Source organism: Plantimonas leprariae (genome assembly GCF_008802405.1).
GTDB lineage: Bacteria > Pseudomonadota > Alphaproteobacteria > Rhizobiales > Rhizobiaceae > Plantimonas > Plantimonas leprariae.
Map to the genome: position 1 here is coordinate 335,899 of NZ_VZDO01000002.1, position 52,382 is coordinate 388,280.

Genomic DNA, 52,382 nt, shown 5'->3' on the forward strand with positions numbered 1-52,382 from the left:
CCTGCAGCGTCAGCGACACATTGCGCGCGCCCTGCGGCCCGAGCGGCGCGAGGCTGCGCCCCACCACCTGCCAGACGCGGTTGCCGCGCCGCGCCGAGTCCCAGCGAATCCAGTCGCCGATCTCCAGCGCGATCCAGCGCGGCCGCACGACGATCTGCGCCGACGCCTGGTAGCGGTTCTGCCTGATCGCGGTCTCGGCCAGCCGCACGGCTTGGCTTTCGTCGGAGACCGCCTCCCAATCCAGTTGGACGGCGTGCCGTTCGCGGTCGGCGGCGAGCGCCAGCGCATTCGAAACCGGCTTGTAGGCGGTCGACGACCAGAGGTCCGCCGGCGAGTTATAGGAGCCGAAGACGCCGTTGATCAGCTCGGAGCGCGAGCGCTTCGCCCGGAAGGTGTGACGCTCGCCGACGATCAGGTCCGCGTCGGTCAGCGTCGCGACGGTCGCCTGGTTCGCGCCGACGATCGGCTGATCGCCGTCGACCTTCTCGACCAGCATCGCGCCGGCGGCTTCGAGGATCGGCTCCAAGTTGTCGCGATGCGTCACGCCATCTGCCGCCGTGACGAGACAGCCGGAGCGGTAGCGCGCCGCACCGTCGACCGGCTCGTCGCAGACGTTCGCCGCCGCCATCCAGGCCGACGAAGGCAGGTCGGTCGCCGGCATACCCTTGCCGATGATCAATTCACCCGCGACGGTGAAGCCGCGCTCGTAGCAATAGGCCTGCACGATCGGGTTCGTCCCGACGCCGTCGCCGAACTGCCAGGTCGACTGATCGTCCCAGCGATGCGAACCGGAGCCGCCGGCCGTCGTGTCCCGCCGGACATCGTAGAGCGGCGCGCCGCGGCACTCGAAGAGCACCTGCGGAAACGAGTTCATCTTCTGATCGTCCCACTTCGCGGTCACGATCGCGTAGGCGACGCCGGCGAGCCGATGCGCGGCCGTCCAGCGGCCGTTCGGGTTGGCGGTATCGATCAGGAACGGATCGGCGGCCTGGTCCGGCAGGCCGAGGACGATCTTGACCCACAACAGGTCCTCGAAATCGCCGAGCACCTTCACGCCACGGTCGCCGTCCGCCGGGCCGAGCGCGGTGTACTCGCCGTTCACGGCCAGCCGTTCGAGCCCGTCGATGCGGAAGTCCGACAGTACGAAGACCTTGCTGATGTACTTGTTCGCCTTGCCGTAGGTGTTCGTGTAGACGTCGTGCCCGGCGACAGCGAACAGGCCGAGGCCGATCTCGCGCGGCTGATCGGAGCCGTACTGGACGTCGAGCTTCGTCCCGCCAACGGTCTTGACCTTCGGCTTCTTCTGGAACGCCTTGGCCGCTAGCGATAGGCCGATCCCGACGATGGCGCGGCCGAACGCGCCGAGTCCGCCGAGGAACGAGGCGGCGCCCGCGAACGCCCCCGAGACGGCCGCGACGACAGGTGCGAGGACGGCCATCGGTCAGTCGATCCGGAAGGCGCGCGCGACCGCCGTCACCGGCTCGGCGATGATGCCGCGCTCGGCTTTCGACACGAAGCCTTGGCTGGTGAAGACGCCGGCGCAGATCTTGCCGTCCCGCTCGATCATGCCGATGTCGCCGCGCCGCGCCAGCGACGGCGGGCACTCCTCGAAGCGCGAGGCGCCGAGCGCCGCGAGGTCGTCTAAGCCCTTCCGCCGCAGCCACTTCGCCGCGCCGATCTCGCTACGGTAGCGGAACGGCCCGCCGAACGGCCGCTCGCCGGTGACGGCCGCGATGCAGTCGGTGGTCAGCACCGCGCAGTCTGAGACGCCCCAGCTGAACGGCAGCGCGACGTGCCGCTCGATCGCTTCGACGAGCGCCTGTTCCCAGCCGGCGACCCTCACTTCGGTTTCTCCCGGCCCCAGTATATCTCCTGCTTGCCGGCCACCTCGGCGTGCTCGAAGCCCTTGTCGCCGTCGAGGACGAGTTGCTGATCGGCGCTGGAGCGCATGCGGTAGCCCTCGCGGGCGTTGTCGAGCGCCCGGCTGCTGATCATCGCGACGAGGCCGGCTTCCGGCCCGTCCGTGTGCTCGATGGAGTCGACGTAGCCGCGATAGACCGGCTCGACGTGGACGATCGCGCGGCTGTCCGGATCGATGAAGACGTCCGAGATCGTCACCGGCCGCTGGTGGTAGTCTTCCTGCTCGATCGTCGCGAGCACCGCCGGCGTCAGCCCGTCGTCGGGGCTTTCGGCGAGGGTGATACGGAGCGGCTGCGCATCCATGCCGAGTTCGCCAGGAATGGCATCGACCTGCACGACGCCGCCCGGCAGATAGGTCTGGCCGCCGTAGGTCAGCGGTTCCGAGCCCGTCCAGAAGCCATAGGTGCCGGAGCCGAGATCGAAGCGCATCAGCCCGCGCATCGCGAGCGTTCCGGCGTCCATCTGCACGAGGACCTGCGGCGGCAGCGACCTCACAGCCGGCTCTCGATCAACTGGAAGGTCGCCGAGCGGACCGTCGCCGGATCCTCGCTCCATGACCCGGGGACCGGTCGCATCAGCAGTTCGATCCGGTCGAACAGCACCTGCGCGCCGGCGACGAAGGCGCGCGGCAGCGGCGGTTCGATCTCGACGGTGCGGGTCGAGCCGTTGCCACTCGTTTCGACGATCTGGCCGAGCGCGGTGAGCGCCCCCTGCTTGAACGACAGGAAGTCGCCCGGCGCGAGCACGAGCCCCGCCGCCAGTCCCCCGAGGCCGAGGATGTTGCCGCTCGCGATCGACGTCACATAGCCGGCGTCCGCTTCCGGCCCGCGGGCACATACGTGCGCCGCCGGGCACACATAGGCCGGATGACGATAGAGGACCGGTCGCAACCCCTCTCGCAGCGACTTCCACCAAGCCGAGACCGGCCGCATGCGCAGCTGATGGATCGCTTTCGTCGTGAGGCTCGCCGTCCAGGCGGGATCGGCGTATTCGACGACGTTCGCCAGGCGCTCGCCGCTGCGCGACGCCGAGACGAAACGCTGCAGTTCGGGCACCGGGATCGACGCCCAGGCGACGGCCGGCAGAGAGCGAGGCGTGGCGACCATGCTGGATCAGACGTGCTTTCCGGCGTAGCGGCGGTTCATCTGGACGTTGCTGACGAAGCGGCGGTAGCTGCCGCGGTCGTATTCCTTCAGCGCCGCCTGGATCTCGGCGCCAACGCCCTGCTGCGCGCCGCGCGCGTCGACGGTGATCTGCGGCGCATAGGTGGAGCCGCCCGACCTTGCACTGCCGGCCCGCACGGACGACGGCGGCGGCACGGCCCGCAAGGCGTCGTTCGGAATGATCGTGCCGTTGCCGGGCGCCTTCCAGAGTTCCGGCCCTTCCTCGCCGACGAGGTAAGTCTTGCCGCGCTTCACCGGCCCGCCGGAAGCGCGCGCGCCCCCCAGCAAGCCGCCGAGGAGATTGCCGAACAGACCGCCGCCACCGCCGCCGGAACCGCCCGTCGAGAATAGACTGTCGAGCGCGCTGTCGAGCAGCTTCTCGCCGATCTTCGAGAGGGCGCTGGCGAAGGCGTCGGCGGCGCTCTTGCCGTTCTTCAGGTCGTTGATGAAGCCGCCGAGGACATCGCGGCCGAGATCGGCCATCTCCTGCGCGTTGTCGCGGATCGGCGAAGCCGCGCTCGATGGCTTGGGAGCCCGACATGTATGTCTCAGCGTCCATCCACTTCGCGATGTCCTTTGCCTCGCGCTTGGTGCGCGCCGCGTAGAGATCGACCATCGCCTGATCGAACGGCTCCAGCCATTCGGCGGTCTCGGCCATGTCGTGCCGGTTGCCGATCGCCACGACCCAGCAGTTGTGAATCATCAGGAAGGATGCAGCGCCGATCTCGATGCGGTCGCCCGCCATCGCGATAATCGAAGCGGCCGACGCCGCCATGCCGAACACCTTGACGGTGATGTTCTGCGGATGCTCGCGCAGCACGTTGAAGACGGCGATCCCTTCGAACATGTCGCCGCCGGGCGAGTTGATTTGCACCTCAACGGGCCGGTCACCGATGGCGCGAAGCTGCGCCGAAACGCGCTTTGCCGTGATGCCGCCGCCCGACCAGTAATCCTCACCGATGACGTCGAACATCTGGATGACGTTGTCGCCGATCGTCGCCGCGCGGATGCCGGCCGCGTCGGCGCTCCAGCGGTCGAAGACGCTCGGCTGCGTCAGCGAATGCACGTCCTGCCGGACCGGCAGCGGCATTGCGCCGGGACGGGTTTCCGCCTTGACGCTCGGCACGGCGGAGCCGGGCTTCGTCGCGACGCCGCGCGGCGACTTGGCGGCGGTGGCCGTGCTCGTCGATGCGGGAACGCTCGGCGGACGCCGCCCGCCGGCCGGGTTACTCGTCGTCATCGTCATCGTCCTTCTTCGGAGCCGGTTTCGGCTTCGGCGCCTCGGGCGGCGGGTCGTCGCCGACGGGAGGCGCGATGCGGCGCGCGGTCATCGGGTTCGGGGCGATCGTGCGCGCCGGCAGGTCGAGCACGTCGCGGACTTCCTCGTAGTCGGTCCACGGCTGGTGCCCGCCGGCACCGAGCGCCTTCGCCAGGTATTCGCCCTGGTCCTTCATCGTGCCGCGCAAGAGCGCCGCCGGGTTGAAGCGGGCGTCGAAACGCTCCTTGTCCTTGTTCTCGAGCAGCGTCCGCTTGATCGCCTGCTGCCACATCTCGAACTGCGGCGAGAGGCCGAACGTCACGAAGAAGTTGCCGAGCGCTTCGATGCCCGAGCCCCAGCTCGTCTCGTCGACCATCAGAAGTGGCCGCGGCACACCGAAGACGCGGGCGATCTCCTCGACCTGCCGGCCGCGCAGCTCGTTCGCCTGCGCGTCCTTCGCCGACGTGGGCGGCACCTTGAACGTCGTGCCGCCTTCCAAGAGGGGCACCTTGCCGGCGTTGTTCGCGCCGCCGTAGTTCTCGTTGAACGAGGTGATCAGCCGGTCGAACGCTTCCTGCGTGAGTTCGCCGGGCGTCTCTAGGACGCCGCCGACGAAGGAGCCGCGCTCGTAGAGCCGACGAATGGCGAGGTCGACGTCCAGCGCGAGGCGGATCGCGTCGCGTGCCTGCCGGAGCGCCGACTCGCCGACGATGCCGTCGAACGACAACCCGCGCAGATGCAGGATGTCGGACACGCCGTAGGTGACGCGACCGCCAGACGGCGGGCTGTACTCGTAGACGATCTCCCAGGCGTCGGTCAGCTTCGGCTTCACCCGGTCGGGATCGAGCGGGATGAGCCGGACCGGCTTGCGCTTCCGATCGGCGCGGGAATAGTCGACCGACCAGACGACGAGCGCGTAGGCGTTGCCTTTCGTCAACGCCCGCATCTGCATCAGCGTCCGGAACTCGAAGGCCGTCTGCCAAGCGTTCGGCTCGCGATGCAGCAGCGCGAACAGCGGATGGTCCTTGGCCTTCTCCTTCGTGTCCGACTCGATCAGGTGCAGCGGCAACATGCCGATGACGTTCGAGATCAGCGTCACGCACCGGTAGACCGACGTGTTGCGCATCGCCTGGCGGACGTTCACCTCGCCGTCACCGAGTAGCCAGCCCTCGCCACGCAAGGTGGCGAGCACGATCGGCGTCGGGTCGAGCGGCATGAAGCCTTCGGCCCGCGGCTGCGAGCGCCCGAAGATGCGATCGATGATGCTCATCCGACGACGCGCACGCCGCGGGTTTCATAGGGCGAACGGCGCTTCGCTTCCGGGTTCCGGCTCATCAGCTGCACCGCATTGAAGAGGCCGATGAGCGGGTCGATCTTCGCCCGGCCCGCCGCCTGTTTCGTGATCAGGATCGCCGAGCCGCGCTGCTCGACCTTCGCGTTGCCGACGACCCACGCCATCATGCGCGAGCCCTCGTGCCAGAGCGTGCCGTCCTTCAGCTTCCGCTCGGCGCCGAGGATCGCGCCGTTCAACCGGAAGCCTTGCGGCACCGCGGCGACACGCTCGCCGGCGACGCCGATGCCGGACAGCGCGTCGACCATCGTCGGGATGCCGACCTGGTCGAGGCCGACCGCCCACTTCTCGGCGAGGATGCCGGCGGCGTCGAGCTGCGCGATGATCTCGCAAACGTCGTCGATATCCTGCGTCGGGCTCTTCGCGACGGTGAGCGTGCCTTCCTGCTCGAAGTCGCGCAGGTTGACGATGATGTCCTTTCGCCGCTCGAAGACGTCGTCGTGCGCCCAGGCGTGGTGCCAGGCGAGCCAGTCCTTCGTCGTCCGGCAGCGTCCGATGACGCCGAGGCCGAGAAGATCGTCGAGGCCGCCGCCGTCGACGCCGACCACCGCGACGTCGCAGCGTTGAATCACCGCCGCCAGCGTGATCGAGGTATCGGCCGCGCCCTCCCAATACTTGCCGCCGATCCAGCCGTCGGTGCGATAGCGAAGGCCGATCTCGACGTTAAAGTGCTGCGACGCCAGCAGCGCCAGCGCTTCCGCACCCTCTTCCTCCGCCTTCTGCAACTCGTCGGCCAAGTATTCCGGGTCGACCGACCGGCCGAGGTTCGGGTTGACCAGTCCCCAGTTCGCCCGGTCCTTCCAGCCGTCGTTCTCGGCGAGCGCGTCGGGCAACTCGTAGAGAACGGGCAGGAGCGGACGATTCAGTTCGCCGTCGCGAACTTTGCGAGCCGTCGCGAGCTCTGCCTTGAAGACGCCGGCCGGCGGCTCCTTCGACTGCGTCGTCGCCTGCATCAGGAAGCCATCCGGTCGCGCCGCAAGCGCGCCGCGGATCTCAACGAAGATGTCGGCCGCGTTCGATTTCTTGGCGAAGACGTGCGTCTCGTCGATGAAGGTGTAAGTCGCCTTGCCGCCGGTGATGACGTCGGTGTCGGCGGCCTTGATCTCCAGCGTCGCTCCGGTGCGCCGGTGCGTGATGGTGCGGATGTGCTTCTGCGGATGGAAGAGCTTCGCCAGTTCCGGGTCCGCCTGAATGATACCCCACGCCTGCTTGAAGGCGATGTCGGCGATCTTCTTCGTCGGCGCGATCAGCAGCGCCTCTGCCTCCGGCCTCCGGTTCAGGATCATGACCGTAACCATGATTGCGGCCGCGCCTGACGACTTCGAGTTCTTCTTCGGCACGAGAAGGAACACCTCGCGCAGCATTCGCCGGTTCGTTGCCGCGTCGTAGGCGCCGAACAGCGCGGCGACGATCGGGTGAAGCCAGTTCGTCCCAGCATCCAGCATCGTCGGCTTGCCGATCACGTCCGGCATGCGCAGCCGGTTGAAGACGCGGAGCGCCCGCGCCGCCTCTTCCTCGAACAACGGCAGGTCGGGGACCAACGTCCGTCCGGCCAGCAGGCGCGCGGGCCAGTCCTGGCATGCAGTCGACCAGGCGGTCGATGTGTCGGCGAGCATCAATTCAGCCGTGCGCTTCCGACGTCGAGGTCGTCGCCCCAATCGGTGCCGGCTCCGGCCGTCTCCGCCTCGCGCTTTGCCTGCTCTTTCTTGCCGAGCCTCGCCTCCGCTCTCGGCTTCGACTGCCTTTCGAACTCCGCCTCGGCACCGGCGACACGGCCGATCTCCTCGAGCTTCTTCTGAGCCGAAACGTTGCCCGACCGAGCGGACTGGAACATCAGGCCGATGACCTCTTTCCGCCGGTTCGCGTGACCGTTGTTCAGTTCGTCGACGAAGTGCTTGCGAAGCGTCGGCTCGGAAATGCCCAAGGATCGCGCGATCGTCGCGTCCGATTCGCCGCAGAACTTCATCTCCTCCACCGTTTGCCGTTCATCGAGGCTCGGTCGGTAGGCGGGCCGACCAACAGGTTTAGGCGACGGGCGAACACGGCGTTCTTTCGGCATCTCACGATCTCGAAATCTCTCGGGCGCGGAAAAAATCTCCGCATGTAGGGGCTGCCGGTGCATGCCGGCGCGGTCTCTCCGGACTTTCGGACCCCCTCCCGGCGTGACATTTCGGTCACACCCCGAGGGGCCGGCGGTCGAGGCGGGTGCGCGGGGTCTCGCTCGCGCGAAAAATCGAGCAGGGCACGGGGTTACGCCCCATAACTTTTCTACTCGTCGCGAGTTGGCGAGGTATCGCCGAATGCGTTCGCTACTCGCTCGAACCGACGAACAACATCACGGGAGGGTGCGCGGTGCCGAGCACGCGCAGGTGGATCGGCTCGCCGGACATGATGCGGGCGATCTCTTCGGGCATCGGCTGCCAGGCCGAGACCATCGCCGAGACGGCCGGCCCATCGACCGCGCAGTTGATCAACTCGTCGCGCAGCGGCAGGCCGATGTAGCCTTGGCTTTCGCCGATGACGCGGGTGCAGCCTTCGACCGTGGCGATGTTCATGTGACTCTTGCTCGCTTGGCCTTCGCCGTCTTGCGGTTGTGGCAAGGGATGCAGCGCAGGCGGATGTTCCCCGTATCAAAGTCGGAACCGCCGTCCTTCCGTTCATGGATGTGGTCGCCGATGATCCGGCCGCCGGCGCCGCAGTCCTCGCAGCGGTTGCCCCGCTCTTGCTTCACCTCGGCGACGAGGCCGCGCCAAGCGGGCGACAGGTAGAAGGGCTCGGCTTCCTTCGGCGGGGAGAGGACGCGGTTCGGCATCGCGCCGATCATCGGCGGCAGGTTCGCGACGCGTCCCATCTCGACCCCGGATGCGGAAACCCCGCCGAACCAAGGCTCGACGGGGTGAAAGTATTTGCGCAGTTTCTGCATATACCGCTTGCCGGATACGCACTTTCTGCGTACAAGCAAGGTGTCAGGCAACACCGCCTGACTGCAAAGGAGAAGGCCATGTCCTACGAGACAGCCAGCCTACTCCTCCAAGTCCTCTCCGTGATGGTGGCACTTGCGATGCTGATCATCACGCTGCGGAGAGGCTAGGAGCGGCCGGGGGGCCGTAAGGCTCCCCGGTTGCCTTAGCCGAATGTAGACCCAGCGGAGGTAACGAGCAATGCTTGCCACGACACCCGAACAGTTCATCGCTCTTCGCAAGCAGTTCGGCTACACGCAATCGACGCTCGCTGACCGGCTCGGCATGTCGTTGCGAGCAGTCCAAGACATCGAGAGCGGCAAGGCGAAAGTCCGGAAGGTACACTCCCTCGCGATGGATCGCATCGCGATCATGCGGGCCGCGTTCACCGGAGATGCGACGCTTCTCACAGAAGAAGCAGTGACCGACGTTCTTGCGCTCGGCGAGGTACTCTAGCCGAGCTACTTGCCACCGTGAGTCGTTTGCGCCGATTTTTGGTTCCATCTCGACTTCAGGAGGACGCCGATGAGTGACGAACAACGAGATCTCGCGAAAGCCCGTGTGCAGCACACCTTCGATATGCGGTTCGTGCCAGCCAGTATCGATCATCCTGGCGCTACCGCCGAGATGCGGTCGGCGAAGGCGCTCGAGTACATCGCTGCTCAGCTAGGCGAAATACGTGACCTCCTCGCAGAGCAGGCTCGGAAGAAGTGAACTTCGTTCAGATGAAGGTTGCCGGCCTTCTGTTCCAAGGCGGCCGGCGACCCCTCATGCTGGGGCGGTTGATCGCGCCCCTAACATCGCATGTGGAAGCCGCGCAGGCTCTGGCCGTCGGTCAGCATTGACATGTGGTAAGCGGGTGTCAGCGAGCCGATCTCGGCCGAACTTCGCACCGACGGCGCCTTGATCATCTGCCTGTTATCGACCGTGATCGCAGGCGTGGCGACGATGCCGATGTCGACCGGATCGTAGACGCGGAGCTCGTAACCCGCCGGACCGATGCGTTCGGTGGCGAAGCCAGGAGAGGCGAACGCGAAGACCGCCAGCATTATCGTGATGCAGGCAGCGAGAAGTCCTCGGAAGACCGAGCCTTTCATGTGCAGACCCTTTCTGCAGAACACCCGGTCGGGCCGGGAATGGCTACAGGACGAACGCTGCGAACTTCCACGCTAGGTTCATTTGGGCGCCGCAATGGCTCTTCGAGGCAGGATCGCATAACCGGCGAGCGCTCACCGATTTTCGCAAGCCCGTTCGCGATGGCGTCCGTCCTGATCTTGGTTGCAGAGGCCCGATTCGAACGGGCGACCTCGTGGTTATGAGCCACGCGAGCTACCGAACTGCTCTACCCTGCAGAACTCTTGCCGCTGTTCCCGATGGTGCCTTGCGGCGTCCGTCCATCGGCGAGGCTTCGGGCTTGCCGGCAGATCGCTCTGCCACTGCCGCTCGCGGCGCTCCTCGCTGGGATCTCGTCAGCCACCCATCCGATGGCGGTTTGCCTCCATCTGTCGACCTCCCATGTGGCCGCTGCAGAGGAGAACAGAATGAACCTTCGCTCCATCCTGATGGCGGCATCGCTCGGCGTGACCAGCTTCACGCTTTCCGCCTGCGTCGACGACGGCTACCGTCGAGGCTACTACGACGATCACCGGCGCATCTATCGAGATGACTACGACCGGGGATACCGGCGTTCCGAGTACTACAACGGTCGTAGACCATACTACCGACCGCGTTACCAATCGCGGCCTCGCTACCTCGGGCGGACACCGTTCCGCGTCGATTCCAGAGGTCGTCTGACCCGCTGAGCGATTACCGCTAGGCCGCCCGCCTGCCCTTCACCGCTCCGTGCGTCTCGAGCTCGTTCCAAGACAGCGCATCAGGGAATCTAGTCTTTAGGCGCAACCTCGGCTTGCGAACATCAAATTCCGATTGCTACGATGACATTACCGATTTGGCTTCGGATTCCGCCCCTTCCAGGGTCATGTGCGATCCTTGAGCGACCGGACTGAGAACTCGTTCGAGACGAAAACCGTGCAGCCGACTACCGAGACGGTCAGAAGTTCACATGAACAACTTCTTCGCGAAATGAAGCGCACGAAGGGCGCTCGTTTCAATGCATCAAAGCGTCTGGAAACTCGTGATCGAAAGCGCACCGCGACGACAGCTTATGCATCAGCGGCAGTCATCATCTTAACGTTGATCCCGGCATTCCTGCCAAGTCCACCTTTTATCGTGGGCGCAATCAATCTCACAACTGTAGCATTCTCGTTGCTGATCCTTGCATCATCCCTGCTGCAAACCTCATCAGCGGATCCAGTAAAGGCCGATCAGTTTCAAAGATGCGCTCTTGAGATCAACTCGCTGCGCAGAGAACTTAGAGGCCTTGTTGATTTCGACGAAGGAACTGTTGCTCGATACAGCGCGCGGTACGACGATATACTGCGCAGTTACAACATCAATCATGACGACGTCGACAACGAGAAGTATCGTCTCGAACACCCGGACGAGTTTCCAGCCTTTACGGCCGAAGAAGACAAGTCGGCTCGTCGAGATGTCAACAAGCAAAAGGCGGCGTTCGAATTGGCGACCTCAGCGATCATTTCGTTGACTGCCGGTATTGCGGCAGCAGCGGCAGCAGCGGCAAGCCCATTCGGTGAGAGGCTTGTAGAATTGGTCAAGCGTTTGCTCTCACAATAGCCGCTGATCGGCCGGCGGAACTACGCTGCTCTGCCGGGCGCCGACCACGCGCCAGATCCCGTTCTATCAGGATCTGGCGTGATTTCTGCCCTCTCATGTGCCACGTGTAAATCCGCTCCCGGTGGCAACAGGACGCCACTCTTGTCCAAGCCATCCGCAACCTGTTGCTGCGCATACGCAATCCACCGGTAGACTGTTCGTTTCTTCCACGCTCTTTTCGTCGGATTCCGCCGGTTTCGGCGCTCGATGTACCGGCTGAAGTCCCACTTCCGGGCCCGACACATGGCGAAGCCGAACAGGGCATGCCGCAGCTCGACGTCGGGCACGTAGGATACCACCCATCCGAAGGCGGCCTCGGCCCGGCTGAGGCTGGCGGCGGTGACGCGCGATCGGCGCTCGGCCCGGGCGAAGTTGCCTTCGCGGGTGGCGGCGTCGGCGTCGGCACCGGCTCGGAACCGATCGCTGATGTCGCGCACGTAGTCCGGCATCGACGAGCCGAACGCCCTCGGCCCGAGGCTGCCGCCCACCCGCACATGCCGGCCGAGATTGAAGTTCCGATGGTCGATGTGCTCGCCACCGCGAAGATGCTGCTCGAATACCAGACGAGGGCCTCGGACTGGCTGAAGCAGCAGGTCGAGTGGAATCGCAAGGTGATGGCGGGAACGGAAGATGCAGACGATTCGGATCAGGAAGAGATCCTGTTCGACAAGCGACCGCTGAACCAACTGCTGGAATTCATGCCGCACATGGTTCGGCACCTTCGCGCGATGGTGTGGACGCTGGAAGCGATGGAGCGCGACAGTCGTGGCTGACATGCAGCGACCATTCAGCCGGGCGGAAATCAACGCCAACGCAGAGCTCGATCCGCTGGCCGATGTGCCTACGGACCTGCACGATGCACTGCAGCCATACCTGCGACTGGCGGACACCTACGGGCGTCAGAGCGCCGAGCAGATTTTCACCGTTCGCCCGCCGCCTTGGGCCGACGGCGAGAGCGAGGTCATCGTTGGACACATGGTCCAGAGTTTCGACAAGCTGTTGCGCGACAACCTCGACGACCTTCCCGACTACATCTTCGCGGCGATCGGCAGGAAGGCTCTGCAGTCGTTCATGGACCGCCTGGGTGTCCTGTACGACGCCAGCGGCTCCGGCCCGAAGCATCGGAGGCCACAATGACCCTCCGCTCGATCCTCCCGATCGACGTCACCAGCCTGTCGCCCGGCGCGCCCGCCACGGGCATGCCGATCTTCGAGCTCGTCGACCCGCGCACGCTGTTCGTGGATGAGGCCTACCAGCGGCAGATCAGCGAGCGCGGTCAGCGGCAGATCCGCCGGATCGTCGAGGGCTTCGACTGGACGAAGTTCACGCCACCCGTCTGCGCCTACAGCGAAGACGAGAACGGTCGGACGGTGCTGAAGGTGATTGACGGCCAGCACTGCGCCACCGCGGCGGCGAGCAACCCGTTCGTGTCCGAGATCCCGGTGCAGATCGTCGAGGCGCCAGACACCGAGGCGCAGGCGAAGGCTTTCATCGGCCAGAACACGGATCGCCTCGGCGTGACGAAGCCGCAGATGTTCGTGGCGTCGCTCGCGGCCGGCGATGAAGATGCGAAGACGATGGCGGAAGTCTGTGCCCGCGCTGGCGTTCGCATTCGCCGGATGCCGCCCGCTGGCGGATCGTCCTACGAGCCCGGTGAATCCATGTCGGTTGCCGCGATCGCCGCGCTGCTGAAGAAGGGCGGTGCGGAGCATGCCAAGCAGGTCCTTACCATCCTCGCCCGCGCCCGGCTCGCGCCGATCAAGGCCGACCACATCAAGGCCGTGGACGCGCTGCTGACCGACCCGCAGTTCGGTACGATCGACCCCGAAGCCCTGCCAGCGCATATCGAGGCGCAGGGCACGGGGGCGCTCAGCGAGGCGACCGTGCTCGCCTACAGCCACACGATTCCGCTCTGGAAGGGGCTGGCAGCCGTCTGGTTCAAGAAGGCGCGCAAGCTCCGCGGCGGAAAACCTGCCCAGCAGTCAGGTTTAGAAGCCGGAGACGCCGGCACCCAACGCGAAGGCGGCGCTGCACTCGCCCCAGCGCCGGGTGAGCCGGTTCGCGCGCCCTCACATGGCTATTTTGCCAATGCGCAAGCGCGTCGGGAGGAGCCGGTCGGCGTCGGCAGACAGGCCGAAGCGTTGACTGGAGGCCCCGAGGCGTTGACTGCGCGTCCGTCGTCGCTGCCGGACGACCTCGTCCCGGACAAGCGACCAGCGCTCAAGGGCTGGCGCCCGGGGAACCAGACGTGCCGCTGCCGGCAGTGCGACAGACGCTTCGTCGGCGGGCCCGGCGCGAAGCAGTGCGCACCCTGCGCCTATGGAGACGACGATGAGGCCCGGTGACGTCGCGAGCGTCCCTCGCCTGTCGCTCAGCCGGGCCGAGCTCGCTCAAGCGATCGGCGTAAGCCCGAACAGCATCGACGAGATGGTGCGCGAAGGGCTGCTGCCCCGCGCTCGGCGCTGGCACACGCGGAAACTGTGGATAACGGCCGAGGTGGCTGCTTACATTTCCGAGTGGCCGGTGGACGGTGCGACCGGAGAGGTAGCGGCACCGGACCAGGGCGAGGACGACTGGCGGGCATCCGCATGACGGCCGTGGCGGATATCGACCTTCCCTACATCGAGAAGAACCCGACCCGTCACGGGAAGGTGCGGTACTACTTCCGCTTCGAGGGCAAGCGCATCTGCCGCCTGCCGGACGACATCCGCAGCGAGGAGTTCTCGGCCGAGTACTGGAAGGCGCGTCGGCAGATCGAGAAGCCCGACCCGGCGGCCGGCGACGGCTGGACGATGGCGAGCCCGACGCGGCCGAACTCGTTCCGCTGGCTCTGCATGCGCTACATGCGCTCGAACGCCTTCACGACGCTCGACCTGACGACGCAGACGAAGCGGCGGCAGATCATGGAAGCGATGTGGGCCGAGCCGCTGAAGGCATCCGAGCCAGACGGCCGTGCCTTCGCCGATATGCCGATCGCCAAGCTCGACGTCGCGAACATCGAGGCGCTACGCGATCGGAAGAAGGACACGCCCTTCGCCGCGAACGAGCGGCTGAAGATCCTGCGGCAGGTCTTCGAGACGCAGGAGAATGGCAAGGCGATCACGCCGAACGTCGCGAAGCTGGCGGCGCCCTTCCGCGTCCAGTCGACCGGCCATCACACGATCACGTCCGCCGAGATCGCGCAGTTCATCGAGCACCACGGGCCCCGGTCGAAAGCCGTTTTCGCCCTCGTCATGCTGATGTTCACCGGCTTTCGCGTCTCGGACCTCGCGCAGATCGGGCCTCAGCACCGCCGCCGCGACGAGCTGCACCTGCGCCTGTTCAAGAACCGCGGCCGCGCGCCGACAGACATCGTGATCCCGGTCCATCCCGTCCTCGAGACGGTGCTGTCCTGGCATCCGGTCGCTGGCCTAACCTACATGCGGACCGAGTACGACAAGCCCTACTCGATCAAAGGCCTCGGCCAGCGAGTGTCGGAGTGGTTCGATCAGGCGGGCTTGCCGCACTGCTCGGCGCATTCGGTCCGCAAAGGCCTCGCGACGAACCAGGCCGAGAACGAGGCGACGGACAAGATGCTCGACGCGATGTTCGGCTGGAAGGACGCGAAGACGTCGCGGATCTACACCGCGCGCGCGGACCGGAGCCGCCTCGCCCGGCAGGCCGTCCAGCGCATTTCGTGGGATGGGATCGGAGACCGTCTGCTCGCCGCCGAGAGCTGACGAGGGGACCGTTTCGGGAACGGACTGCCACACCTCGCGAGGAGTGTGGCTCCCGGTTCGGTTCTGGATGACGGAAAATCCAGCGATATCAATGCGCCAAGTGTGGCACTGGAGGCCTCGGCCGGAATCGAACCGGCGTGCAAGGATTTGCAGTCCTCTGCGTAACCACTCCGCCACGAGGCCTCGCCGCGCCTAACTAGCGAGGTCCGCCGCCATCCGCAAGCGCGATCCGGCGATTGAAAACGTTCATCTTTCGTTCCAATGTCGGCGAATGGATCGCATCAACGACTCGCTCGATCAGGCGGCTCGCGAGAAACGCATCATCACCGCGCGTTGCAGGCGTTGCGGGAACGCCGCTTCGTTTCTGGCAACCGACCTCGTCGGCTTCGCCGATCCGAACGCCTCCATTCGCGCGATCAGGTTCCGATGCAGCGAATGCGACGCGCGCGATTGCGAGATCGGATCGATGGAGGTCGATCGAGACCGCATGCCGGACACGATCGTCTGGCGGCCGACCCGGCTGCGCTGATCGCAGGCCCTCGGCGCTATCCGGCCTGTTTCCCGGCGCGTCGTTCGGCGCACCACCGCGTCCAACGGACTTCGACCCGCCGGCGCAGGCGGCGGATGAACGCGATGTCGATCGACAGCACCATAAAGCCGAGCGGCAGCATCCAGATGCCGAGCACCGGCAGGATCGAGAAGCAGCCGCCGAGGATCAGGAGGATGCCGATCACGATCCGGGCGAGGCGCGAAGCCGGAAGATCGAACGAGCGCCCGAAAATCCGGATGGTCCTTCCCCGAAGGCGGAAGAACGGCGTCGTCGCTGTTTGCCGATGCTCGGGCATTCCGTCTCCACGCAGGCGGATCGATCGTCCCTTCCACTCGCCAATGTGGGAACGATCCGGTCGTTCCGCGAGCTTTTCCTCAGGCGGATACTCGCCCGTGATTTCTTGGCCGCGCCGCCTTGGCAAGGCGATCCGACTTCGCTATAGGCTCCCCACGCTCGACTGAGGGCAACGTTCCCCGATAGCTCAGTTGGTAGAGCATTCGACTGTTAATCGAATGGTCGCTGGTTCGAGTCCAGCTCGGGGAGCCACTTTTCGACTTCGTCCATCGTCACGGAATGCAGCTGATCGGTGATAGGCTGAGAGCGCGTCGAGGCTGACGTCTCCACGTCCCGCGCTCTGCCATCGGGCGCTCGCATCATTGCCTCATGCTCATTTGGCGGAAACGGTGCGCTGGTTGCGCTGAGGAGGCGCCTACTCGGGGTTGGCGGCAACCAGCGCCTTGTGGCCGTCTCGCACGTCGATCACGTCGAGCGTTGCGATCGGCGCGAGGACGATACGTTTGCCGTCCGGGCCGATCTCGTCCTCGAATTCCTTGGAGTCCGCTGGCGGCAGCAGGACCGCGGTGACATACGGATCCTTCGTCTCATCGTAGACCGGCAGTTCGGCGGTGGTCGGAAGATCGGTGACGGCTCGTGCCGCAGCGCCCGCCGATGCCGGAATGGGCGTCGGCGTAGCAGCGGATGGCATGGCGGAGGTCAAGTTCATCTGCGGTGCGGCATAGGCGTAGCGCTGCGACGATCCGAGCAGCGGCGACCCGGTGGTGCTGCATCCCGAAACGCCTATCGCGATGGCGATCATGCCGATTGCAGTTCGCAAGATTTCGACCCCTCGTGTTTGCACCAGAGATACCATCGAATCGTTGCCATATTTGGACGGTCCCGATCCGATCCCCGTCGAAACATGTCGGGGAGCGCGCTCCGGCGTTCAGCCGCTCGGCTGCATCAGCTCGATCCGGTTGCCGAACGGGTCGGAGACGTAGGCGCGCTCGAAGTCCTGTAGCGGTTCGTCGCGGACGAGCTCCACGCCGCGCTCGCGGAGATACGCGGCGAATGCTCCGAGATCGTCGACGAGAAGCGCCGGATGCGCCTTCCGGCTCGGCCGGAAATCCGCCTCGACGCCGAGATGCAGCTTCGCCGTTCCGCCTTCGAACCAGCAGCCGCCGCGCTTTGCGAGGTTCGCCGGCTTCGGCACCTCCGCGAGGCCGAGCACGTCGCGATAGAAGGCCCGCGCCGCCGCTTCGCTGCCGGCCGGCATCGCGAGCTGGACGTGGTCGAGCCCGACAATCGCCGCCATCGCCGTCCTCCGCTGCTTGCCTTGGCGCGACCCCGACAATAGTTTCCGGGCCAGCACGAGTTTCCGGTGTTTCGGCGTTTCAGCACTCCATGTCCAGACATCCCAACGTTCTCGGTGCGATCGGCAACACGCCGCTTATCCGGCTGAAGCGCGCGTCCGAAGAGACGGGCTGCGAGATCTACGGCAAGGCGGAGTTCCTGAATCCCGGCCAGTCGGTGAAGGATCGTGCCGGCCTGTTCATCGTGCAGGATGCCGAGAAGAAGGGGCTGCTGGAGCCGGGCGGCGTCATCGTGGAGGGCACGGCCGGCAATACCGGCATCGGCCTGTCGCTGGTCGCCGACGCGCTCGGCTACCGCACGGTGATCGTGATCCCCGAAACCCAGAGCCAGGAGAAGAAAGACGCGCTGCGACTGATGGGTGCCGAACTCGTGGAGGTCCCGGCGGTCCCCTACAAGGACCCGAACAACTACGTGAAGCTCTCCGGCCGCTTGGCCGAGCAGCTTGCCCGAACGCATCCGCAGGGCGCGATCTGGGCGAACCAGTTCGACAACGTCGCCAACCGCGAAGGCCATATGGTGACGACGGCGGAGGAGATTTGGAGCACGACCGGCGGCGAGATCGACGGCTTCATCTGCGCCGTCGGCACCGGCGGCACGCTCGCCGGCGTCGCGGCTGGGCTGAAGAAGCATTCCGGCCACATCCGCATCGGGATTGCCGATCCGATCGGCGCCGCCCTCTACAGCTACTATACGACCGGCGAACTCCGCTCCGAAGGCTCGTCGATCACCGAAGGCATCGGGCAAGGGCGGATCACCGGCAATCTCGAAGGTTTCCGGCCGGATTTCGCATGTCAGGTCGCCGATGAGGAAGCGGTGCGGATCGTCTTCGACCTCCTGGTCGAGGAAGGCCTCTGCCTCGGCGGTTCGTCGGGCGTGAACGTCGCCGGCGCGATCCGCATGGCCCGCGAGATGGGACCGGGGCATACGATCGTCACCATCCTCTGCGACTACGGCAACCGCTACCAGTCGAAGCTGTTCAACCCGGACTTCCTGCGCTCGAAGCACCTTCCCGTCCCGGCTTGGATGGAGCCGCGCGAGCGCGGATTCGACATTCCCTTCGTGCCGGCCGGCTGATGGAAACCCTGCAGCTCCACTACGACGACGCCTATCTTCGGGAGGCGGAAGGCACGGTCCTGCGGATCGAGGGCGAGCGCGGCATCGTGCTCAACCGCACGCAGTTCTTCGCCACCGGCGGCGGTCAGCCCGGCGATACCGGCACGGCGCGAATGCCGGACGGCTCCTCCTTTCGCATCGTCGAGACCGTCTACGCGCCCGGCCGCGCTGCGGTGCTGTGCCTCGCCGAGGAAGGCGCGCCGCTGCCCGCTCCCGGCGAGACGCTGCGCCTCGAACTCGACTGGGAGCGGCGGCATAAGCTGATGCGCATGCACACGGCCTGTCACCTTCTGTCCGTCATCTGCCCGTTCCCCGTAACCGGTGCGGCGGTCGGCGAGGAGGAAAGCCGCATCGACTTCGACATCCCTGATGCGGAAGCCGACAAGGCCGGCATCACCGCGAAGCTGATGGCGCTCGTTCACGCCGACCATCCGGTCTGGACCCGCTGGATCACGGAAGACGAACTCGACCGCAATCCCGAGCTGGTCAAATCGGCGAACGTCAAGCCGCCGCGCGGCACCGGCTGCATCCGACTGGTCTGCATCGGCGCGGACGCCTCGGTGGACGCCCAGCCCTGCGGCGGCACGCATGTCCGGTCGACCGGGGAGATCGGCGAGATCCATGTCGGCAAGATCGAGAAGAAGGGCAAGGTGAACCGCCGCATGCGTCTTCGCTTCGGCCCCTTGCCGGCTTGACCCGCATCCTGCATCGGGGACGCATCATGGAAGCCAATCCGCATCTCATCACCGCGAAGGAACTGGCCGACCGGCTCGGCTCGCCGGACCTCCCGATCGTCGATGCGTCCTGGCACCTGCCGGCGCAGGGGCGCGACGCGAAGGCCGAGTTCGCGGCGGCGCACGTGCCGGGCGCAGTGTTCTTCGATCACGACGCGGTGGTCGATCCCGGCTCGACGCTCCCGCATGCCCTCCCCTCGCCGGAGGGTTTCGCGGCGGCAGCCGGAGCCCTCGGCGTCGCCGAGACCGACAAGATCGTCGTCTACGACGGGCTTGGTCTCTTCTCCGCGCCGCGGGCGTGGTGGCTGTTCCGGACCTTCGGCGCACGCAGGGTGCGGCTGCTCGACGGCGGCTTCCCGGCCTGGAGGGCCGCAGGACTGCCGACGGAGAGCGGCTCCGCGCATCCATTGCCGAAGACCTTCCACCCGACGTTCGACGCGGATGCCGTCGTGACCCTCGCGGAGATGCGGCAGCATGTCGAAACGGGCGACGTCGCGGTCGCCGACGCCCGGTCGGCCGAACGGTTCGAGGGCAGCGCGCCGGAACCGCGCGCCGGCGTTCGCTCCGGGCACATACCGGGCGCGCGATCCCTGCCCTTCACCGTTCTCGGCCGGGAGGGCAGGCTGAAGACACCCGCGGAGCTTCGCGCGGAGTTCGAGCGGGCCGGCATCGACCCGGCTGCGCCGGTGGTGACGAGCTGCGGCTCGGGGATCACGGCGGCCGTCATCAATTTCGCGCTGGCCTCGCTCGGCAACACGGAGGCTCGGCTCTACGACGGCTCGTGGACGGAATGGGGCTCGGCCGCCGACACGCCGGTCGAGACCGGCGGCGCGCGACAGGTCGCGGCGAAGCCGTGACGCGGCTCATCGAAGCGACGGTCTCGCAACTGGAGTTGCGCAAGCATCCGGAGCGCGTTTCGCCCCCAGCAATTCCCGAGCGCCTCCACCTCCACCGGCTGCCGAACATTCCGCTCGACGATTATCGGAAACTCTATCTTGCGGTCGGCAAGCCGCATCACTGGACCTCGCGGCTCGTGCCGGACGCGGCGCTGGCGTCGGAGATCCATTCGTCCGACATCACGGTGTTCGTGCTGGAAGCCGACGGTTCGGCGGCCGGCTGGTTCGAGCTCGAAACCGGCCGTCGGCACGGTCGGACGCGGATCGTGCATTTCGGCATCATGCCGCGCTTCCGCGGCCGCCATCTGGCCCGCTACCTCCTCTCGGAGGCGATCGTCGCCGCGTTCGACACCGGCGCGTCGATCGTGACGCTGGAAACGAACACGCTCGATCACCCGGCGGCACTGCCGCTCTACCTCGGCGCTGGCTTCGTCTGCGTCGAAAAGCGCCTCGTCGTGACACCGGCGATCGATGGCTGAGCGGCGGAAAGGCAGACGAGGCGGGACGGTCCTGAAGATCGTCGCCGCGCTGGCGCTGTTGCTGGTTCTGGCACTCGGTGCGGTCTGGCTGCTCGGACCACGCGAGCCCGTGGATTTGACCCTGCGTTTCGATCCGGCCGCCCTCGGCGGCGACCTGGATGCCTATCTCGCCCGGGCGGAAGCGGACGTTCCGAACCTCCGGCCGGAAGCCGCCAAGGAAATCCGCTGGGCCTATCCGGCGAGCCGAGCCCGCACGCCGATCGCGCTGGTCTACATTCATGGCTTCTCCGCGTCGAAGGACGAGTTGCGTCCCCTGCCCGACCTCGTCGCGCAGCGGCTCGGCGCGAACCTGTTCCTCACCCGCTTGTCCGGGCATGGACGCAACGGCGCGGCGATGGCGGAAGCGAGCGTCAACGACTGGTGGAACGATCTGGCGGAAGCGCTGGCGATCGGACGCCGGCTCGGCGAGCGGGTCGTGGTCATCGGTAACTCGACAGGCGGCACGCTGGCGGTGCTCGGCGCAAGCGACCCGGAACTGATGCGCGATGTCGCCGGCCTCGTGCTGCTTTCGCCGAATTTCGGGCCGAAGGACCGACGCAGCTTCGTGCTCGACCTGCCGTTCGCGCGCGAGTTCGGGCCGAGGCTCTTCGGCCCCGAATGGGGGGCGACGAGCGGCGACCCCCGCATCGCGGCGGTCTGGACGGAACGCTATCCGACGGTCGCGCTCCTAACGATGGGCGCGCTCGTCCGGGCGGCGCGAACCAGCGACATCGGCCGGATCGCCCTCCCCGCGCTGTTCCTGTTCAATCCGAACGACAAGGTCGTCGATCCAGCGAAGACCCGTGCGCTCATCGACCGATGGCCGGCGCGGAAGGACGTGGTCGAAGTGCCGGATACGACGGACCCGAACGGCCATATCCTCGCCGGAGACCTCGTCTCGCCCGGCACCACGGAAGCGCTGGCGAACCGCATCGCCGAATGGGTTCAGGCGCTGCCGAAATCCTGAACGTCAGATCAGGAGGTCCGCCATGATGCGGTTCTCGGTGATGTCCTGATAGGCCGTGCCGCTTTCTTCCAGGCGGCGGAAGATCGTCTCGAAGTTCGCCGGGTTCTTCGTCTCGATGCCGATCAGGATCGAGCCGAAGTCGCGCGCCGACTTCTTCAGGTATTCGAAGCGCGAGATGTCGTCGTCGGGTCCGAGCAGGCCTAGGAAGTCGCGCAGCGCGCCGGGCCGCTGCGCGAGCCGCAGGATGAGATACTTCTTCAAGCCGTCGAAGCGCAGCGCTCGTTCCTTGACGTCCGGCAGGCGCTCGAAGTCGAAGTTGGAACCGGAGACGACCAGCACCGCCGTCCGGCCTTCCACGAGCGGCCGCAGATCGTGCAGCGCGTCGATGGCGAGCGCGCCGGCGGGCTCCAGCACGATGCCCTCGATGTTCAGCATTTCCAGCATCGTGCCGCAGAGCCGGCCTTCCGGCGACAGGACGACATCGGCTGGCGCCGCGCGCCGCAGCGTCTCGAACGGGATCGCGCCGATCTCGGCCACGGCCGCGCCGTCCACGAAGCCTTCGAGCTGCTCCAGCCGCACGACCCGCCCCTGCTCAAGGCTGGTTCGCAGACTCGGCGCGCCGGCCGGCTCGGCAAAACGGATCGTCGGACGCGGACCGGCGAGATCCGAGACGTAGCGCGTGATGCCCGAAGCGAGCCCGCCGCCCCCGACCGGCAGGACGAGGAGATCGGCCGCCTCGTCGCCGAGCTGCGCGACGATCTCGCGGGCGACCGTCGCCTGACCCTCGATGATGTCCTCGTGATCGAAAGGCGGCACCAGCTCGGCGCCGGACGACGCTGCATAGGCCTTGGCCGCCGCGTAGCAGTCGTCGAAATAGTCGCCGACCAGTTCGACCTCGATGGCGTCGCCGCCGAACATCTGCGTCTTCTGGATCTTCTGCTGCGGCGTCGTCACCGGCATGAAGACGCGGCCCTTCAGCCCGAAGAAGCGGCAGGCGAAGGCGAAGCCCTGCGCATGGTTGCCGGCGGAGGCGCAGCAGAAGCGCCCGGCGCCCGCGCCTTCCGCGATGCGCTTGCGCATGAAGTTGAACGCACCGCGGATCTTGTAGGAGCGAACCGGCGTCAGGTCCTCGCGCTTCAGGAAGATGCGCGCGCCGTACTTCGCCGAAAGGTGCTCGTTCAGTTGCAGTGGCGTCGGCGGGAACAGGTCGCGAAGCGACCGTTCGGCGTCGGCCACGCGGGATTGGAATGAGGCTTCGGTCATGCGCTTGCCGCTAACGGGAGGGCCGGCCTTTGTCCACTCCGGAGACGCCCTTCCGATACTTGCCATCCCGGCATCGGCCCATCTACTGAAAGCCGCGGAGCGGACGTGGCGGAACTGGTATACGCAGCGGACTTAAAATCCGTCGCCTTCGGGATTGCGGGTTCGATTCCCGCCGTCCGCACCGCCGTCCCGACGACCGGGGTGGTGCCGCGACCTTTCGTCTCCACTTAACGATTTATTTCCTTTCCTGCGCACCCATTAGTTGGAACGCCTCCCGACCTGCGGTACAAGAGGGCGTAGCCCATGTCCTGCTGCGTTCACTCGAGCCGTTGAGGAGACGGCAATGACGAACAGCACTTTTGATAGCAACCTTTGGTTGATCGGACTGGAGGCTCCCGTGCTCGACATGAGCGGCGGCGATGCCGCGCAGGCGCTTCTCGACCGGCTCAAATCGCAGAACACCGCGCTCGATCGGTTGCGTTTCGAGCTCGCCGTCGAAGACCGGTTCCAACTCGACGACGCCCGCATCGTCGAAAGCTTCTGAGCGTCGAGGGCCGCTCGCCGCGGCGCCCCGCATCGCATGCGCGTCCCTGATCAGCCGAAGAGCTTCGCGGCCGTCTCGGCCACCAGCCGTCCCTGAAAACGCGCGCCGTCGAGCTCGATCTGGCTCGGCTGGCGCGAACCGTCACCGCTGGCGATGGTCGTCGCACCGTAGGGCGAGCCGCCGACGACCTGGGAATTGTCCATCTGCCCCTGGAAGGAATACGGCAGGCCGACGAGGATCAGGCCGTGATGCAGCAGCGTCTTGTGGATGGAGAACAGCGTCGCCTCGTTGCCGCCATGCTGGGTCGCCGTCGACGACATCGCCGCGCCGACCTTGCCGATCAGCTTGCCCTGGAACCAGAGCCCGCCCGTGCGATCCCAGAACGACGCCATCTGCGAGGACATGTTGCCGTAGCGGGTGGGGCTGGCGACGATGATGCCGTCGTAGTTGGCCAGATCGTCGGGCTGGGCCTCGGTGTGGGTGGTGTCGACTTGGAAATGCGCGGCTTCCGCCACTTCCTTCGGCGCGGTCTCGGGCACGCGCTTCACGTCCACCGTCGCGCCGGCGGCCTCGGCCCCCTCGGCCGCGGCCTGCGCCATCTGCCGCGTATGGCCATAGCTCGAATAGTAGAGAACCAGAACCTTCGCCATCGCTCGACCCTTCCATGGCGTCGGCGCCTCCCGCCGACTCGCCGGCGACAAGACAGCAAGGCGCCGGGTTTGAAAAGCGTGTCTCCCGCGACGCACCGTCCATGGACGGAAGACGACGCGGCGTGGCGGCGGCGGGACTTGCCTTTTCGCGGCCGGCTCCGCCTATTGCGGCGCGCCTTTCGCCCCGGAGGTCCCGATGACCAGCATGCCCGCACCGACCGCCGCGATGCTCGCGATCGGTGACGAACTCCTGTCCGGCCGCACGAAGGATCGGAACATCGGCCATCTCGCCGAGGTCTTCACGGTGGCGGGGATCGATCTCAAGGAAGTGCGGATCGTCGGCGACGAGCCGACGCAGATCGCCGACACGCTGAACACGCTGCGCCGGACCTACGACTTCGTCGTCACCTCCGGCGGCATCGGGCCGACGCACGACGACATCACGGCGGACGCCGTCGGCGCGGCCTTCGCGCTGCCGGTCTCGGAGCACCCCGAAGCGCTGCGCCGGCTGGCGGAGAACTACGCCAATCGCGGCCTCGAGTTCACCGAGGCGCGGCGGCGCATGGCCCGAACGCCCGAGGGCGCGAGCCTCGTCGACAATCCCGTCTCCGTCGCGCCGGGGTTTCGCGTCGACAACGTCTTCGTGCTGGCGGGCGTCCCGTCGGTATTCCAGGCGATGCTCGACAACGTCATGAAGGAACTGCCGACCGGCGTTCCGATCCTAAGCGCCGCGATCCACTGTCCCTGGCCGGAGGGCGAGATCGGCGGTCCGTTGCGCGACATCCAGAAGCAGCATCCCGGCGTCGCAATCGGTTCCTATCCGCGGTCGGAGGACGGCCGGCATTTCACCGAGCTCGTCGCCCGCTCGCGCGACGCCGGTGCGCTGGAAGCGGCCCGCGCGGCGATCGAGGACATGGTGCGCCGGACGGGCGAGGATCGGGCCGCGCGCGGCGCTTGAGCTTGCGCTTGGCCGCCCGATCCGTTTAACGGCAGCGACGGCCGAACGGGAACCCTTGCGATGACTCCTGAGAAATCCTTTCCCGTCTCCTGGGACCAGTTCCACCGCGATGCGCGGGCCCTCGCTTGGCGGCTGGCCGGCGTCCGGAAGGAATGGCGCGCGATCGTCTGCATCACGCGCGGCGGCCTCGTGCCGGCCGCGATCATCGCCCGCGAGCTCGGCACGCGCCTCATCGAGACGGTCTGCATCGCCTCGTACCACGAGTACGACGAGCAGGGCGAACTGAAGGTGCTGAAGGACGTGTCCCCGACGCTTCTGGACGACGAGGGCGAAGGCATCCTGATCGTCGACGACCTCACCGATACCGGCAAGACGGCGGGTCTCGTGCGCGCCATGTTGCCGAAGGCGCATTTCGCCACGGTCTACGCCAAACCGAAGGGCCGGCCGCTGGTCGACACGTTCGTGACCGAGGTCAGCCAGGACACCTGGATCTTCTTCCCTTGGGATCTCGGTCTCAGCTTCCAAGCGCCATTGTCGAAGGATACGGCCGGCTGAACGGCCGAAAGGCCCGTATCCCGCTTTTCCCCGTCTTTCGGTTCGTCCTCCCCAGAAAGCTGCCGCGGCGGCTTTCTCGGTGTGCGTGGCCTTGCGCCCGCGGCTATATCGGCCGACGATCCGGACGTCGCCCACTACATCTTGTGGATAACTTTTCAGCAACGGAACCGCGCAAGCTCCGGATACTTGAGTCCCGACTGTGCGGAACCCGGCGATCGCTCGCATTTTAACCATCAGGCGAATGCCCGAAGACTCCGCTGGACGATGGTAGGCGACTCGCTTACACACTATATGTAGTGGTGCGAGACACCGGAAATACTAAATAACGGCTGATCGCTTCGATTGACCGACGCCGGAGAGATTCGGCGAAGGACAGGTCGCATTCTCCAGCCGACGTTGCGTGGGAAAGGAACGGGGCGATGGGTATGAAGATCGAACGCCGCCACACGAAGGCCGGCGAAAGCGCCTACGAGTCCGTCGAGTTCCGCAAGGCGACGAGCGAGATCAGGAACCCGGACGGATCGGTGGTCTTCCGCCTCGCCGATATCGACGTGCCGGCGCAGTTCAGCCAAGTCGCCTCGGACATCCTGGCGCAGAAGTATTTCCGCAAGGCCGGCGTGCCGAAGGTATTGCGCAAGGTCGAGGAGAACGACGTTCCTTCGTGGCTCTGGCGCTCCGTCGCGGACGAAGCCGCGCTCGCCTCGCTGCCCGAGAACGAGCGTACCGGCTCGGAGATGGACGGCCGGCAGGTCTTCGACCGCCTCGCCGGCACTTGGACCTATTGGGGCTGGAAGGGTGGCTACTTCGACGCCGAGGAAGACGCCCTCGCCTTCCGCGACGAACTCGCCTTCATGCTTGCGACGCAGAAGGTCGCGCCGAACTCGCCGCAATGGTTCAATACCGGTCTCCATTGGGCCTATGGCATCGACGGCCCCGGCCAGGGTCACTTCTACGTCGACTACCGCACCGGCCAGCTCACCCGCTCGTCTTCGGCCTACGAGCATCCGCAGCCGCACGCCTGCTTCATCCAGTCCGTTTCGGACGACCTCGTGAACGAGGGCGGCATCATGGACCTCTGGGTCCGCGAGGCGCGCCTGTTCAAGTACGGCTCCGGCACCGGTTCGAACTTCTCGAAGCTGCGCGGTGAGGGCGAGCGGCTGTCGGGCGGCGGCAAGTCCTCCGGTTTGATGAGCTTCCTGAAGATCGGCGACCGCGCGGCCGGCGCCATTAAGTCCGGCGGCACGACGCGCCGCGCCGCGAAGATGGTGGTGGTCGACATCGATCACCCGGATATCGAGAACTACATCGACTGGAAGGTGCGCGAGGAGGAGAAGGTCGCGGCGCTCGTCACCGGCTCGAAGACCGTCTCGAAGCACATGAAGGCGATCCTTTCGGCCTGCGTGAACTGCGAGGGCTCGGGCGACGACTGCTTCGACCCCTCGAAGAACCCCGCCCTGAAGCGTGCCATCAGGGACGCCAAGCGCGCCCAGGTGCCGGAGAACTACGCCAAGCGCGTCATCCAGTTCGCGCGGCAGGGCTACACGAAGATCGATTTCCCGATCTACGACACCGACTGGGACTCGGAGGCCTACCTGACGGTGGCTGGCCAGAACTCCAACAACTCGGTGCGCGTCACCGACGAATTCCTGCGCGCGGTCGAGAACGACGGCGAGTGGAACCTGACAGCCCGCATCACCGGAAAGGTGACGAAGACGCTGAAGGCCAAGGAACTCTGGGAGCGCGTCAGCTACGCGGCCTGGGCCTCGGCCGATCCGGGCGTCCAGTACCACACGACGATCAACGACTGGCACACCTGCCCGGCCGCCGGCCCGATCGTCGCCTCGAACCCGTGCTCGGAATACATGTTCCTCGACGACACGGCCTGCAACCTCGCCAGCGTGAACCTCACCCAGTTCCGCGAGAAGGACGGCCGCTTCGACACTGCCAACTTCGAGCACGCGACGCGGCTCTGGACGATCGTCCTCGAGATCTCCGTTCTCATGGCGCAGTTCCCGTCGAAGGAGATCGCGCAGCGCTCCTACGACTACCGCACCCTCGGCATCGGCTTCGCCAATATCGGCGGCTTCCTGATGACGAGCGGCATCCCCTACGATTCGGCGGAAGGCCGGGCGATCTGCGGCGCGGTCTCGGCGCTGATGACCGGCGTCTCCTACAAGACCTCGGCGGAGATGGCCGCCCATCTCGGCAGCTTCCCTGACTACGAGCGCAATGCCGAGCATATGCTGCGCGTCATGCGCAACCACAGCCGCGCCGCGCACGGCATCGCCAACGGCTACGAGGGCATCTCGGTCGATCCCGTGCCGCTCGACCACGCCTCGCTTCGCGACAAGCGCCTGTCGGGCCGGGCGAAGGCGGCCTGGACGGAAGCGGTGGAACTCGGCGCGCAGCACGGCTACCGCAACGCGCAAGTTTCCGTCGTCGCCCCCACCGGCACGATCGGCCTCGTGATGGACTGCGATACGACCGGCATCGAACCCGACTTCGCGCTGGTGAAATTCAAGAAGCTCGCCGGCGGTGGCTACTTCAAGATCATCAACCGCGCGGTGCCGGAAGCTCTGCGCACGCTCGGCTACTCGGAAGCCGAGATCGGCGAGATCGAGGCCTACGCCGTCGGCCATGGCAACATGAACCAAGCCCCGGCGATCAATCCCGGTAGCTTGCGCGCCAAGGGCTTCGGCGATGCCGAGGTCGAGAAGCTGAACGCGGGAATGAAGTCGGCCTTCGACATCAAGTTCGTGTTCAACCGCTGGACGCTCGGCGACGACTTCCTGCGCGGGCTCGGCGTCACCGACGAGCAGCTCGCCGACATGACGTTCGAGCTCCTGCCCTTCCTCGGCTTCTCGCGGAAGGACATCGAGGCTGCGAACGTCCATGTCTGCGGGGCGATGACGCTGGAAGGCGCGCCGCACCTGAAAGAGAAGCACCTGCCGGTCTTCGACTGCGCCAATGCGTGCGGCCGCATCGGCAAGCGCTTCCTGTCGGTCGAATCGCACATCCGCATGATGGCGGCCTCGCAGCCGTTCATCTCGGGCGCGATCTCGAAGACGATCAACATGCCGAACGACGCGACGGTGGAGGACTGCGACAAGGCCTACAGGCTGTCGTGGAAGCTCGCGCTGAAGGCGAACGCCCTCTACCGCGACGGCTCGAAGCTCAGCCAACCGCTCAACGCCTCGCTGATCGGCGACGACGACGAGGACGATGATGCCGAGGACGCGGCGGCCGCGCTGATCGCGGCCCCGGCCGCGGCCCGCACTGCCGAGATCGCCGAGCGCATCGTCGAGCGGATCGTCGAGCGCACGGTCGAGAAGGTCGTGCGCAGTCAGGAGAAGCTGCCGACCCGCCGCAAGGGCTACACCCAGAAGGCCAAGATCGGCGGCCACACGATCTTCCTTCGCACCGGCGAATACGACGACGGCCGCCTCGGCGAGATCTTCCTCGACATGAACAAGGAAGGCTCGGCGCTGAGGGCGTTCATCAACAACTTCGCGATCTCGGTGTCGCTCGGCCTCCAGTACGGCGTGCCGCTGGAGGAGTATGTCGACGCCTTCACCTTCACGAAGTTCGAGCCGGCCGGCATGGTGCAGGGCAACGATGTGATCAAGAACGCGACGTCGATCCTCGACTACGTGTTCCGCGAACTGGCGGTCTCCTATCTCGGCCGCAACGACCTGGCTCACGTCCAGCCGGAGGACCTCGCTACCCGCGGCCAGGAGAGCAAGCCGGCCCCCTCCCCGATCTCGTCCGGCATGGTGCGCGGGCAGACCGGCAACCTTCGGATCGTATCCTCCAACGATCCGGCTGGCGGCAACGCTCCGGTCCGCGCCGCCGGCGCTCCCGCGCCGCGCGCTGCGATGACCGCCTCGCCTGCCGTCGCCCGGTCCGGCGCGCTCGCCGTCGCCCCCTCGACGACGGCGGCAGAGCCGGTGACGGGCCTGCGCCGCGATGCCGAACCGGCGACGCGGGCGCTGTTCGAGGGCGCGGCTTCCCTCCAGCCCGACGAACGGCCGGCCATCGCCTCGAAAGCGACGGAAACGAACCGCCGGGCGGTCGCCATGATGAAGGGCTACACCGGCGACAGCTGCCCGGAATGCTCGAACTTCACCATGGTCCGCAACGGCACCTGCCTGAAGTGCGACACCTGCGGCAGCACTTCCGGGTGCTCATGATGGTTGTTGTTTGTGGATCATCCCAAAAGACGGTCTTCAACCGCATATGCTGGTCAAGCTCATCGCAAATGATGGTCGCGCCTGACGCGTCACCGCATCTGGCTCAACGTCACTATAACCTGCTCAAAATCGCATGAAACCGGCTCACCCTGATCAGGTGAACCAATGAAAAGATACTCCTGCACGCCGATCGGCGTGCAGGACTCGTCAAAGGAACAAAACAGGAAAATCGTCAGGCCTTGTGTACCCGGCTCGGACGAACAGCAGCGGCCTCACGCTCAGATGCCAGTTCGGCGAAGCGCGGCAGCAACGGTCAGACGGAGAAGACACATGGCCAACAACTGGAAGCACGATCGCGCGAAGGCGGCCATCGACAGGAAGCTCAAAGACGTCGAAACGGTCGAGATCGTCGACTACAAGCGTGACATGTCGTTGGAGTCGATTCCGACGAATAAGGCGTACCGGATGGACGCCGTTCACCTCTACGTCGACATCCTGAACTTCGAGGGCATCCTGTCCTCCACCGAGGTCGACGGGATCACGAGCCACAAACGCGCCCTACGCTTCCTGAACCTTCATCAACGGGCCGTGCATCGGATCCTGCGAAAGACCAACACCAGGCGCGTCGACTTCCACAACCAGCGTCTGCACGCCGTCGTGGCCAAGCCCTACGGTGACGACGACGAGGCGACGCGGGTCAACCGTGCCGTCGCCATCGCCAAGCTCGTCGTCGACGTCCTCGCCGAGACCGGCGACGACGACGAGCATATTCCCGACGCCGAGGTTCGCGTGGGCATCGACACAGGACGCGCACTCGTCGTCAACAACGGTCGAAGCGGCTATCGCGAACCGCTGTTTCTCGGCCAACCGGCGAACATGGCGGCAAAGCTCGCATCGAACGGGACCCAGGTCGGCATCTTCCTGACCAACGAAGCTCGTCGTGCCATCGGTCTCGACGAATTCGACGAGGACGAGACCGCCACCACCGCGCTGACCGCGGACGAGATCGCGCAATGCGAGGAAGCCGCCGATCTCGAAGTTTCCAAGTCGACCGTCATCGACGAATGGCGCAAGGACAACGATGCTAACCCCATCGGCTCCTTCGTATTCTCCCGAGCGACCCCTCCACTCAGGGATCTGGACATCGCGGTCCTGACGCCGGGAAACTCGAGACGCATGGAAACGGTCTCGGTTTACGCCGACATCGACAACTTCACGGCTTACGTGGACGCGCATCTGGACGACAACCGGGAGGACATCGTCCGCTGCCTGCACGTGATCCGTGCCGAACTCGACCGTGTGCTGTCCGCCGATTTCGGCGGCCGACGCATCCGTTTCATAGGCGACTGCGTCCACGGACATCTGCTCGACGGCACGGCACAGGCGACCGACGTCGAGGCGACGGTCTCGACCGGAGCGATCTGTGCCGGGGCGCTCCGCAGCAGTTTCGAACTCGCGCTCGAACGCCTGGGCGACAACGGCGTGGCCGTCGACGACCTGGGACTCGCGATCGGATTCGAGATCGGACCGACGGCGATCACGCGGCTCGGGATGCAAGGCTCGCGGGTACGCTGCGCGATCGGCCGCACCGTCGTGGGAGCGGAGAATCAACAGAAGCGTTGCGACGGGACAGATACCGCGATCGGAAAAAGCGCCTACGACACGGGTCCAGCTTCGGTTCGGACGTTGTTCGGTTCTGGACGGCTGCAGTCGGGCCTGACCTACGACGTCGTCATGGAGAGCCTCGAGGCGGACGGCAACAAGGCGGCGAAGGCGATACGGGCGTCCAGCGTCGTCCTCGGCACCCCGGCGGTCGCCCGGGCGGCTGCGACGCCGTTCCGACCCTATTCGAAGGGGTAGGAGAGCCGTCGTGAGTGCGCTGGCGCTCCTTCGAGAGGTGATCGAGGTGAACCGCGGCGAGTTCATCCGAGGCGACGCCGGACGGATGTTCGCATCCGTCCGTCCACTGCTGGACTCCGGCGCCAGCGGTCCGACCTTCCTCCTGGAGATCGCGGAGGTTTCCGACACACTGATCGCGAGGGAAGCGGCGCCGGTCAACCTGCCGTGCTTCTGTCCCGAGCGTCACATCAACTCGGGGGGCACGTTCTGCCTCTACTGGGACGAGGACGAACCGCTGTCCTTTTCCACTCGCCCGGACATCGAATTGTGGTGGGGGAAGCTGCTCATCTTCCTTCACCGGCAGATCGTGGCCGGGCGCCTACGGCGTTGGCCGGGCAAGGGCGACGCCAGAGCCCATGGCCAGGAAGCGTCGCGCTTCCAGAAGAGGGCGGAGATCGCCGCGTCGAAACTCGGTCCGTCCTTCGAGACGGTGCTGCGCGAGGACCGCCTCACGACCCGGACGGTACGCGGAAAGGGTAGCCGACGGCTTCGCCTCCTACTCGACGGGAAGAAGATCGCGACGCTGAACGAGGAGCGACAGCAGATCATGACGTTGCGCTCGCGCTGTCGCTGCGAGCGTTCCAACCACCGTCGCCTGCCGCTGACCGCCTGTGAGGATCACGCCGGAGCGCTGGCCGATCTCGGGATGTCCGTTCGCGGACGCGTCGAAGCCGAGCGCAGGTTCTTCGAATTCTTCGCCGAGGCGAAGGTTACGTGCTGCGGAACCATGGATGGTTGTCCGCTTGCGCGCCATTCGGACGCGGCCGTCCGAGAAGCGGCTTGATCGGGAAGTTGCAGCATGGCGAAGGACGACCAGCAGGACAGCTTCGAGAAACTCCTCTCCACCCATCACGGGCGGATGATCGACTTCGTGAAGTTCGCGGAGACGAAGAATGCCGCTCTCCTGACGTTCTGCTCGGTCTGGATCGGCGCGATCATCGGCCTGCTGAGAGCGCCCGACAAGCTCCCGATGAACTACGACAAGGCATTCCTGGCCGTGTTGCCCATCCTGTTCGTCGCCGCCCTCCTCACGCTGAGATCGTTCCTTCCGCGGTTCCTTCACCATCACCATCACTCCGACGAGGATGGTTCCAAGAACCTTCTCTACTTCGGCGACATCGCCTCGTTGAAGACGGATCAATACATCCATCGCATCCGAGAGCGTTATTATCCGCCGGATGGATCGTCCTGCACGGAACGCTACCTGGACGATCTCGCCGTTCAGGTTTCGGTGCAGAGTCAGATCGCGCTGCGCAAGTTCAAGACCTTCACGCGAGCCGGCTGTCTCGTCCTGGCGGCGTTCGCCATCCTCGCCCTGCCGATCATCCATGCCGCAGTGTCGGCGGCGGCCCGGTACGCGTTGATGCGGGGATGGATCTAGCCGAGCGCGTCACACCGTCATTCTGCGACCGGCGAGCGCGGTCTACGTCCTGACGGTCGACCACGAGGCGAGAACCTCGTCGAAGGCGACCACACCGCCGCCTCGTCGAACGGCGTCGCGTCCTGACGCAACGTCGTATGCCCGGCCGGTCGTCCGACTGCGCCCTACCCGGACCCGGCAAGCCGCTGCTCGAGATCAGCCACGAAGCGCGACGGCGACTGCATGCCGTATATCAGGTGGACCTCCTTCCGCGCTCGGGTGATGCCGACATAGAAGAGACGCCTCGCCTCCCGAAGCTCGTCCTGGAGAGGGTTGTTGCGGGGAAGCTTGCCCTCGTCCATCTCGAAGAGCACGACGACGTCGAACTCGCGTCCCTTGGCGCTGTGCAGGGTCGACAGGTTCAAGCGGTCGGCCCCGATGCCGATGCCGGAAAAATCGCCGAGCGCCATAGCGCCAGGATCGCCGTCGTGGAGGCGGGCTATGAACGCGACAAGCGTCTCACGTTCTTCGGCCAGCGTCCGTACGCGTTCCACCATCGGTCGGACGATCTCGGCGTCCATGTCGGCGAGCCAGTCGTGCAAGCTCGCGGCAGCGTCGCGGTGTGCCCAAAGGTTCTCGACCAGGAGCCGGCGAAACACGACGCGCCCATCCTCGTCGGCGACGACGTCGCGAAAGAGACGACATCCTTCCTCGACGAGGTTCGCCATTCGCGGTCGACCCGTCCGCCACCCGCCGCAGCACCAGACGGCGCATTGCTCCAACCAACGCATCAGGCGGCTGCCGCGGGGGTAGAGAGCGTTCCCGTCGGTCCGGACGGTCGCAATGCCGGCGGCTGCCGCCGCGTCGGCGACCTCGTCTCCCATCGAGGCGGTGGCATAGAGGACCGCGACCTCGCCGAGACGCAGACCGGCATGGCGACCCTGGATCGCCGGCAGCAACTCGCCGACGAGGAAACGTGCCCGATCCGCGGACGTGCCGGCCTTGGGATGGAAGTAGATCGTCCCTTCGGGCGCTCCATCCGAAGCGCGATAACCCCTCGCCTCTCCGAGCGCGTATTCCGAAGCGGTGACGATACGCGAGCCGCACCGGTAATTGATCCCGAGCCGAATCGTCTCGACGTCGTCACGCTCCGACAACCGGCGCAGGAGGTCGGGGGCGGCCCCGATGAAGCCGTAGATGGACTGATCGACGTCCCCGACCGCGAACAGACGCATGCCCGCCCGGAAGCAGAGCCCGAGCACCATGGAATGCAACGCCGTGCCGAGGTCTTGGTATTCGTCCACGGCGAGGATCGGGTACTTGGCCACGAGCGCGGTGCGGAGCCATCCGTTCTCGGCAAGGGCCCGAAGCGCCAGCAGCGGCATGTCGTCGAAGTCGACAGTTCCCAAGGCGCGAAGCTCCGCCTCGTAGGTTTCGACCAGGGCCGCCAGCGTCGCGTCGGTCTCGCGCCATTCCGGGCGACCCCGATTCACATACGTCCGGCGATATCGGTTTGCCCGGAAGCGCCAGCTTGCTGGGGTTTGCGGTCCCGGTGCGACGCGGTTGTAGGCCCGTTCGAACGCTTGCCGCTGCTGCTGCTCGGTCGCCACCTCGAAATCGTCCGGAAGGCCGAGACCGGCGGACCGCGCATAGGGCAGCACGATCTGCGTCAGCGAGAACGAATGGACCGTCCCGACGAAGACCCGGCCGCTCCGAGACACCCCGAGGGCGTCCAGACGCTGCTCGATCTCGCGGGCGCACTCGTTGTTGTAAGTGATGCAGGCCAAGCCACGCGGTGCCTCGACGTCCTCGTCCAGCATCCGGGCGAGCTTGGTCGCGAGCGTCTTCGTCTTGCCGCTGCCAGGGCCGGCGAGCAGCACGCAGTGGCCGGTCGACTCGTAGGCCCGCCATTGAGCGTCGTTGGCGCGCAGGTCTTCCGCCGCCCCTCGATAGAGAAAGCGATCAGACACGGTCGATCACGAACTGGATTGCGCGCTCGACGTAACCCGGCACCCCCTTGCCGACGATGCGCGTCGCGAGACGCTGCGCGAAGCGCCCCTTGCCGATCGTCTCGATCATGTCCAGCATCAGCTTCCTTTCGACGGTCCGCGGATCGACGTGCCATCCGTCGAGCGCAGTCCGCCGTTCTCCCCGCCAGTTCCTTTCTTCCAAGGTTTCCAGCATCGCGTCGGAAAAGCCGCTGCCGAACAACTCCATTTCGAGCGTGTCGGAGTTGACGTGGATACCGAACCGTTCGCAGCGTTCGAAAGCATCCTCGTACGTCGGCTCGTCCTCGATTCGTCGAATGACGAGATCGGTGTCGCCCCCTTTTTGCGCCTCGTCGATAGTCCTGACGAGGGCGACCGCCCGGTTGAAGGCCAGCGGTTCGCCGTCGACCTCGTCGTAGTCGGTGACAACCGTGAACGGGATGCCCAACGCGCACAACAGCTTCGCGTACGGCTGGAAGTTCGTGCCGGCGACCGAACAAACGGTTATTCCCTGCTCGTCCAGCGACACGCCCATCTCGGCTGCGAACGTCGGCATCAGAAATCGTTCGGCGTCGCCTTCGACCAGGATCACGCCGCGGGCGAAGACCAGTTCCGCCCGCGTCACGTCGAGATAGCGGGCGAGATCGTCGACGTCCTTGTCGGAGAAACCGGCGTTCGCCGTCGAGTAGCCGACCGTCCCTGACCTGCCTTCGCGTCGCAACAGCAGGAGCGACGCCAACGGCGCGACGCTTGCGATGTGCGGCGAGTGCGTCGTCAATACCAAGGACAACGGCTTCCTGCCTTCGTGCCGCGGTCCGTTGACGAACGTCTCGAACAGGTGCCGATAGACCAGACGCTGCAGATGAGGATGCAGGTGCGCTTCCGGTTCCTCGACGGCCAGCAGTCCGTGGTCGCGACGGTTCCGGTCGATGGACCGCTGCAGTTCGAGAAGCTTCAGCGTGAAGAAGACGAGGTTCGCCGAGCCGAGGCTCGCCTCGCCGACGCCCCTCCGCCCTTCGTCAACCAGCAACCGGACCTGCCGAGCGATGCGCGAAGCGGCCGTCGCGGAAAATCCAAGCGTCGCCCGGACGTCCTGCTTCTTGCCGGCCAAGCTCAAGAACGCTTCGGCGATCCTCGTCTCCAGCGTCCGCACCTCGTCGAACTCGAGTACCGCCCCGGTCGCCTCGGCGATCTTCTCGCCCACGGCTTCCAGTTCGTCCTGATCGATGCCGGCGAAGGCGTCCTCGATCAGCGGGCGCAGCGGCGACCGTCGCCACGCCGCGAGATCGCCTTCGGCGTCGCGCAACGCGGGGAGGACGTCCATCGTGATCCGGCGACGGAGGTCATGGCCGAAGCGCCGCCTCTCGTCCTCGCCGCCGAAGCAGGTGAACACGAAGTCGGCGTCCGTGGTGGGGTCGTCCTCCAGGCCTGGACGCGTCCGCAGGCGGTAGGTCAGACGGACCGTGCTCGCGTCCGCGTCGAGCCGAAAGTCGGTGAGGACCGCCAGCACGTCGAGATCCCACTCGAAGTCCTTGATCTCGACCGAAACGGTCATCACCGAGTCCACGTCCGGACCGCCCAGCCCATCCCAGAAGTCGGCGATCCCGAGTTGCCTGGCCGTGTCCGGCAGCGATGGATCGAAGATCAGCCGGAGCGCGAAAAGGAGGTTGCTCTTGCCGACGCCGTTCTCTCCGACGATCACGGCGTCGCCAGCGAGCGCCACGTCGAGCCGGCGGAAGTTCCGGAAGTTCTCGATGATGACCCTCGAAAGGTACATGGCAACCAGCCGCCCTGACGTCGCTTGATTCGCACACGTGGAAGTCGAGCGATCTTCGCCGCGAAACGTCGTCGGTGCAAACTGTCTCGGAGCGTCTCGGATCGGCGACGGTCTGCTTCCAAGCAGTGCTTAACGAAAGCGGGGCTGCGGAAACCCATACTCTCGAGCCTATCAGTACCGAGGAAATAACCGCTTGGAAGCGGTCCATCCGCTTCCGATCCACAAGAGACGTTCGGCGGCCTTCGAAGGACTCCTCGAAAGCGGACATCTTACGGTGCTCACTTACGACTAACCCATGATCGGTTTTGGAGACTGGCAGTCCAAATGGCTCGTCGCATCGTCCTTCAGGATCGATCGAACTTAGCCTCTAATGCCGCTGGCTATCGTCTCGATCATCCGTTGCAGCCACATGTGACCCGGATCGCTGTCGTTCCGTCGGTGCCAGTAGAGCCGCTCCTCGAGCACCGGCATCTCGAACGGCACGGGAAGGGCTCGCACGTTGTACCGATCGCCGTGCGTCGCGACCATCAGTGCCGGCAGGATAGTCGCCATCCCGGTCCTGCCGACCGTGTCGAGCGTCAGATGGAAGTTCGGCAGCCAGGCGCAGATGCGCGGCTGCCTCGGCTGCTGGCGCCAGAGCTGCTCGGCCACACCCGTGATCGATCCGCCGAACCGCGTCTCGACATACTCCATGCCGCACAACTCGTCGGCCGAGATTGCATCGCCGGCAAACGGGCAATCCTTCGAGATCGCCACGACGAACCCGTCGGTGAACAGCGGCTCCGATCGCAGGGCTTCCTCGTGGACCTGCATCCTGTCGAGCAGGCGGGCCGAGATCGTGATCGCGAAGTCCACGCGTCCGTCGACGATGCGGTCCGCGGTATCCGTCGCGAGCTCCTCGAACTCGACGCTGACCAGCGGGGCGACCTCCCGCAGCCGGGACAAAAGCGGCACCGCCACGATCTCGCAGCCGTAGGTCGTGGCGGCCACCCGAAAGAGCCGTCGCTGGATGGAAGGGTCGAAGTCGGCCGACCGGTCGCCCAGTTTGGAGATCCGCGCAAGTATGGTCTTCACCGGATCGGCGAGCGCCCGGCCTTTGGCGGTCAGCTCGAGATCGCGCCCGATCCGCTCGAGCAGCCGGTCGTCGAAGTGATGGCGCAACTTGCGCAGCGCCTCGCTCATTCCGGGCTGCGAGATATGGATGCGCTCGGCGGCGCGGGTGACGTTCCTCTCGGTCAAGAGGGCATCGAGCGCAACCAGGAGGTTGAGATCCAGTCCGCGCAGATGCATCCGCCCCCTCCCGTGATGATCGGCGACCGTGCTTCGCCTTGCACGAACGATCCCTCAGCCGGATAGCTGGTATCGGAACAAACGATTTCCGCTGCGACGCCCGCATCTCTAGCTGCCGGACAGACAGTCGGAGAGACCCGGTGACTACGCACACAAATGTACAGCTTCCTGCCCGATCATCCGCGGGATGGCTCCGGAACTACTACTTCGCCCGCTTCGCCTTCTCGGCGCTCTGGGTCGCCGCGGCTTTCCTGATCGCGGAGGACGTGCCGACGTTGGCCGCTGTCATGCTGGTCGGCTATCCGTCCTGGGACGCGCTGGCCAACTTCGTCGATGCCCGACGCAGCGGCGGCCTTGGCCGCAACAAGCCGCAGATGCTGAACCTCGTCGTCAGCGTACTCGCCACGCTCGCGGTCGCCGCCGCGCTCGGCACCAGCATGAACGGCGTGCTGCTCGTCTTCGGCATCTGGGCCGGCTTCTCCGGCATCTTCCAGCTCGCCACCGCGGTTCGCCGCTGGAGGTCGTTCGGCGCCCAATGGGTGATGATCCTGAGCGGCGCCCAGTCCGGCCTGGCGGGCGTCTTCATGGTCAGCAGAGCCTACGGACCGGACCCGGCCGGCATCGTCAGCGTCGCCCCCTATGCCGCCTTCGGCGCCTTCTACTTCCTGGTATCCGCGATCTGGCTAACCGTCGCGGACCTCCGGCAAGGCTCGCCCCGCACCGCGGGCTAGGGCTTCCCGGGAACTCGATAGGGCGTCGTCATGTCGGACCGTGCGGGACGCTAGAGCCCCGGCCATGCCCCGCCGTCGACCCGAATGTCCATGCCGGTGATGTAGCCGGCTCGCGGGCTGACGAGGAAGGCGATCGCATCGGCGATCTCTTCGAGCGTTCCGACACGGCCCATCGGAACCGCCGCGAACACGGGAAGCGCCGCCCGCTCGACCTCCTCCCACGGCGCATCGACCGGAAGCCCCTGATCGGCGGCAACCTTGTGGAAGGCGGCTTCGAGCCTTTCGCTCCGGATCGTCCCCGGCGAGACCGTGTTGACGGTGATGCCCTCCCCGGCGACAGCTTTCGCCAGGGAGGCGCTCATCGCCGCCATGGCCGCCTTCGCGGCGGAATACTCCGGCCGTCCGGCGGGCGGCATCCGGGCGGCGAGGCTGGAGATGTTGACGATCCGTCCCCATCCGGCTTCCCGCATCCCCGGCAGGACGCGGGTGATCACCCGGACGGCGGCGAGGGTGTTGCGGTCGTAGACCCTCGCCCACGTCTCAAGCCGCGTCGTGGTCCAGTCTTCCGTTGCGCCCGAGCCGCCGGCGTTGTTGACGAGGATCTCGACGGGTCCGGCGAGGCCCTGCGCCTGTTCGACGAGACGCTCGACCTCGTCGTCGTTCGTGAGGTCGCCCGTCACGACATGGGCGCGTCCGCCCTCGGCGACGATGTCGTGAGCGACCTGCTCAGCTTTGAGCTGGTCCCGGCCGTGGACGACGACCACCGCGCCCTCCTGCGTGAGGCGGCGGGCGATGCCTTCGCCGATGCCCTTGCTGCTGCCGGTGACCAGCGCCACCCTTCCCTCGATCTTCAGGTCCATCACGTCGTCCTTGCGCTGCGGCGGGGGCTTATGGAGACAAGGCGATGCGCGAGTCCATTACACACCTTGAAGTGCCCATAACGCGGGAGGAGCGGAGCGTTTGCCTCGGCCCGGACGGTTCGGCCGCACACGTGACCGAGGTTCTCGGCATGATCAGCGGACGCTGGAAGCTCGCGATCCTGTTTCGCCTGTTCGCCGAGCCGACGATGCGCACCTTGCAGTTGCTCGCGACATTCCCAACGTCTCGCAGAAGATGCTTACGCAGCAACTCCGGCAGCTCGAACGGGACGGTTTGCTTTCGCGGCGGGACTTCGGTCAGCAACCGCCGCGCGTCGAATACGGCCTCACGGCGGCTGGACGAAGCCTGCTGCCCGTGCTGACCGCAATGCGGGAGTTCCGGATCTCGACGGTCATTCGAGGCTGACGTCGGCAATGGTTCGAACCGATCCCCCGCGTCATACGTGCCGCGCCGACACGATCTCGCGAATCCGCGTGGAAAGCTCGCGCATCGACGCTTCGGTCTTGGCGAGGACCTGGTCGGCGGCGCCCTCCAGCGTCGAGCGCTCGGCGCGGGTGAGGTCCTTCGACGACAGGACCACCACCGGGATATCCCGCCATTGCGGCTCGGCGCGCAGTTCCTTCAGGAAGTCGAAGCCGTCCATCTCGGGCATGTTGAGGTCGAGCAGGATCAGGTCGGGCTTGCGCTCCCGCACCCGCTCCAAGCCGATGCGCCCGTTCGTCGCCGAAAGGAAAGCGAATCCTTGACGCTCGATCATGGCTGCATAACGCGCCAAGGTATCGACGTCGTCCTCGATCGCGAGCACGACGCCCGAGCCGTCCGCCCGGAAGCGGTCCATGACCTCCTTCAGCTTGTCCCATTCGACGGGCTTCAGCAGGTAGTCCGAAGCGCCGAGCGCGAAGCCGAGCTCTGCTCGTCCATGATGGTGATCATCACCACCGGGATCGCGGCCAGCGCCGGGTCCTCCTTCAGTTCCGCCAGCACGGACCAGCCGTCCTTCTTTGGCATCGTCACGTCGAGGAGAATCCCGTCCCGCACCAGCGCACGCGCCATCTCAAAACCCGCGACGCCGTCAGAGGCGGTGCGGACCGCAAAGCCCTCCTTCGACAGAAAGCGCGTCACCAGTTCGCGGGCATGCGGATCGTCGTCGATCGCCAACACCGTGCCTGCCGGCCCGACCGCGAGGGTTCCCGCCGTGACGGGCAGCGGCTCTTCTTCGACGACTGTCACCTCCGCCGGGATGCGGATCGTGAACGTCATTCCCCCGCCGAGGACGCTCGTCGCGCCGATGTCGCCGCCGAGCAGGCGACAGAATGCTTGGGTGATCGCGAGGCCGAGCCCCGTTCCCCCGAACTTGCGGGTCGTCGAGGCATCCGCCTGGGCGCGTCGCCGAACTCGTCCTGCGCCGTGGCCGCGAAGCGGAAACCCTGCGCCTCGCCCCACGCCTGCTCGTCAACAACAACTTGGCGGCGCGGGATGCCGTCGTGGCCGGGCTCGGCATCGGGCTGCTGCCGCGCTTCCAGGCCGCGCGGTTCGTTGCCGACGGTTGCCTCGATGAGGTCCTGCCGGGCTGGTCGAAGCCGTTGGTCCCCGTCAACGCCCTCTTTGCCGCTAGCCGATACCAGACGCCCAAAATCCGAACGTTCGTGGACCACGCGAAGAACGCGTTTCCGGCAGCGGCGGCGGCCGGCTGAAGTCTGGACCTGGTTTCGCGGAAGCGCCGATGCTGGCGTGGTTCGCAACATGGTCCGAGCGGGAGAGCTTTGAATTCGTGGCGTCGCTAACGAATGAGTCCGGCGGGACGCCCTTGCGGCGCGGACCCTTTCATCCGTCCATGACTTTACGCAGAGTCGCGTCGCGATCGGCGGCAGGACCGCGGTCGTCCGTGCAAGTCTGGCCGGCTTCTTTCGAGCATCGCCTCGCCGGATCGGTTCACGGCCGGGCCGGACAGGACCGACCTTAGGGATGAACACCAGCCGTGTAGATCTCGTCGACCGCCAGAAGGTTTTAGCGGACTTCGGCGAATTGGTGCTCCGCTCCGACAACCTTCAAGAGATCCTGGACGAAGCGTGCCGTCTCGTCGCCGAAGCGCTCGGCACCGACCTGGCGAAGATCCTCGAAATCGAGCCGGGCCGCGGCACGGCTCTTGTCCGCGCCGGGCATGGCTGGAGCGACGGCATCGTCGGCAGGATGCGCATCACGATGAGCGAGCGTTCGTCGGAATCCTTCGCGCTCGAGGCGGGAATCCCGGTCGTCACCGTGGACACGGCGAGCGAGGAGCGCTTCGAGGTTCCCGCGTTCATGCGGGACCACGGCGTGGTGGCCCTCGTGAACGTGCCGATCTTCCTGCCTGGCAGGCGGCCTTTCGGCCTGTTGCAGGTCGACGCCCGGGAACCGCGCCACTTCGGCGAGGAGGACATCCAGTTCCTGCGGACCTATTGCATGGTGCTCGGTCCGGTCATCGACCGCTTGCGCACGGTCGGTGAACTGGCGGATGTCGATGAGCGCTTCCGGCTGGTGGTGGAACACGCGCACGAGCACGCGATCGTCCTGAGCGATCCGGAAAACGTCATCACCGCCTGGTTTCCCGGCGCTGCGGCGGTCTTCGGCTGGACCGAGGCGGAGATGGTCGGCCAACCCCTCGCGACGATCTTCACGCCGGAGGACCGCTCGAACGACGTGCCCGAAAGGGAGATGGCGCGCGCGAGCGAGAGCGGTGCGACCCCGAACATTCGGTGGCATGCCGCGAAGGGCGGGAAGCGCGTGTTCCTCGACGGCCAGACCGTTGCCCTGCGCCAAGCGGATGGCTCCGTCCGGGGGTTCATGAAGATCGCCCAGGACATCACCGAGCGCCACCGGGCCGAGGAACGGAAGGCGGTGCTTCAGGATGAGTTGCAGCACCGCGTGCGCAACGTGCTCGCGATGATCGCCGCGATCGTGCGGCGCAGCGACGTTTCGGGCACGGCCGAGGACCTCCGGATGGATCTCGCTGGTCGGATCGCCGCCATGTCGCGAACACAGGTGCTGCTCACGCGGGCCGAGGGGATGGGGGTCAACCTCGAGGTGATCGTTCGCGACGAACTGCTGGCGCAGTCGCCCGGCGAGCACGCCGTGTCGATGGACGGTCCGGCTGTCCCTCTCGCCCCGAAGGCGGCCGAGGTGGTGACGCTCGCCATCCACGAACTGGCGACGAACGCTGCGAAGTACGGTGCGCTCGCACAGCCCGGCGGCCGGATCGACGTTGCTTGGTGGTTGGCTCCGAGCGACGGGCAGGACTGGGTGGAACTCGAATGGCGGGAAAGCGGCGTGACCGTTCCATCGACGCCGGGGCGGAGGGAAGGGTTCGGAACGGAGCTGATCACCCGGCGCGTCCCGTACGAGCTGAAGGGCCGGGGCGAAGTGGACCTCAGACCCGATGGACTGGTCTGCCGCATCTCCTTCCCGCTCGTGCACGCGGAAAGCGTTCTCCAGACCGACTTGCCCGTCGCGGGACGGAGGGAGACACTAACATGAGCCGGACCCCATCCCTTTCGGGCAGCACCGTCCTCGTGGTCGAGGACGACTACTACCTGGCCGACGACGCGAGGCAGGCCCTGGAACGTGCCGGAGCGACGGTTCTCGGACCGTGCGCCTCGGCCGACGACGCGCTTGCGGTACTTCAGGAGCAGACACCGGACTGCGCGGTCGTGGACATCAACCTAGGGACCAGCCGGAGCTTCGATCTCGCGCGGACCATCAAGGGCCACGGCATCGCCATGCTGTTCGTGACCGGATACGACGCGTCCGCCATACCGCCCGACCTCGCTGACATCCCATGCCTGCAAAAGCCCCTCGAACCATCGAAACTGACGGCGGCGATCACCGAACTCCGCCGGGGTTCGCGCGACGGTGGCTAGGATGATCGCTTGCCGTCACCGCGTCTCGGCGCCGTTCTGTTTTGCAGGATCCGTGTCCGACAACCTCCTAACCATACGGCGATCGATGGCTGGTCACTCAGCGTCCTCCGGGAACTTGGCTGGGCACGTCGAACTTAGGCCCCGCCCAAATGTCCTCGTGATCTTCGCGCCCGCAACCGTCGAACGACGTCCTCGACGCGACTCCGCCAGGACTTGGCGACGCCGACCCAGTCGTGCGGCTGCTGCCGGGACCCGTGGTCGGGCACTAGCGCAGTCGACTGAGGCGCTTGGCGAGCACCGCATCCAACTGCGCGAGGGTCTTGATCATGCTTCGGTCGGCGCCGAGCGCGGTCGCGAGTTCGGCGTCGAGCGAAGCCTCGAGGGCTCGAACCTCGTCGCTGACGCGCCGGCCGTCCCCGGTCAACCGGACGAGGGTTTGGCGGGCATCATCCGGCCCCGTCTGCCGCACCAGCCAGCCCTTAGCGACCAGCCGATCGGCCATCTTCGACACGGTCGACGGGCGCACCGAGAGCCGGCAGGCGACCTCGGACACGGGCAACGCCTCGTCGCCGTCGAACAAGAGCAGCATCGCGTCCTGACCGACCAGGACCTCCGTTCCGGCGAGCTTGATGCCGACGAGCTGCCGCACCGACTTGGCGATCGACAGCAGATGGGGAACCAAACTGAGAACGTCGTCGACCGCTTCGTGCCGGGATGCGGCGTCCCGCTGTGGAGCGGAAGCAACGTGGCTGGTCGAGGCGGTCTGAACGTGGGACATGAACCAGGCATACGGTCATGTCCGACCAACGGATAGCCGACTCTGCCGAAGCGTAAGAAACCGCACAGTTGGTTGGTGACGCAAGCTTTCTCCGTTCGCAGTTCGATCGCCAGATGCCCATGTGCTTGGCATCGCGTGCAGGATTTGTCCGGGCGCACGTGACTGGGAGAGGCGATGCGCTCTTGCCCCAAGAGAAGGGGCGAGCGATGTCTTCCCTCTCGCAATCCTCCGTCCGCAACCGCATACTGGCGTCGCTCTCGGCCGACGACTTCGCGCTGCTCGAGCCGCATCTGGAACCAGTGCCGCTCACCTTTCGCAGCACCGTGATTCCTGCCGGCGCGCCGATCCAAGATGTCTTCTTCGTGGAGCGCGGCTTGGTCTCGCTGATCGCGCAGAACGACGACGCGCGGATCGAGGTCGGCATGGTGGGACCGGAAGGGCTGGTCGGCGTCAACGCGCTGCTCGGCACCGACACGAGCCCGATCTCCTCGCTTGTCCAGGCCGACGGCGAGGCGTTGCGCATGGCGACGGACTGGCTGCACGCTGCCGTCGGCGAAAGCGCGACGCTCCATGTCTGCCTTCTCCGCTACGTGCAGTTCCTGATGATCCAGACGGCACAGACGGCCTATGCCAACGCCAACTTCGACGTCGAGGCGCGGCTGGCGCGCTGGGTGCTGATGACGCAGGACCGGCTCGGGCGGGCCGACCTGCCGCTGACGCACGAGTTCCTGTCCCTGATGCTCGGCACCCGCCGCTCCAGCGTGACGACCGCGCTCCACGTACTCGAAGGCAACGGCCTGATCCGTGCGACCCGCGGCATCATCAACGTGCGCGACCGCGACAAGCTGATGGAGTTGGCGGATGACAGCTACGGCCTCGCCGAAGCAGAATACGAACGCCTGTTCGGGAGGCGGCCGTCTGTTCATTAATGGCCTTCGACAAATTCTGATGTCGACTGGCGTTTGGCCATTCATTGCAACTTCGTCGAATTCTTAGCAGCGATCGTCAGCGTTGTCGTACGATAGTCGTCAATCTCGAATGGTGCGACGTCGACGATCCACCCCGCGTTTCTAAGAACGATCGAAAGCTCGTTTGCCAAGGCAACCACCTCGGCTTGCCTGACAGCTGGATCAGGCGGTTTAGGCTTTCCCGCATCTTCGGCAAGGTCAGCCTGGCGCCGGTTGTCGGAGACGAATTTGGCCATGACCGCACAACGGCAGCAACTCAAGGACGCTGCCGTGCGCTAACGTACCAACGGCATTGTCTGCGTCTCGTCGGCCCGCAGCCCGAGCGCGTCGCCTTCAACCATGGACGTTGGTTCGAGCGCACGCCTCGGAGATGGAGCTCATCCGAGATAGCGGTCGTGCGGCAATCGGCGGACCGGACCTGAGCGGCCCTCGTAGCCGCTCGCGCCGAGGTGGCGATGCGCGAGAGCGAGGAGAAGTACCGCACCGTATTCGAATCGATCGACGAGGGGTTCCTCATCCATGAGATGATCCGGAACAAGTCAGGCCAGGTCGTCGATTACCGGTTGCTCGAAGCCAACCCGGCGCACCAACGCGCCACGGGGTTGCCAAGAGAGACCATCGGCAAACTCGGCAGCGAGTTCATGCCGAACGTCGAACCGTATTGGCTGGAACTCTTCCATCGAGTCTCGACGTCCGGCGTCGCCGAGCGCGCCGGGATGTACAATGCGCCGACCTCCCGATGGTACAACGTCCAGGTCTCGCCCGTTCGCGGCCATGATCGCATCGCCATTGTCTTCGACGACGTCACGAGCCGCAAGCGTGCGGAAGCTGCTTTGCGCGAGAGCGAGGAGCGGCTGCGCGGCTTCCGGGAGGCGTCGACGGACGTCCTCTGGATCCGCGATGCCGAGACGCTGAACTGGACCTACCTGACGCCAGCTTTCGAGATGATCTACGGCATGCCGCTGAACGAGGCGCTCGCCGGCAACAACTTCCGCAACTGGGTCGAACTCATCCTGCCGGAAGACCGGGCCAGGGCCGTCGACACGATCCGCCGCGTCCGCTTGGGCGAGCGCGTCACCTTCGAGTACCGCATCCGGCGGCCGAGCGACGGCGCGGTCCGTTGGCTGGGCATTCGACGCCGCGCGAAATTGGTCCTGCTCGATCCGGCTCCTAGCGCATCAGCCCCGCCTTGCGCAGCGCGTTCTCGATGACCCCGCCGATCGCCGAACTCGTTCCGTTCGTATGTCCGGGCCGGAGCAGACCCTGCGGATCGAGCTGCGAGAGCGTCGGCTTCCCGGTCCCGTCACCAGCAGGCCATGCGGCCTTCTCTCGTTTCGACCCCGTGTCGACCACGGTCGCCGGGTCGAGCAATCCCCACGAACGCGCGTCGTGGCACGTCGAGGAAATGCCGACATCCAGCATGAATGGACCGGCGACGCCGCAACTGTCGAGCCCGGAAGTGTTGAGCGGCGTGCCATGCCCCATGCCGGCGATCGTATAAGCTTTTAGAACCGCGCGACCGTCGGCCGCGTGCCATACGCGGCGCGATACACTGGCGTCGATCTCGCTGCGGTCCGGCTGCTCGCCGAGTCCGTGAACGGCGCGCCACTGCGCCAGCGTCGCCTCCGCGTTCGACGGATGAACCGTCGCGTCGGCCGCGCCGTGCCAGACCGCCAGCGTCGGCCAGCCTCCCCGGTGGCCGGAGGCCTGCCGCAGCCGGTCGGCCAGCAGCGACGCGTTCGGCGATCCCTCGCCGCGCATGCGCTTCAGGGCCTGCGGCACGTTTGCGGCGCAAGCGTAGGGCAGACCCGCGATGACCGAGCCGCCCGCGAAGACCTCCGGATAGGTCGCGAGCATCACTGCCGCCATCGCGCCGCCGGCCGAAAGGCCGGTGACGAAGATCCGTTCGGCATCGATCGAATGGCTTTCGATCATCGCCGCGATCATTTGCCGGATCGAAGCGGCCTCGCCGTTGTCGCGGCGGATGTCGTCGGGGACGAACCAGTTGAAGCACAGGTTCGGATTGTTCTCGCGGCGCTGTTCGGGAAACAGGAGCCCGAAACCGCCGAGGTCGGCGACCCGCGACCACCCGGACCCATGGTCGTAGCCGGCCGCCGTTTGCGTGCAGCCATGCAGCACGACGACGAGCGGTGCGGATCGCGGCAGGTTCGCCGGCAGGTGGGTGCGGGCGCGCAGTGCGCCGGGATTGGTGCCGAAGCCGGCAAGCTCCCGTAGGCGGTCGTCGCTTCTGCCTCGCTGCGAGCCGCGAGGCCTGATCGCCGGCAATGGGAGGTTGAGCAGTCGGCGGGTCATGAAGCGGCGATCCAAACCTCGTGGCGACGACGTGGCCAAGCCGGCCAGTGCATCACGAGGTAATGGGTGCACTGCACAAACACGTGGGGGCAGTCGCGGACGACACAAGGCCCATAGAGGGAGAACGCGCATCCGCACGCCAGAGCCCTCCATCACGATATGCCGACGGCATCGTGGGCCAACCTCGAACCGGGTCGATCGGGAACTCGTGACACGGCCGACCGTATCCGCTGCATGGCCGATGCCGATCCATCCGCTCGCGCAGCCGACGACGAGGCGAGGCCGTCCTCGGCGCTTTCGGAGGAAGAGCACGGCGCCGTCTCGGATCGCAAGCGCGGCTCAGCCCGCGTCGTGCACGAGACGATCCGCTTGCAGGGCGACGAGGAACTGGAACGTCCTCTCACCTCGCTCCTGTTGTCCGGGTTCAGCGCGGGCGCGGCGATCAGCGTCTCCCTGCTCGCCGAAGCGGCGTTGCAGAGCCGGCTCCCGGACGTGCCCTGGCGCGAGCTGGTCGTTGGCTTCGGCTACACGGCGGGCTTCCTCATCGTTATCCTCGGCCGTCTCCAGCTCTTCACGGAAAGCACTGTGACGGCCGTGCTTCCCCTCGCCACACATCCGACGGTTCGCAACGTCCTGAGGTTGGCACAGCTCTGGAGTGCCGTCTTCGCCGCCAACCTCGCCGGGACGTTGCTGGTGGCGTGGCTCATAGCCCACGAGGTCATCGTCTCCCGCGAGCAGTTGGATGCCGCCATCACCCTCTCGGCCTCGCTTCAGGAGCATGATGCCTGGCGAACGTTTCTGCTCGCCATGCCCGCGGGCTTCCTGATCGCGTCCGTCGCCTGGATCCTGCCGAGCGCGAAGGGCAGCGAGTTCTGGGTGATCCTCACCGTCACCTACCTCATCACGCTGTGCGGCTTCACGCATGTCGTCGCCGGCTCGACGGAAGCGTGGCTGCTCTGGCTGTCCGGCAGGGCGAGCCTCAGCTGGGCGCTCGGCGACTTCGTCGTGCCCTCGCTTCTCGGCAACATCGTCGGGGGCACGGGCCTATTTGCCGCGCTCGCGCACGGGCAGGTCCGCGGCGAGCTTTGAGCGAGCCGAGACCATGGTTCCACTCGCCGCAAAATCGCGCGACTTGGATGCGTAGCCACCCAACAACCCATTGAAATGGAACGACAATGGCCGCGCGGGATTGCGAATTCGAATGGGACGAAAAAGTTTGGATCCAAAAATGGCCATGAGAAGCATCAAGCAAGTCGGCATCGTCGGTCTGACCCTGGTCTCGCTGGCGGCGCCCGCGACGGCGCAGGGCGTCACGATCGGCCGCGACGGCGTGACGTTGCAAGACCCCCGCGATACCGGTCGAGCGCGCACGGAGCGCTCGACGCGAGGAGAGGTATCGGAGCGGGAAGCCGTACGCATCGCGCGTGGGCAGGGCCTGCGAGACGTGGACAACGTTCGCAGCACACGGGGATCCTACCGCGTCGAAGGAACGGACCGCAGAGGCCGGGACATCGACGTCGTCGTCGATCGCCGCAGCGGCGACGTGCTTTCGGTCAAGTAGCGCCCGCGTCGCCCGACCCGAGGGTTTCGGCATCGCCGGAGTCTTCTCGCTCGCCGAGCGAGCCATCTGCATCCGAGAACGGCCGCCCCTCCGACACCCGATGCGCTATCACGTCACGCCGAACGGCCGCTACATCGGCGGCGATACGTTCACGATCGCGCCGGACGGGACATACGTGTCCGGCAGCCGGGCGATACGAACGCCAGCGGGAGACTATGTCGGTGGCGATGGCTACGTCATGGCTCCCGACGGCACCTATGTCGGGGGCACGCGCTTCGTTCAGGCGCCTGACGGCAGCTATGTCGGCGGCGACGAGTTCATCAAGACCCCGGGCGGCTACTACGTCGGAAACGGCGTGTAGTCGTCCGAGTTTGAGCGTCCCTGATGCCCGAACTTCCACGACGCCGGGCACGGTCTGCCAAACTAAGGGCGGTCGGGAGCGGTGACCGACCGACGTGTCGGGACGATGCGGTCGGCGTAGACCGGGTGGACGACGCCGGAGCGACCGCCGAGCCAGCCGGCGATGGCGCCGAGCACCAGCGCGACGAAGGCGAGGAGCGAGCCCTTCGACACGACCGATGCGGTGGCATCGGCGGCGTCGGTCGCCTTCTGCTGCGCGGCCGCCGCGGCGTCGTTGTAGCGCTTCTCGATGTCGGCGACCTGGCTCTGCGCCTGATCCTCCGGGATGCCGCGAGCCTGGGCCAGCGCCTGCGCCGCCTGGCTGCGCGCCTGATCCTTGCCGGCATCGCCGCTCGTCACGAGCGCGCGGATCGAGTTGACGGCCTTGGTCTGGAGAGCCTGCGGATCGGTGCCGGAAGCCCGCACCTCGCCTTCGATCGCGTCGAGCGGATTGGAATTGGCCAAGGCCGGCGCGGCCGTCTGGGCGGCCGTCGAACCGATGCCGCCGATCGCGCTCGTTACCCCCGAGAAGGCGCCGCCGACGATGCCGCCCACCGCGCTGGTCAGAAGGTAGAGGATGACGAGGGTCGTGAACGCCCACGTCGTCAGACCGTGCAGCGCGCCGGTGGTCGCAACCGTCTTGCCGGACATGCGGCTGGAGATGTAGCCGCTGACATAGGCGGCGACGATACCCGTCAGGACGTACCAGATGCCGGCGCCGATCGAGAAGGTGGAGGCGGCCGGGTTGTCGCCGGTTCCCGGATCCAGCGTGCCGATGCCGATCCCGACGCCGAGCATCGTCAGGAGAACCTGCACGATCAGTCCCACCACGACGCCGGCGAAGATCGCGCCCCAGGACACCCTGTTCATCAGCATCACGTACGCTTCCGATGCCGCCGAACCAGGGACCGCCGTACCCGGTTCGACGACCGTGGTGGCTCGATGGAAGTCGGTCATTGCGAGATGTCCCGGCGCAGGATGGCGCATCGCGCGACGCGAGCGCCGCGTTGCCGCAACGAGCCCCTGATGGTTCAGTTCGAGCCGTCGGGCCGCGCCATACAGAATGCTGTTGGTCGGGAAACGACTTCGATCGCATCGACGGCACGTGGTGATGCACGGCGGCACGCAGGCTGACGCATGTCGTCAGATGTCGATCGGATGCCCACGGGCGGCAGTCGCGTTCAGTCAGGCTGTTCCAGTCCGCCGTCCGGATGGCCGTTCACGAGGTCGGGTTCGGGGAGTTCCGCCGGAGCGTCGTCTTCCATCGGCTCGCCGACGAGATCATCGTCATACTCCTCGCCCGGAATCGGCTCCTGAACGTCGGCATCGGGTAGCGTCGGGATGTTCGACATGGGTAGCTCTTTCGTTCGACTGGAACGGGGAGCGCCCAGCGCACATGGCCGGTTCCCATCCGGACCCGGGAATGTCGTAAGGCCGCTAGCGATCCGGCGACCTCGCCAAGGCCTCCCGCACGTCCTGCGATTCCGGGCTGCCATCGCTGTGCCGATCCAGGAACTCGTCGACCGGCATGCGCGTGATCTTGCCGCCCGAGCCGGGATTGGCCCGATGCACGACGGTCGCGGCACCGCTCGCCTCGCGCTCCAGTTGCCAGTCGTCACCGTTCGACGATCGGTAGACGGTTTCCGTGATCATTCGCACCTTCTCCATTCAACCTCGACGCCGACAAACCTCGCAACTGGAACAGCATGTGAAGCGGACGCAGCCCACCACTGGCATTCCGTTTCGATGGCTTGATATGAACCTCGACGCCTTGGATACCGATCGACATCACGCGCCGTTTGGCGGAAGCCGGATCCTGACCGAAACTCTAGCCCGTCGAGCGCTGTCTTTCTCGCTCGACGTCTGCTGCGCCCGCCGCCAACAAACGCCACGCTCGCTCGACTTCCACGAGGTTCGCCTTGACCATCGGGAGGACGGCCGTCGCAGCCTGCTGTTCCACTTCCTCTGCCCGTTGCCGATAGAAGTGGCTATTCGGTGCGTTCGAGCGCATGCGGTGTTCTCCCACGCCGTCCGCTCGCGCCGATCGGCCTCTTCTCATGCGTCAGGCGAGCGGCGTCGATGCTCGCGAAGATATCCGTATCGGTCGCTGTTCCGACACTCACCCGTTAGGTCGCCAGGATCGAAGTCGCATAGTGTTCGAGTAGGTCGGCCGGGTCGTCGTAGAGCTCGGCGGCACCGGCCGCGAGAAGGACATCGTCGGGGAAACCGCCGCAGCGGAGTCCCACGACTCGAACGTCGAGCTTGCGGGCCGCCTCGACGTCGTAGGGCGTGTCGCCGACGACGATGGCTTGGGATGCTGCGACGCCGGACTTCTTCAGCGCCGCCGCGAAGATGTCGGGCGCCGGCTTCGAGGTTTCCGCGTCCTCCGTCGTGGTCACGCCGGAGATCAGATCCTCGCATCCGATCAGCGCAAGGCTCGCTTCGACCTCCTCGGGCTGACCCGAGGACGCGAGAACGATCGTCCAGCCGTCGGCGACGGCCCGTTCGAGAAGCGGGCGGACCGCCGGGAACGCCACGACCCGATCGCTGTAGTCGGCCTTGAAGATCTGCGTGCACATCGTCGACATGGCCTCGCCGTCCGCTTCGACGATTGTCCGGTCCAGCAGCGCCGGTAGCAGCGTGTCACCGCCCTTGCCGATCTGGTTGCGGACGGCGTCGAAGCCGAGGTCGTGACCGTAATGCTCGAAGGTATCGACCCACGCCTGGACGTGCAGATCGTTGCTGTCGACGAGCGTGCCGTCGACGTCGAACAGAAGCGCCTTGGTTATCACCGAGCTTTCCTTGCTGGCGCGAACCCGATGGTCAAACGTCGTGTCCCGCAGCCGATCGA

Annotated in this window: 60 protein-coding genes, 4 tRNA genes and 2 pseudogenes (1 of these 66 running past the window's edge); 33 read left to right on the forward strand and 33 right to left on the reverse strand. The window is 66.1% G+C overall.

The features are described 5' to 3' along the window. From F6X38_RS04190 to F6X38_RS04235, 11 genes and pseudogenes are all read right to left on the reverse strand, one after another. Window positions 1–1,438, reverse strand: the 5' portion of a protein-coding gene (locus F6X38_RS04190; RefSeq protein ID WP_150968275.1) for a phage tail protein. 1,226 nt of this gene lie to the left of the window's left edge; the window shows 1,438 of its 2,664 coding nt (coding positions 1–1,438); the start codon lies at window positions 1,436–1,438; its stop codon lies off the left edge, out of view. Between the two features lie 3 nt (window positions 1,439–1,441). After that, window positions 1,442–1,843 carry a DUF6950 family protein gene (locus F6X38_RS04195; protein ID WP_150968276.1) on the reverse strand — a complete coding sequence of 134 codons (402 nt, stop codon included), beginning with the start codon at window positions 1,841–1,843 and terminating at the stop codon, window positions 1,442–1,444. Then, window positions 1,840–2,415: a DUF2163 domain-containing protein gene (locus F6X38_RS23620; protein WP_202617926.1), complete on the reverse strand. Its 576-nt coding sequence runs from the start codon at window positions 2,413–2,415 to the stop codon at window positions 1,840–1,842. The genes F6X38_RS04195 and F6X38_RS23620 overlap by 4 nt, the downstream gene beginning before the upstream one ends. Continuing rightward, the gene (locus tag F6X38_RS04200) at window positions 2,412–3,026 is read right to left on the reverse strand and encodes a hypothetical protein (RefSeq protein WP_150968277.1); all 615 of its coding nucleotides are present in this window, start codon (window positions 3,024–3,026) and stop codon (window positions 2,412–2,414) included. Before F6X38_RS04200 ends, F6X38_RS23620 begins: the two co-directional genes overlap by 4 nt. A gap of 6 nt (window positions 3,027–3,032) precedes the next feature. Continuing rightward, a complete protein-coding gene (locus tag F6X38_RS23625; protein ID WP_202617929.1) occupies window positions 3,033–3,566 on the reverse strand; it encodes a hypothetical protein in 534 nt (177 codons plus the stop codon). A 79-nt stretch (window positions 3,567–3,645) separates the two neighbouring features. Continuing rightward, window positions 3,646–4,329, reverse strand: a pseudogene (locus tag F6X38_RS24195) (head maturation protease, ClpP-related); the annotation flags it as partial. Continuing rightward, the gene (locus F6X38_RS04215; RefSeq protein WP_150968278.1) at window positions 4,310–5,611 is read right to left on the reverse strand and encodes a phage portal protein; all 1,302 of its coding nucleotides are present in this window, start codon (window positions 5,609–5,611) and stop codon (window positions 4,310–4,312) included. The pseudogene F6X38_RS24195 and the gene F6X38_RS04215, both read right to left, overlap by 20 nt. Continuing rightward, a complete protein-coding gene (locus F6X38_RS04220) occupies window positions 5,608–7,308 on the reverse strand; it encodes a terminase large subunit (protein ID WP_150968279.1) in 1,701 nt (566 codons plus the stop codon). Before F6X38_RS04220 ends, F6X38_RS04215 begins: the two co-directional genes overlap by 4 nt. Continuing rightward, the gene (locus F6X38_RS04225; protein WP_150968280.1) at window positions 7,308–7,814 is read right to left on the reverse strand and encodes a hypothetical protein; all 507 of its coding nucleotides are present in this window, start codon (window positions 7,812–7,814) and stop codon (window positions 7,308–7,310) included. Before F6X38_RS04225 ends, F6X38_RS04220 begins: the two co-directional genes overlap by 1 nt. 187 nt (window positions 7,815–8,001) lie before the next feature. Continuing rightward, a complete protein-coding gene (locus F6X38_RS04230; protein WP_150968281.1) occupies window positions 8,002–8,247 on the reverse strand; it encodes a hypothetical protein in 246 nt (81 codons plus the stop codon). Further along, window positions 8,244–8,615 (reverse strand): HNH endonuclease, encoded by a 372-nt coding sequence (locus F6X38_RS04235; protein WP_161992612.1) that lies wholly within the window; start codon window positions 8,613–8,615, stop codon window positions 8,244–8,246. Before F6X38_RS04235 ends, F6X38_RS04230 begins: the two co-directional genes overlap by 4 nt. 238 nt (window positions 8,616–8,853) lie before the next feature. Here F6X38_RS04235 and F6X38_RS04240 point away from each other — a divergent pair, with 238 nt between their 5' ends. Beyond that, window positions 8,854–9,108, forward strand: coding sequence for a helix-turn-helix domain-containing protein (locus tag F6X38_RS04240; RefSeq protein ID WP_150968283.1), 255 nt, complete (start codon window positions 8,854–8,856; stop codon window positions 9,106–9,108). A 69-nt stretch (window positions 9,109–9,177) separates the two neighbouring features. Continuing rightward, window positions 9,178–9,366 carry a hypothetical protein gene (locus F6X38_RS04245; RefSeq protein WP_150968284.1) on the forward strand — a complete coding sequence of 63 codons (189 nt, stop codon included), beginning with the start codon at window positions 9,178–9,180 and terminating at the stop codon, window positions 9,364–9,366. An 80-nt stretch (window positions 9,367–9,446) separates the two neighbouring features. Here F6X38_RS04245 and F6X38_RS04250 read toward each other — a convergent pair whose 3' ends face one another. Continuing rightward, the gene (locus tag F6X38_RS04250) at window positions 9,447–9,749 is read right to left on the reverse strand and encodes a hypothetical protein (protein ID WP_150968285.1); all 303 of its coding nucleotides are present in this window, start codon (window positions 9,747–9,749) and stop codon (window positions 9,447–9,449) included. A gap of 178 nt (window positions 9,750–9,927) precedes the next feature. Next, window positions 9,928–10,004: transfer RNA gene (locus tag F6X38_RS04255), tRNA-Met, on the reverse strand. 189 nt (window positions 10,005–10,193) lie between these two features. Here F6X38_RS04255 and F6X38_RS04260 point away from each other — a divergent pair. The 7 genes from F6X38_RS04260 to F6X38_RS04290 all read left to right on the forward strand — a co-directional run bounded on the left by F6X38_RS04260 (window position 10,194) and on the right by F6X38_RS04290 (window position 15,104). Further along, the gene (locus tag F6X38_RS04260; protein WP_150968286.1) at window positions 10,194–10,454 is read left to right on the forward strand and encodes a hypothetical protein; all 261 of its coding nucleotides are present in this window, start codon (window positions 10,194–10,196) and stop codon (window positions 10,452–10,454) included. A 226-nt stretch (window positions 10,455–10,680) separates the two neighbouring features. Further along, the gene (locus F6X38_RS04265) at window positions 10,681–11,346 is read left to right on the forward strand and encodes an SLATT domain-containing protein (RefSeq protein WP_281353047.1); all 666 of its coding nucleotides are present in this window, start codon (window positions 10,681–10,683) and stop codon (window positions 11,344–11,346) included. Between the two features lie 302 nt (window positions 11,347–11,648). Then, window positions 11,649–12,158, forward strand: coding sequence for a hypothetical protein (locus F6X38_RS04270; protein WP_150968287.1), 510 nt, complete (start codon window positions 11,649–11,651; stop codon window positions 12,156–12,158). Continuing rightward, the gene (locus F6X38_RS04275; RefSeq protein ID WP_150968288.1) at window positions 12,151–12,522 is read left to right on the forward strand and encodes a hypothetical protein; all 372 of its coding nucleotides are present in this window, start codon (window positions 12,151–12,153) and stop codon (window positions 12,520–12,522) included. The genes F6X38_RS04270 and F6X38_RS04275 overlap by 8 nt, the downstream gene beginning before the upstream one ends. Continuing rightward, window positions 12,519–13,730 carry a ParB N-terminal domain-containing protein gene (locus tag F6X38_RS04280; protein WP_150968289.1) on the forward strand — a complete coding sequence of 404 codons (1,212 nt, stop codon included), beginning with the start codon at window positions 12,519–12,521 and terminating at the stop codon, window positions 13,728–13,730. The genes F6X38_RS04275 and F6X38_RS04280 overlap by 4 nt, the downstream gene beginning before the upstream one ends. Continuing rightward, a complete protein-coding gene (locus F6X38_RS04285; protein ID WP_150968290.1) occupies window positions 13,717–13,977 on the forward strand; it encodes a MerR family transcriptional regulator in 261 nt (86 codons plus the stop codon). The genes F6X38_RS04280 and F6X38_RS04285 overlap by 14 nt, the downstream gene beginning before the upstream one ends. Then, a complete protein-coding gene (locus F6X38_RS04290) occupies window positions 13,974–15,104 on the forward strand; it encodes a tyrosine-type recombinase/integrase (RefSeq protein ID WP_150968291.1) in 1,131 nt (376 codons plus the stop codon). The genes F6X38_RS04285 and F6X38_RS04290 overlap by 4 nt, the downstream gene beginning before the upstream one ends. Before the next feature lie 109 nt (window positions 15,105–15,213). Here F6X38_RS04290 and F6X38_RS04295 read toward each other — a convergent pair. The 3 genes from F6X38_RS04295 to F6X38_RS04305 all read right to left on the reverse strand — a co-directional run bounded on the left by F6X38_RS04295 (window position 15,214) and on the right by F6X38_RS04305 (window position 15,949). Continuing rightward, window positions 15,214–15,287, reverse strand: a tRNA-Cys gene (locus F6X38_RS04295). Window positions 15,288–15,401: 114 nt separating this feature from the next. Next, window positions 15,402–15,698, reverse strand: coding sequence for a hypothetical protein (locus tag F6X38_RS23630; protein WP_150968292.1), 297 nt, complete (start codon window positions 15,696–15,698; stop codon window positions 15,402–15,404). Next, on the reverse strand, window positions 15,650–15,949 hold the full coding sequence (locus tag F6X38_RS04305; protein ID WP_150968293.1) for a hypothetical protein: 300 nt from the start codon (window positions 15,947–15,949) through the stop codon (window positions 15,650–15,652). Before F6X38_RS04305 ends, F6X38_RS23630 begins: the two co-directional genes overlap by 49 nt. Window positions 15,950–16,124: 175 nt before the next feature. On the opposite strand from F6X38_RS04305, the gene F6X38_RS04310 reads away from it, so the two are divergent. Continuing rightward, window positions 16,125–16,200, forward strand: a tRNA-Asn gene (locus F6X38_RS04310). A 163-nt stretch (window positions 16,201–16,363) separates the two neighbouring features. On the opposite strand, the gene F6X38_RS04315 is transcribed toward F6X38_RS04310, so the two are convergent. Together F6X38_RS04315 and F6X38_RS04320 are read right to left on the reverse strand one after the other, a co-directional pair. Further along, entirely contained in the window at window positions 16,364–16,750 is a 387-nt protein-coding gene (locus F6X38_RS04315) for a hypothetical protein (RefSeq protein ID WP_150968294.1), read from the reverse strand. 126 nt (window positions 16,751–16,876) lie between these two features. Then, window positions 16,877–17,245, reverse strand: a complete 369-nt coding sequence (locus F6X38_RS04320) for a VOC family protein (RefSeq protein WP_150968295.1) — start codon at window positions 17,243–17,245, stop codon at window positions 16,877–16,879. Window positions 17,246–17,334: 89 nt separating this feature from the next. Between F6X38_RS04320 and F6X38_RS04325 the strand changes: the two genes are divergently transcribed. Genes F6X38_RS04325 through F6X38_RS04345 form a run of 5 tightly spaced genes read left to right on the forward strand, consistent with a single transcriptional unit; the run spans window position 17,335 to window position 21,532 of the window. After that, a complete protein-coding gene (locus tag F6X38_RS04325) occupies window positions 17,335–18,378 on the forward strand; it encodes a cysteine synthase A (RefSeq protein WP_150968296.1) in 1,044 nt (347 codons plus the stop codon). Further along, the gene (locus F6X38_RS04330; protein WP_150968297.1) at window positions 18,378–19,112 is read left to right on the forward strand and encodes an alanyl-tRNA editing protein; all 735 of its coding nucleotides are present in this window, start codon (window positions 18,378–18,380) and stop codon (window positions 19,110–19,112) included. The genes F6X38_RS04325 and F6X38_RS04330 overlap by 1 nt, the downstream gene beginning before the upstream one ends. Continuing rightward, the gene (gene sseA / locus F6X38_RS04335) at window positions 19,109–20,008 is read left to right on the forward strand and encodes a 3-mercaptopyruvate sulfurtransferase (RefSeq protein ID WP_343033187.1); all 900 of its coding nucleotides are present in this window, start codon (window positions 19,109–19,111) and stop codon (window positions 20,006–20,008) included. Before F6X38_RS04330 ends, sseA begins: the two co-directional genes overlap by 4 nt. Then, window positions 20,005–20,526: a GNAT family N-acetyltransferase gene (locus tag F6X38_RS04340; RefSeq protein WP_161992614.1), complete on the forward strand. Its 522-nt coding sequence runs from the start codon at window positions 20,005–20,007 to the stop codon at window positions 20,524–20,526. Before sseA ends, F6X38_RS04340 begins: the two co-directional genes overlap by 4 nt. Then, window positions 20,519–21,532, forward strand: a complete 1,014-nt coding sequence (locus tag F6X38_RS04345) for an alpha/beta hydrolase (protein WP_150968300.1) — start codon at window positions 20,519–20,521, stop codon at window positions 21,530–21,532. The genes F6X38_RS04340 and F6X38_RS04345 overlap by 8 nt, the downstream gene beginning before the upstream one ends. 3 nt (window positions 21,533–21,535) lie before the next feature. Here the strand turns inward: F6X38_RS04345 and ilvA are convergent, their stop codons facing one another. Then, window positions 21,536–22,795 (reverse strand): threonine ammonia-lyase IlvA, encoded by a 1,260-nt coding sequence (ilvA, locus tag F6X38_RS04350; protein ID WP_150968301.1) that lies wholly within the window; start codon window positions 22,793–22,795, stop codon window positions 21,536–21,538. A 99-nt stretch (window positions 22,796–22,894) separates the two neighbouring features. Here ilvA and F6X38_RS04355 point away from each other — a divergent pair. Both F6X38_RS04355 and F6X38_RS23265 read left to right on the forward strand, forming a co-directional pair. Next, window positions 22,895–22,976, forward strand: a tRNA-Leu gene (locus F6X38_RS04355). A 162-nt stretch (window positions 22,977–23,138) separates the two neighbouring features. Beyond that, window positions 23,139–23,339: a hypothetical protein gene (locus F6X38_RS23265; RefSeq protein ID WP_161992615.1), complete on the forward strand. Its 201-nt coding sequence runs from the start codon at window positions 23,139–23,141 to the stop codon at window positions 23,337–23,339. Between the two features lie 50 nt (window positions 23,340–23,389). Here F6X38_RS23265 and wrbA read toward each other — a convergent pair whose 3' ends face one another. Beyond that, window positions 23,390–23,989: an NAD(P)H:quinone oxidoreductase gene (gene wrbA, locus F6X38_RS04360; protein ID WP_150968302.1), complete on the reverse strand. Its 600-nt coding sequence runs from the start codon at window positions 23,987–23,989 to the stop codon at window positions 23,390–23,392. A gap of 196 nt (window positions 23,990–24,185) precedes the next feature. Between wrbA and F6X38_RS04365 the strand changes: the two genes are divergently transcribed. From F6X38_RS04365 to F6X38_RS04390, 6 genes are all read left to right on the forward strand, one after another. Further along, the gene (locus tag F6X38_RS04365; RefSeq protein WP_246191187.1) at window positions 24,186–24,947 is read left to right on the forward strand and encodes a competence/damage-inducible protein A; all 762 of its coding nucleotides are present in this window, start codon (window positions 24,186–24,188) and stop codon (window positions 24,945–24,947) included. Window positions 24,948–25,007: 60 nt separating this feature from the next. Then, the gene (gene gpt, locus F6X38_RS04370) at window positions 25,008–25,502 is read left to right on the forward strand and encodes a xanthine phosphoribosyltransferase (RefSeq protein WP_150968303.1); all 495 of its coding nucleotides are present in this window, start codon (window positions 25,008–25,010) and stop codon (window positions 25,500–25,502) included. A 425-nt stretch (window positions 25,503–25,927) separates the two neighbouring features. Continuing rightward, complete coding sequence (locus F6X38_RS04375; RefSeq protein ID WP_202617927.1) at window positions 25,928–29,692, forward strand: vitamin B12-dependent ribonucleotide reductase; 3,765 nt, start codon at window positions 25,928–25,930, stop codon at window positions 29,690–29,692. 165 nt (window positions 29,693–29,857) lie between these two features. Then, on the forward strand, window positions 29,858–31,552 hold the full coding sequence (locus F6X38_RS04380; RefSeq protein ID WP_246191188.1) for an adenylate/guanylate cyclase domain-containing protein: 1,695 nt from the start codon (window positions 29,858–29,860) through the stop codon (window positions 31,550–31,552). A 10-nt stretch (window positions 31,553–31,562) separates the two neighbouring features. Beyond that, the gene (locus F6X38_RS04385) at window positions 31,563–32,375 is read left to right on the forward strand and encodes an E2 domain-associated cysteine-rich protein (protein WP_150968306.1); all 813 of its coding nucleotides are present in this window, start codon (window positions 31,563–31,565) and stop codon (window positions 32,373–32,375) included. 15 nt (window positions 32,376–32,390) lie between these two features. Next, the gene (locus tag F6X38_RS04390; RefSeq protein ID WP_150968307.1) at window positions 32,391–32,972 is read left to right on the forward strand and encodes a Pycsar system effector family protein; all 582 of its coding nucleotides are present in this window, start codon (window positions 32,391–32,393) and stop codon (window positions 32,970–32,972) included. Window positions 32,973–33,136: 164 nt separating this feature from the next. Here the strand turns inward: F6X38_RS04390 and F6X38_RS04395 are convergent, their stop codons facing one another. The 3 genes from F6X38_RS04395 to F6X38_RS04405 all read right to left on the reverse strand — a co-directional run bounded on the left by F6X38_RS04395 (window position 33,137) and on the right by F6X38_RS04405 (window position 38,006). Next, a complete protein-coding gene (locus F6X38_RS04395; protein ID WP_150968308.1) occupies window positions 33,137–34,921 on the reverse strand; it encodes an ATP-dependent helicase in 1,785 nt (594 codons plus the stop codon). Further along, the gene (locus tag F6X38_RS04400; protein ID WP_150968309.1) at window positions 34,914–36,716 is read right to left on the reverse strand and encodes an ATP-dependent nuclease; all 1,803 of its coding nucleotides are present in this window, start codon (window positions 36,714–36,716) and stop codon (window positions 34,914–34,916) included. Before F6X38_RS04400 ends, F6X38_RS04395 begins: the two co-directional genes overlap by 8 nt. 360 nt (window positions 36,717–37,076) lie before the next feature. Next, window positions 37,077–38,006 (reverse strand): LysR family transcriptional regulator, encoded by a 930-nt coding sequence (locus F6X38_RS04405; protein ID WP_150968310.1) that lies wholly within the window; start codon window positions 38,004–38,006, stop codon window positions 37,077–37,079. 140 nt (window positions 38,007–38,146) lie between these two features. Between F6X38_RS04405 and F6X38_RS04410 the strand changes: the two genes are divergently transcribed. Next, the gene (locus tag F6X38_RS04410) at window positions 38,147–38,737 is read left to right on the forward strand and encodes a DUF308 domain-containing protein (protein ID WP_150968311.1); all 591 of its coding nucleotides are present in this window, start codon (window positions 38,147–38,149) and stop codon (window positions 38,735–38,737) included. A 50-nt stretch (window positions 38,738–38,787) separates the two neighbouring features. Here F6X38_RS04410 and F6X38_RS04415 read toward each other — a convergent pair whose 3' ends face one another. Next, on the reverse strand, window positions 38,788–39,597 hold the full coding sequence (locus F6X38_RS04415; protein WP_150968312.1) for an SDR family NAD(P)-dependent oxidoreductase: 810 nt from the start codon (window positions 39,595–39,597) through the stop codon (window positions 38,788–38,790). A 44-nt stretch (window positions 39,598–39,641) separates the two neighbouring features. Here F6X38_RS04415 and F6X38_RS04420 point away from each other — a divergent pair. Further along, window positions 39,642–40,021, forward strand: a pseudogene (locus F6X38_RS04420) (winged helix-turn-helix transcriptional regulator). A gap of 31 nt (window positions 40,022–40,052) precedes the next feature. Here the strand turns inward: F6X38_RS04420 and F6X38_RS04425 are convergent. Both F6X38_RS04425 and F6X38_RS04430 read right to left on the reverse strand, forming a co-directional pair. Continuing rightward, on the reverse strand, window positions 40,053–40,454 hold the full coding sequence (locus F6X38_RS04425; RefSeq protein ID WP_150968313.1) for a response regulator: 402 nt from the start codon (window positions 40,452–40,454) through the stop codon (window positions 40,053–40,055). A gap of 32 nt (window positions 40,455–40,486) precedes the next feature. Next, entirely contained in the window at window positions 40,487–41,059 is a 573-nt protein-coding gene (locus F6X38_RS04430; protein WP_150968314.1) for a response regulator, read from the reverse strand. Window positions 41,060–41,061: 2 nt separating this feature from the next. Here F6X38_RS04430 and F6X38_RS04435 point away from each other — a divergent pair, with 2 nt between their 5' ends. From F6X38_RS04435 to F6X38_RS04445, 3 genes are all read left to right on the forward strand, one after another. Next, window positions 41,062–41,310: a LysR substrate-binding domain-containing protein gene (locus tag F6X38_RS04435; RefSeq protein WP_246191202.1), complete on the forward strand. Its 249-nt coding sequence runs from the start codon at window positions 41,062–41,064 to the stop codon at window positions 41,308–41,310. Window positions 41,311–41,581: 271 nt separating this feature from the next. After that, window positions 41,582–43,129, forward strand: a complete 1,548-nt coding sequence (locus F6X38_RS04440) for a sensor histidine kinase (protein WP_150968316.1) — start codon at window positions 41,582–41,584, stop codon at window positions 43,127–43,129. Continuing rightward, window positions 43,126–43,512, forward strand: a complete 387-nt coding sequence (locus F6X38_RS04445; RefSeq protein ID WP_150968317.1) for a response regulator — start codon at window positions 43,126–43,128, stop codon at window positions 43,510–43,512. Before F6X38_RS04440 ends, F6X38_RS04445 begins: the two co-directional genes overlap by 4 nt. 265 nt (window positions 43,513–43,777) lie before the next feature. Here the strand turns inward: F6X38_RS04445 and F6X38_RS04450 are convergent, their stop codons facing one another. Then, a complete protein-coding gene (locus F6X38_RS04450; protein WP_150968318.1) occupies window positions 43,778–44,290 on the reverse strand; it encodes a MarR family winged helix-turn-helix transcriptional regulator in 513 nt (170 codons plus the stop codon). Between the two features lie 206 nt (window positions 44,291–44,496). Between F6X38_RS04450 and F6X38_RS04455 the strand changes: the two genes are divergently transcribed. Next, window positions 44,497–45,219 carry a Crp/Fnr family transcriptional regulator gene (locus tag F6X38_RS04455; protein ID WP_150968319.1) on the forward strand — a complete coding sequence of 241 codons (723 nt, stop codon included), beginning with the start codon at window positions 44,497–44,499 and terminating at the stop codon, window positions 45,217–45,219. 41 nt (window positions 45,220–45,260) lie between these two features. Here the strand turns inward: F6X38_RS04455 and F6X38_RS04460 are convergent, their stop codons facing one another. Next, window positions 45,261–45,494, reverse strand: a complete 234-nt coding sequence (locus F6X38_RS04460) for a hypothetical protein (RefSeq protein WP_150968320.1) — start codon at window positions 45,492–45,494, stop codon at window positions 45,261–45,263. Window positions 45,495–45,713: 219 nt separating this feature from the next. Between F6X38_RS04460 and F6X38_RS04465 the strand changes: the two genes are divergently transcribed. Beyond that, window positions 45,714–46,469, forward strand: coding sequence for a PAS domain-containing protein (locus F6X38_RS04465; RefSeq protein ID WP_150968321.1), 756 nt, complete (start codon window positions 45,714–45,716; stop codon window positions 46,467–46,469). Here F6X38_RS04465 and F6X38_RS04470 read toward each other — a convergent pair. Then, window positions 46,429–47,571, reverse strand: coding sequence for an extracellular catalytic domain type 1 short-chain-length polyhydroxyalkanoate depolymerase (locus F6X38_RS04470; protein ID WP_150968378.1), 1,143 nt, complete (start codon window positions 47,569–47,571; stop codon window positions 46,429–46,431). The genes F6X38_RS04465 and F6X38_RS04470 overlap by 41 nt on opposite strands. 234 nt (window positions 47,572–47,805) lie before the next feature. On the opposite strand from F6X38_RS04470, the gene F6X38_RS04475 reads away from it, so the two are divergent. The 3 genes from F6X38_RS04475 (at window position 47,806) to F6X38_RS04485 (ending at window position 49,493) form a co-directional block, all read left to right on the forward strand. Then, window positions 47,806–48,660, forward strand: a complete 855-nt coding sequence (locus tag F6X38_RS04475) for a formate/nitrite transporter family protein (protein ID WP_150968322.1) — start codon at window positions 47,806–47,808, stop codon at window positions 48,658–48,660. 145 nt (window positions 48,661–48,805) lie between these two features. Beyond that, entirely contained in the window at window positions 48,806–49,132 is a 327-nt protein-coding gene (locus tag F6X38_RS04480; protein WP_150968323.1) for a PepSY domain-containing protein, read from the forward strand. 100 nt (window positions 49,133–49,232) lie between these two features. Beyond that, complete coding sequence (locus F6X38_RS04485) at window positions 49,233–49,493, forward strand: hypothetical protein (protein WP_150968324.1); 261 nt, start codon at window positions 49,233–49,235, stop codon at window positions 49,491–49,493. Window positions 49,494–49,555: 62 nt separating this feature from the next. On the opposite strand, the gene F6X38_RS04490 is transcribed toward F6X38_RS04485, so the two are convergent. The 4 genes from F6X38_RS04490 to F6X38_RS04500 form a co-directional block, all read right to left on the reverse strand. Next, a complete protein-coding gene (locus F6X38_RS04490; protein ID WP_202617924.1) occupies window positions 49,556–50,407 on the reverse strand; it encodes a PhnA-like protein in 852 nt (283 codons plus the stop codon). Window positions 50,408–50,712: 305 nt separating this feature from the next. Then, window positions 50,713–50,883: a hypothetical protein gene (locus tag F6X38_RS23270; protein ID WP_161992617.1), complete on the reverse strand. Its 171-nt coding sequence runs from the start codon at window positions 50,881–50,883 to the stop codon at window positions 50,713–50,715. An 85-nt stretch (window positions 50,884–50,968) separates the two neighbouring features. Next, the gene (locus F6X38_RS04495) at window positions 50,969–51,184 is read right to left on the reverse strand and encodes a hypothetical protein (RefSeq protein ID WP_150968325.1); all 216 of its coding nucleotides are present in this window, start codon (window positions 51,182–51,184) and stop codon (window positions 50,969–50,971) included. A 473-nt stretch (window positions 51,185–51,657) separates the two neighbouring features. Next, complete coding sequence (locus F6X38_RS04500) at window positions 51,658–52,323, reverse strand: HAD family hydrolase (RefSeq protein ID WP_246191189.1); 666 nt, start codon at window positions 52,321–52,323, stop codon at window positions 51,658–51,660. Window positions 52,324–52,382: the final 59 nt, after the last annotated feature.

Bases quoted from the DNA above. Each gene is read 5' to 3' on its own strand.
- F6X38_RS04390 (WP_150968307.1), top strand. From the start codon at position 32,391: ATGGCGAAGGACGACCAGCAGGACAGCTTCGAGAAACTCCTCTCCACC.
- F6X38_RS04480 (WP_150968323.1), top strand. From the start codon at position 48,806: ATGAGAAGCATCAAGCAAGTCGGCATCGTCGGTCTGACCCTGGTCTCG.
- F6X38_RS04235 (WP_161992612.1), bottom strand. From the start codon at position 8,615: ATGCAGAAACTGCGCAAATACTTTCACCCCGTCGAGCCTTGGTTCGGC.
- F6X38_RS23625 (WP_202617929.1), bottom strand. From the start codon at position 3,566: ATGGCCGATCTCGGCCGCGATGTCCTCGGCGGCTTCATCAACGACCTG.
- F6X38_RS04220 (WP_150968279.1), bottom strand. From the start codon at position 7,308: ATGCTCGCCGACACATCGACCGCCTGGTCGACTGCATGCCAGGACTGG.
- wrbA (WP_150968302.1), bottom strand. From the start codon at position 23,989: ATGGCGAAGGTTCTGGTTCTCTACTATTCGAGCTATGGCCATACGCGG.
- F6X38_RS04465 (WP_150968321.1), top strand. From the start codon at position 45,714: ATGCGCGAGAGCGAGGAGAAGTACCGCACCGTATTCGAATCGATCGAC.
- F6X38_RS04225 (WP_150968280.1), bottom strand. From the start codon at position 7,814: ATGCACCGGCAGCCCCTACATGCGGAGATTTTTTCCGCGCCCGAGAGA.
- F6X38_RS23270 (WP_161992617.1), bottom strand. From the start codon at position 50,883: ATGTCGAACATCCCGACGCTACCCGATGCCGACGTTCAGGAGCCGATT.
- F6X38_RS04330 (WP_150968297.1), top strand. From the start codon at position 18,378: ATGGAAACCCTGCAGCTCCACTACGACGACGCCTATCTTCGGGAGGCG.
- F6X38_RS04415 (WP_150968312.1), bottom strand. From the start codon at position 39,597: ATGGACCTGAAGATCGAGGGAAGGGTGGCGCTGGTCACCGGCAGCAGC.
- F6X38_RS04250 (WP_150968285.1), bottom strand. From the start codon at position 9,749: ATGAAAGGCTCGGTCTTCCGAGGACTTCTCGCTGCCTGCATCACGATA.
- F6X38_RS04375 (WP_202617927.1), top strand. From the start codon at position 25,928: ATGAAGATCGAACGCCGCCACACGAAGGCCGGCGAAAGCGCCTACGAG.
- F6X38_RS04200 (WP_150968277.1), bottom strand. From the start codon at position 3,026: ATGGTCGCCACGCCTCGCTCTCTGCCGGCCGTCGCCTGGGCGTCGATC.
- F6X38_RS04285 (WP_150968290.1), top strand. From the start codon at position 13,717: ATGAGGCCCGGTGACGTCGCGAGCGTCCCTCGCCTGTCGCTCAGCCGG.
- F6X38_RS04230 (WP_150968281.1), bottom strand. From the start codon at position 8,247: ATGAACATCGCCACGGTCGAAGGCTGCACCCGCGTCATCGGCGAAAGC.
- F6X38_RS04405 (WP_150968310.1), bottom strand. From the start codon at position 38,006: ATGCATCTGCGCGGACTGGATCTCAACCTCCTGGTTGCGCTCGATGCC.
- F6X38_RS04485 (WP_150968324.1), top strand. From the start codon at position 49,233: ATGCGCTATCACGTCACGCCGAACGGCCGCTACATCGGCGGCGATACG.
- F6X38_RS04475 (WP_150968322.1), top strand. From the start codon at position 47,806: ATGGCCGATGCCGATCCATCCGCTCGCGCAGCCGACGACGAGGCGAGG.
- ilvA (WP_150968301.1), bottom strand. From the start codon at position 22,795: ATGACCGAAGCCTCATTCCAATCCCGCGTGGCCGACGCCGAACGGTCG.
- F6X38_RS04245 (WP_150968284.1), top strand. From the start codon at position 9,178: ATGAGTGACGAACAACGAGATCTCGCGAAAGCCCGTGTGCAGCACACC.
- F6X38_RS23265 (WP_161992615.1), top strand. From the start codon at position 23,139: ATGACGAACAGCACTTTTGATAGCAACCTTTGGTTGATCGGACTGGAG.
- gpt (WP_150968303.1), top strand. From the start codon at position 25,008: ATGACTCCTGAGAAATCCTTTCCCGTCTCCTGGGACCAGTTCCACCGC.
- F6X38_RS04315 (WP_150968294.1), bottom strand. From the start codon at position 16,750: ATGATCGCCATCGCGATAGGCGTTTCGGGATGCAGCACCACCGGGTCG.
- F6X38_RS04470 (WP_150968378.1), bottom strand. From the start codon at position 47,571: ATGACCCGCCGACTGCTCAACCTCCCATTGCCGGCGATCAGGCCTCGC.
- F6X38_RS04450 (WP_150968318.1), bottom strand. From the start codon at position 44,290: ATGTCCCACGTTCAGACCGCCTCGACCAGCCACGTTGCTTCCGCTCCA.
- F6X38_RS04280 (WP_150968289.1), top strand. From the start codon at position 12,519: ATGACCCTCCGCTCGATCCTCCCGATCGACGTCACCAGCCTGTCGCCC.
- F6X38_RS04380 (WP_246191188.1), top strand. From the start codon at position 29,858: ATGAAAAGATACTCCTGCACGCCGATCGGCGTGCAGGACTCGTCAAAG.
- F6X38_RS04425 (WP_150968313.1), bottom strand. From the start codon at position 40,454: ATGGACCGCTTCCGGGCGGACGGCTCGGGCGTCGTGCTCGCGATCGAG.
- F6X38_RS04345 (WP_150968300.1), top strand. From the start codon at position 20,519: ATGGCTGAGCGGCGGAAAGGCAGACGAGGCGGGACGGTCCTGAAGATC.
- F6X38_RS04270 (WP_150968287.1), top strand. From the start codon at position 11,649: ATGCCGCAGCTCGACGTCGGGCACGTAGGATACCACCCATCCGAAGGC.
- F6X38_RS04455 (WP_150968319.1), top strand. From the start codon at position 44,497: ATGTCTTCCCTCTCGCAATCCTCCGTCCGCAACCGCATACTGGCGTCG.
- F6X38_RS04490 (WP_202617924.1), bottom strand. From the start codon at position 50,407: ATGCTGATGAACAGGGTGTCCTGGGGCGCGATCTTCGCCGGCGTCGTG.
- F6X38_RS04240 (WP_150968283.1), top strand. From the start codon at position 8,854: ATGCTTGCCACGACACCCGAACAGTTCATCGCTCTTCGCAAGCAGTTC.
- F6X38_RS04215 (WP_150968278.1), bottom strand. From the start codon at position 5,611: ATGAGCATCATCGATCGCATCTTCGGGCGCTCGCAGCCGCGGGCCGAA.
- F6X38_RS04400 (WP_150968309.1), bottom strand. From the start codon at position 36,716: ATGTACCTTTCGAGGGTCATCATCGAGAACTTCCGGAACTTCCGCCGG.
- F6X38_RS04440 (WP_150968316.1), top strand. From the start codon at position 41,582: ATGAACACCAGCCGTGTAGATCTCGTCGACCGCCAGAAGGTTTTAGCG.
- F6X38_RS04460 (WP_150968320.1), bottom strand. From the start codon at position 45,494: ATGGCCAAATTCGTCTCCGACAACCGGCGCCAGGCTGACCTTGCCGAA.
- F6X38_RS04445 (WP_150968317.1), top strand. From the start codon at position 43,126: ATGAGCCGGACCCCATCCCTTTCGGGCAGCACCGTCCTCGTGGTCGAG.
- F6X38_RS04365 (WP_246191187.1), top strand. From the start codon at position 24,186: ATGACCAGCATGCCCGCACCGACCGCCGCGATGCTCGCGATCGGTGAC.
- F6X38_RS04290 (WP_150968291.1), top strand. From the start codon at position 13,974: ATGACGGCCGTGGCGGATATCGACCTTCCCTACATCGAGAAGAACCCG.
- F6X38_RS04325 (WP_150968296.1), top strand. From the start codon at position 17,335: ATGTCCAGACATCCCAACGTTCTCGGTGCGATCGGCAACACGCCGCTT.
- F6X38_RS04305 (WP_150968293.1), bottom strand. From the start codon at position 15,949: ATGCCCGAGCATCGGCAAACAGCGACGACGCCGTTCTTCCGCCTTCGG.
- F6X38_RS04260 (WP_150968286.1), top strand. From the start codon at position 10,194: ATGAACCTTCGCTCCATCCTGATGGCGGCATCGCTCGGCGTGACCAGC.
- F6X38_RS04320 (WP_150968295.1), bottom strand. From the start codon at position 17,245: ATGGCGGCGATTGTCGGGCTCGACCACGTCCAGCTCGCGATGCCGGCC.
- F6X38_RS04495 (WP_150968325.1), bottom strand. From the start codon at position 51,184: ATGATCACGGAAACCGTCTACCGATCGTCGAACGGTGACGACTGGCAA.